Annotated in this window: 52 protein-coding genes, 1 pseudogene and 1 riboswitch (2 of these 54 running past the window's edge); of the genes and pseudogenes, 34 read left to right on the forward strand and 19 right to left on the reverse strand. The window is 68.3% G+C overall.

Features of this window, described 5'->3' with window-relative positions:
- Both ACSFBM_RS13730 and ACSFBM_RS13735 read left to right on the forward strand, forming a co-directional pair.
- Window positions 1-459: the 3' end of an acetyl/propionyl/methylcrotonyl-CoA carboxylase subunit alpha gene (locus tag ACSFBM_RS13730; RefSeq protein ID WP_435484844.1), read on the forward strand. Its footprint begins 1,545 nt before the window's first position; the window shows 459 of its 2,004 coding nt (coding positions 1,546-2,004); its start codon lies beyond the left edge, outside the window; its stop codon occupies window positions 457-459.
- A gap of 67 nt (window positions 460-526) precedes the next feature.
- Window positions 527-1,483: a DUF4349 domain-containing protein gene (locus tag ACSFBM_RS13735; protein WP_435484845.1), complete on the forward strand. Its 957-nt coding sequence runs from the start codon at window positions 527-529 to the stop codon at window positions 1,481-1,483.
- A 48-nt stretch (window positions 1,484-1,531) separates the two neighbouring features.
- Here ACSFBM_RS13735 and ACSFBM_RS13740 read toward each other — a convergent pair whose 3' ends face one another.
- A complete protein-coding gene (locus tag ACSFBM_RS13740) occupies window positions 1,532-1,846 on the reverse strand; it encodes an EthD family reductase (protein ID WP_435484846.1) in 315 nt (104 codons plus the stop codon).
- 92 nt (window positions 1,847-1,938) lie between these two features.
- Between ACSFBM_RS13740 and ACSFBM_RS13745 the strand changes: the two genes are divergently transcribed.
- The 13 genes from ACSFBM_RS13745 to ACSFBM_RS13805 all read left to right on the forward strand — a co-directional run bounded on the left by ACSFBM_RS13745 (window position 1,939) and on the right by ACSFBM_RS13805 (window position 13,172).
- On the forward strand, window positions 1,939-2,859 hold the full coding sequence (locus ACSFBM_RS13745; protein WP_435484847.1) for a 2-hydroxyacid dehydrogenase: 921 nt from the start codon (window positions 1,939-1,941) through the stop codon (window positions 2,857-2,859).
- Window positions 2,860-2,974: 115 nt separating this feature from the next.
- The gene (locus tag ACSFBM_RS13750; protein WP_435484848.1) at window positions 2,975-3,724 is read left to right on the forward strand and encodes an IclR family transcriptional regulator; all 750 of its coding nucleotides are present in this window, start codon (window positions 2,975-2,977) and stop codon (window positions 3,722-3,724) included.
- A complete protein-coding gene (locus ACSFBM_RS13755) occupies window positions 3,721-4,140 on the forward strand; it encodes a cupin domain-containing protein (protein WP_435484849.1) in 420 nt (139 codons plus the stop codon). The genes ACSFBM_RS13750 and ACSFBM_RS13755 overlap by 4 nt, the downstream gene beginning before the upstream one ends.
- 69 nt (window positions 4,141-4,209) lie before the next feature.
- Window positions 4,210-5,226 (forward strand): Bug family tripartite tricarboxylate transporter substrate binding protein, encoded by a 1,017-nt coding sequence (locus ACSFBM_RS13760; protein ID WP_435436764.1) that lies wholly within the window; start codon window positions 4,210-4,212, stop codon window positions 5,224-5,226.
- A 303-nt stretch (window positions 5,227-5,529) separates the two neighbouring features.
- Window positions 5,530-6,753, forward strand: a complete 1,224-nt coding sequence (locus ACSFBM_RS13765; protein ID WP_435484850.1) for a CaiB/BaiF CoA transferase family protein — start codon at window positions 5,530-5,532, stop codon at window positions 6,751-6,753.
- On the forward strand, window positions 6,750-7,919 hold the full coding sequence (locus ACSFBM_RS13770; RefSeq protein ID WP_435484851.1) for an acyl-CoA dehydrogenase family protein: 1,170 nt from the start codon (window positions 6,750-6,752) through the stop codon (window positions 7,917-7,919). The genes ACSFBM_RS13765 and ACSFBM_RS13770 overlap by 4 nt, the downstream gene beginning before the upstream one ends.
- Window positions 7,920-8,028: 109 nt before the next feature.
- Window positions 8,029-8,949, forward strand: coding sequence for a hydroxymethylglutaryl-CoA lyase (locus ACSFBM_RS13775; protein WP_435484852.1), 921 nt, complete (start codon window positions 8,029-8,031; stop codon window positions 8,947-8,949).
- A gap of 3 nt (window positions 8,950-8,952) precedes the next feature.
- Window positions 8,953-9,600: a LysE family transporter gene (locus tag ACSFBM_RS13780; protein WP_435484853.1), complete on the forward strand. Its 648-nt coding sequence runs from the start codon at window positions 8,953-8,955 to the stop codon at window positions 9,598-9,600.
- Window positions 9,601-9,613: 13 nt separating this feature from the next.
- A complete protein-coding gene (locus ACSFBM_RS13785) occupies window positions 9,614-10,102 on the forward strand; it encodes a YbaK/EbsC family protein (RefSeq protein WP_435436769.1) in 489 nt (162 codons plus the stop codon).
- Window positions 10,099-10,383 carry a DUF1289 domain-containing protein gene (locus ACSFBM_RS13790; RefSeq protein ID WP_435484854.1) on the forward strand — a complete coding sequence of 95 codons (285 nt, stop codon included), beginning with the start codon at window positions 10,099-10,101 and terminating at the stop codon, window positions 10,381-10,383. Before ACSFBM_RS13785 ends, ACSFBM_RS13790 begins: the two co-directional genes overlap by 4 nt.
- The gene (locus ACSFBM_RS13795) at window positions 10,380-11,024 is read left to right on the forward strand and encodes a 2-hydroxychromene-2-carboxylate isomerase (RefSeq protein WP_435484855.1); all 645 of its coding nucleotides are present in this window, start codon (window positions 10,380-10,382) and stop codon (window positions 11,022-11,024) included. The genes ACSFBM_RS13790 and ACSFBM_RS13795 overlap by 4 nt, the downstream gene beginning before the upstream one ends.
- Window positions 11,025-11,203: 179 nt before the next feature.
- Window positions 11,204-12,898 carry an MFS transporter gene (locus tag ACSFBM_RS13800; RefSeq protein ID WP_435484856.1) on the forward strand — a complete coding sequence of 565 codons (1,695 nt, stop codon included), beginning with the start codon at window positions 11,204-11,206 and terminating at the stop codon, window positions 12,896-12,898.
- Window positions 12,899-13,022: 124 nt separating this feature from the next.
- The gene (locus tag ACSFBM_RS13805) at window positions 13,023-13,172 is read left to right on the forward strand and encodes a hypothetical protein (protein ID WP_435436773.1); all 150 of its coding nucleotides are present in this window, start codon (window positions 13,023-13,025) and stop codon (window positions 13,170-13,172) included.
- Between the two features lie 125 nt (window positions 13,173-13,297).
- Here the strand turns inward: ACSFBM_RS13805 and ACSFBM_RS13810 are convergent, their stop codons facing one another.
- The gene (locus tag ACSFBM_RS13810) at window positions 13,298-14,410 is read right to left on the reverse strand and encodes an ABC transporter substrate-binding protein (RefSeq protein ID WP_435484857.1); all 1,113 of its coding nucleotides are present in this window, start codon (window positions 14,408-14,410) and stop codon (window positions 13,298-13,300) included.
- 184 nt (window positions 14,411-14,594) lie between these two features.
- Here ACSFBM_RS13810 and uvrA point away from each other — a divergent pair, with 184 nt between their 5' ends.
- The gene (gene uvrA / locus ACSFBM_RS13815; RefSeq protein ID WP_435484858.1) at window positions 14,595-20,450 is read left to right on the forward strand and encodes an excinuclease ABC subunit UvrA; all 5,856 of its coding nucleotides are present in this window, start codon (window positions 14,595-14,597) and stop codon (window positions 20,448-20,450) included.
- 61 nt (window positions 20,451-20,511) lie between these two features.
- Here uvrA and speB read toward each other — a convergent pair whose 3' ends face one another.
- The 6 genes from speB to ACSFBM_RS13845 are packed head-to-tail and all read right to left on the reverse strand — an operon-like array spanning window position 20,512 to window position 26,023.
- Window positions 20,512-21,468 carry an agmatinase gene (gene speB / locus ACSFBM_RS13820; RefSeq protein WP_435484859.1) on the reverse strand — a complete coding sequence of 319 codons (957 nt, stop codon included), beginning with the start codon at window positions 21,466-21,468 and terminating at the stop codon, window positions 20,512-20,514.
- 13 nt (window positions 21,469-21,481) lie between these two features.
- Window positions 21,482-22,297, reverse strand: a complete 816-nt coding sequence (locus ACSFBM_RS13825; protein WP_435436777.1) for an ABC transporter permease — start codon at window positions 22,295-22,297, stop codon at window positions 21,482-21,484.
- Window positions 22,298-22,318: 21 nt separating this feature from the next.
- Window positions 22,319-23,575 (reverse strand): ABC transporter permease, encoded by a 1,257-nt coding sequence (locus ACSFBM_RS13830; RefSeq protein WP_435436778.1) that lies wholly within the window; start codon window positions 23,573-23,575, stop codon window positions 22,319-22,321.
- A gap of 18 nt (window positions 23,576-23,593) precedes the next feature.
- Window positions 23,594-24,622: an ABC transporter substrate-binding protein gene (locus tag ACSFBM_RS13835; RefSeq protein WP_435484860.1), complete on the reverse strand. Its 1,029-nt coding sequence runs from the start codon at window positions 24,620-24,622 to the stop codon at window positions 23,594-23,596.
- A 52-nt stretch (window positions 24,623-24,674) separates the two neighbouring features.
- Entirely contained in the window at window positions 24,675-25,772 is a 1,098-nt protein-coding gene (locus ACSFBM_RS13840; protein ID WP_435484861.1) for an ABC transporter ATP-binding protein, read from the reverse strand.
- Window positions 25,773-25,795: 23 nt separating this feature from the next.
- Window positions 25,796-26,023: a hypothetical protein gene (locus ACSFBM_RS13845; RefSeq protein ID WP_435484862.1), complete on the reverse strand. Its 228-nt coding sequence runs from the start codon at window positions 26,021-26,023 to the stop codon at window positions 25,796-25,798.
- A gap of 163 nt (window positions 26,024-26,186) precedes the next feature.
- Here ACSFBM_RS13845 and ACSFBM_RS13850 point away from each other — a divergent pair, with 163 nt between their 5' ends.
- The 4 genes from ACSFBM_RS13850 (at window position 26,187) to ACSFBM_RS13865 (ending at window position 30,958) form a co-directional block, all read left to right on the forward strand.
- Window positions 26,187-27,596: an aminotransferase-like domain-containing protein gene (locus ACSFBM_RS13850; RefSeq protein WP_435484863.1), complete on the forward strand. Its 1,410-nt coding sequence runs from the start codon at window positions 26,187-26,189 to the stop codon at window positions 27,594-27,596.
- Between the two features lie 135 nt (window positions 27,597-27,731).
- Window positions 27,732-28,781, forward strand: coding sequence for an ornithine cyclodeaminase (locus ACSFBM_RS13855; RefSeq protein WP_435484864.1), 1,050 nt, complete (start codon window positions 27,732-27,734; stop codon window positions 28,779-28,781).
- Window positions 28,782-28,817: 36 nt separating this feature from the next.
- A complete protein-coding gene (locus ACSFBM_RS13860; protein ID WP_435484865.1) occupies window positions 28,818-29,858 on the forward strand; it encodes a histone deacetylase family protein in 1,041 nt (346 codons plus the stop codon).
- 128 nt (window positions 29,859-29,986) lie between these two features.
- Window positions 29,987-30,958, forward strand: coding sequence for a Bug family tripartite tricarboxylate transporter substrate binding protein (locus ACSFBM_RS13865; RefSeq protein ID WP_435484866.1), 972 nt, complete (start codon window positions 29,987-29,989; stop codon window positions 30,956-30,958).
- An 84-nt stretch (window positions 30,959-31,042) separates the two neighbouring features.
- Here the strand turns inward: ACSFBM_RS13865 and ACSFBM_RS13870 are convergent, their stop codons facing one another.
- Entirely contained in the window at window positions 31,043-31,687 is a 645-nt protein-coding gene (locus ACSFBM_RS13870; protein ID WP_435484867.1) for a TetR/AcrR family transcriptional regulator, read from the reverse strand.
- 90 nt (window positions 31,688-31,777) lie between these two features.
- Between ACSFBM_RS13870 and ACSFBM_RS13875 the strand changes: the two genes are divergently transcribed.
- On the forward strand, window positions 31,778-33,052 hold the full coding sequence (locus tag ACSFBM_RS13875) for an MFS transporter (RefSeq protein ID WP_435484868.1): 1,275 nt from the start codon (window positions 31,778-31,780) through the stop codon (window positions 33,050-33,052).
- Here ACSFBM_RS13875 and ACSFBM_RS13880 read toward each other — a convergent pair.
- On the reverse strand, window positions 33,042-33,887 hold the full coding sequence (locus tag ACSFBM_RS13880) for an HAD-IIB family hydrolase (RefSeq protein ID WP_435484869.1): 846 nt from the start codon (window positions 33,885-33,887) through the stop codon (window positions 33,042-33,044). The two genes, ACSFBM_RS13875 and ACSFBM_RS13880, sit on opposite strands and share 11 nt — an antisense overlap.
- Window positions 33,888-33,979: 92 nt before the next feature.
- Here ACSFBM_RS13880 and ACSFBM_RS13885 point away from each other — a divergent pair, with 92 nt between their 5' ends.
- The 3 genes from ACSFBM_RS13885 to ACSFBM_RS13895 are packed head-to-tail and all read left to right on the forward strand — an operon-like array spanning window position 33,980 to window position 36,663.
- On the forward strand, window positions 33,980-34,975 hold the full coding sequence (locus ACSFBM_RS13885) for an ABC transporter ATP-binding protein (protein WP_435484870.1): 996 nt from the start codon (window positions 33,980-33,982) through the stop codon (window positions 34,973-34,975).
- Window positions 34,976-34,977: 2 nt separating this feature from the next.
- Window positions 34,978-35,823 (forward strand): ABC transporter permease, encoded by an 846-nt coding sequence (locus tag ACSFBM_RS13890; protein WP_435484871.1) that lies wholly within the window; start codon window positions 34,978-34,980, stop codon window positions 35,821-35,823.
- 36 nt (window positions 35,824-35,859) lie between these two features.
- A complete protein-coding gene (locus ACSFBM_RS13895; protein ID WP_435436789.1) occupies window positions 35,860-36,663 on the forward strand; it encodes an ABC transporter permease in 804 nt (267 codons plus the stop codon).
- Window positions 36,664-36,679: 16 nt separating this feature from the next.
- Here ACSFBM_RS13895 and ACSFBM_RS13900 read toward each other — a convergent pair whose 3' ends face one another.
- The 4 genes from ACSFBM_RS13900 to ACSFBM_RS13915 form a co-directional block, all read right to left on the reverse strand.
- Window positions 36,680-38,308 (reverse strand): peptide chain release factor 3, encoded by a 1,629-nt coding sequence (locus ACSFBM_RS13900; RefSeq protein WP_435484872.1) that lies wholly within the window; start codon window positions 38,306-38,308, stop codon window positions 36,680-36,682.
- A gap of 89 nt (window positions 38,309-38,397) precedes the next feature.
- Window positions 38,398-39,324 carry an alpha/beta fold hydrolase gene (locus ACSFBM_RS13905; RefSeq protein ID WP_435484873.1) on the reverse strand — a complete coding sequence of 309 codons (927 nt, stop codon included), beginning with the start codon at window positions 39,322-39,324 and terminating at the stop codon, window positions 38,398-38,400.
- Between the two features lie 16 nt (window positions 39,325-39,340).
- Window positions 39,341-39,838: a TIGR01841 family phasin gene (phaP, locus tag ACSFBM_RS13910; RefSeq protein ID WP_435484874.1), complete on the reverse strand. Its 498-nt coding sequence runs from the start codon at window positions 39,836-39,838 to the stop codon at window positions 39,341-39,343.
- Window positions 39,839-40,003: 165 nt separating this feature from the next.
- A complete protein-coding gene (locus tag ACSFBM_RS13915) occupies window positions 40,004-40,645 on the reverse strand; it encodes a hypothetical protein (protein ID WP_435436793.1) in 642 nt (213 codons plus the stop codon).
- A gap of 118 nt (window positions 40,646-40,763) precedes the next feature.
- Window positions 40,764-40,832: riboswitch (S-adenosyl-L-homocysteine riboswitch) on the forward strand.
- A gap of 74 nt (window positions 40,833-40,906) precedes the next feature.
- On the opposite strand from ACSFBM_RS13915, the gene ahcY reads away from it, so the two are divergent.
- From ahcY to ACSFBM_RS13935, 4 genes are all read left to right on the forward strand, one after another.
- The gene (gene ahcY, locus ACSFBM_RS13920) at window positions 40,907-42,346 is read left to right on the forward strand and encodes an adenosylhomocysteinase (RefSeq protein WP_435484875.1); all 1,440 of its coding nucleotides are present in this window, start codon (window positions 40,907-40,909) and stop codon (window positions 42,344-42,346) included.
- Between the two features lie 72 nt (window positions 42,347-42,418).
- Entirely contained in the window at window positions 42,419-43,237 is an 819-nt protein-coding gene (locus tag ACSFBM_RS13925) for a TlyA family RNA methyltransferase (protein ID WP_435484876.1), read from the forward strand.
- Between the two features lie 10 nt (window positions 43,238-43,247).
- Window positions 43,248-44,072, forward strand: a complete 825-nt coding sequence (metF, locus tag ACSFBM_RS13930; protein WP_435484877.1) for a methylenetetrahydrofolate reductase [NAD(P)H] — start codon at window positions 43,248-43,250, stop codon at window positions 44,070-44,072.
- Between the two features lie 89 nt (window positions 44,073-44,161).
- Complete coding sequence (locus tag ACSFBM_RS13935) at window positions 44,162-44,776, forward strand: septal ring lytic transglycosylase RlpA family protein (protein WP_435484878.1); 615 nt, start codon at window positions 44,162-44,164, stop codon at window positions 44,774-44,776.
- 42 nt (window positions 44,777-44,818) lie between these two features.
- Here ACSFBM_RS13935 and ACSFBM_RS13940 read toward each other — a convergent pair whose 3' ends face one another.
- A complete protein-coding gene (locus tag ACSFBM_RS13940; RefSeq protein WP_435436797.1) occupies window positions 44,819-45,772 on the reverse strand; it encodes a 23S rRNA (adenine(2030)-N(6))-methyltransferase RlmJ in 954 nt (317 codons plus the stop codon).
- A 220-nt stretch (window positions 45,773-45,992) separates the two neighbouring features.
- Between ACSFBM_RS13940 and rplM the strand changes: the two genes are divergently transcribed.
- The 4 genes and pseudogenes from rplM to mdtD all read left to right on the forward strand — a co-directional run.
- On the forward strand, window positions 45,993-46,424 hold the full coding sequence (rplM, locus tag ACSFBM_RS13945) for a 50S ribosomal protein L13 (RefSeq protein ID WP_013543664.1): 432 nt from the start codon (window positions 45,993-45,995) through the stop codon (window positions 46,422-46,424).
- A 12-nt stretch (window positions 46,425-46,436) separates the two neighbouring features.
- The gene (gene rpsI, locus ACSFBM_RS13950) at window positions 46,437-46,829 is read left to right on the forward strand and encodes a 30S ribosomal protein S9 (protein WP_007827948.1); all 393 of its coding nucleotides are present in this window, start codon (window positions 46,437-46,439) and stop codon (window positions 46,827-46,829) included.
- Between the two features lie 232 nt (window positions 46,830-47,061).
- Window positions 47,062-47,427, forward strand: a complete 366-nt coding sequence (gene erpA, locus ACSFBM_RS13955; RefSeq protein ID WP_007827949.1) for an iron-sulfur cluster insertion protein ErpA — start codon at window positions 47,062-47,064, stop codon at window positions 47,425-47,427.
- Between the two features lie 57 nt (window positions 47,428-47,484).
- A pseudogene (mdtD, locus tag ACSFBM_RS13960) lies at window positions 47,485-48,963 on the forward strand (multidrug transporter subunit MdtD); the annotation flags it as partial.
- Between the two features lie 11 nt (window positions 48,964-48,974).
- On the opposite strand, the gene ACSFBM_RS13965 reads toward mdtD, so the two are convergent.
- Window positions 48,975-50,099 carry an anhydro-N-acetylmuramic acid kinase gene (locus ACSFBM_RS13965; protein WP_435484879.1) on the reverse strand — a complete coding sequence of 375 codons (1,125 nt, stop codon included), beginning with the start codon at window positions 50,097-50,099 and terminating at the stop codon, window positions 48,975-48,977.
- Between the two features lie 23 nt (window positions 50,100-50,122).
- A complete protein-coding gene (locus ACSFBM_RS13970) occupies window positions 50,123-51,469 on the reverse strand; it encodes a M23 family metallopeptidase (protein WP_435484880.1) in 1,347 nt (448 codons plus the stop codon).
- A gap of 159 nt (window positions 51,470-51,628) precedes the next feature.
- Between ACSFBM_RS13970 and tyrS the strand changes: the two genes are divergently transcribed.
- Window positions 51,629-52,861 carry a tyrosine--tRNA ligase gene (gene tyrS / locus ACSFBM_RS13975; protein ID WP_435484881.1) on the forward strand — a complete coding sequence of 411 codons (1,233 nt, stop codon included), beginning with the start codon at window positions 51,629-51,631 and terminating at the stop codon, window positions 52,859-52,861.
- A 21-nt stretch (window positions 52,862-52,882) separates the two neighbouring features.
- Here the strand turns inward: tyrS and ACSFBM_RS13980 are convergent, their stop codons facing one another.
- Both ACSFBM_RS13980 and ACSFBM_RS13985 read right to left on the reverse strand, forming a co-directional pair.
- Window positions 52,883-53,506, reverse strand: a complete 624-nt coding sequence (locus tag ACSFBM_RS13980; protein ID WP_435484882.1) for an OmpA family protein — start codon at window positions 53,504-53,506, stop codon at window positions 52,883-52,885.
- The gene (locus ACSFBM_RS13985) at window positions 53,503-54,003 is read right to left on the reverse strand and encodes a FecR family protein (protein ID WP_435484883.1); all 501 of its coding nucleotides are present in this window, start codon (window positions 54,001-54,003) and stop codon (window positions 53,503-53,505) included. The genes ACSFBM_RS13980 and ACSFBM_RS13985 overlap by 4 nt, the downstream gene beginning before the upstream one ends.
- A 157-nt stretch (window positions 54,004-54,160) precedes the next feature.
- Between ACSFBM_RS13985 and ACSFBM_RS13990 the strand changes: the two genes are divergently transcribed.
- On the forward strand, window positions 54,161-54,726 hold the 5' portion of the coding sequence (locus ACSFBM_RS13990; RefSeq protein WP_435484884.1) for a cation diffusion facilitator family transporter. It continues 352 nt past the right edge of the window; the window shows 566 of its 918 coding nt (coding positions 1-566); the start codon lies at window positions 54,161-54,163; its stop codon lies beyond the right edge, outside the window.

The following is a 54,726-nucleotide window of genomic DNA, read 5'->3' on the forward strand; positions in this document are numbered from 1 at the left end:
GCCCTGCTGACCTACAAGCGCGACGGCAGCCTGTGGCTGGAAGCCGGCGGCGCCGAAGGCCCGCTGGTGATCGGCCAGTTCCCGACCGGCGAGTTCGAGGTGGAATTCGCCGGCACGCGCCAGACGCTGGCCGTGCACGTCGACGGCGCCACGTCGCACATCTTCGCTTCGAAGGGCGCGACGAAGATCACCACCATCGACCGCCTCGCGCATGCCGGCGAGACCCAGGCCGAAGGCGGCCGGCTCACCGCGCCGATGCCCGGCAAGGTCGTGTCCTTCGCCGTGAAGGCCGGCGACAAGGTCACGCGCGGCCAGCCGCTGGCGGTGATGGAGGCCATGAAAATGGAGCACACGATCGCCGCGCCGGCCGACGGCACGGTGGAGGAGCTGATGTTCTCCCCGGGCGAGCAGGTGGCCGAGGGCGACGAATTGCTGCGGATGAGTGCGGCGGCGGCCTGAAAAAAGTTAACCCCGTTCCGGGCGGCCGCCCGTATCAGCTGCGGTAGTCATCACTCAAGGATCTCCAATGACCTCTCGCACGCTTTCCGGTTCGCCGCTTTTCTTGTCTGTCCGCCAGCGGTCGGGCATCGTCCTCGTGGCCTTGGCGGCGGCGTTGTCGCTGGCGGGCTGCGAACGCAAGAGCAACGAGGCCGCGCTGGCCGCACCCGTGCCGGCCGCGCCCATGCAGGCCGCGCCCAGCATCGCCGGCGGCATGGCCATGAAGGAGCAGCGCCGCGCGCGCGTGGCGGACACGGCGTCCGCCGAAGCCGATGCGTCGCAAGACACCCCGCTGCAGCGTTTCCTGGCGGTGCGGCAGGAGCTGAACGTGGAGGTGCCTTCGGAGCAACTCGCCGACGCCTGGGGCAAGGTGCGCGACCTGTGCGGCACGCTGAAGTGCGAGCTGCTGTCGTCCTCGCTGCTGCGCGAGACGCCGCAGCAGCCCGGCAACGCCATGCTCGAAGTGCGCGTGGAGCCGGCCGACGTCGACAAGCTGCTCGGCGGCCTGGCGGGCGTGGCGAACGTGGTCTCGCACACCACCACCAGCGAGGACAAGACCGCCGAGGTGATCGACGTCGAAGCCCGCATCAGGAACCGCACTGAGTTCCGCGACAGCCTGCGCACCATGCTGCGCGACACCGTCACCAAGCGCACCATGGCCGACCTGCTGGCCATCCAGCGCACGCTGTCGGACACCCAGGCCGAGCTGGACGCCATCGCCACGCAGCGCAAGGTGCTGGCGCAGCAGACCAGCAAGCAGCACATCCAGATCCAGTTCACGCCGCGGCGCGCGCTGGTGGGCAGCGGCGACGGCTACAGCCCGATGGGCCAGGCGCTGCGCAATGCCGGCTCGGTGCTGGCGGAAAGCGTGGGCGCGCTGATCACCTTCGTGGCGGCGGTGTTGCCGTGGCTGGTGCTGGTGGTGCTGCCGCTGGGGTGGCTGGTGCGGGTGCTGTGGCGCCGTCGCAAGGCCAGGGCGGCCTGAGCTGCCTGTCGGTGAAGCACGACGCAGCGGGCTGCGCCGTGCGCGTGGTCAGCCCACCACCACTTCGCTGATCTGCATCACCGGCGCGATGTCGGTGTAGTTCTTGATGTCGCCCTGGATCTCCTTCGCGTGCGGCCCGAACGCCGCCTGGAAGGCCTCGACCGATTCGCTGAACACGTGGCACATGCCGACGTAGGTGGGCGGCGAGCCCGGTGCGCCGCCGCCCAGGCCCTTGTCGATGGTGTACGACAGGCAGGCGTCGCCCATGCGGGCCTTGAGCAGCGGCATGTGCTTGTCGCGGTAGTACGCGTGGTCGAAGCGGGCATCGGCCGCGTAGGGGTACATCACGCTGACTTTGATCATGGGTGTCTCCTGATGGGATCGGACGGTTGACGGGCGTTCGAGCATAGCCATCCAGGGGCGAGGCGTCAGCGCCCTCACTAAGATCCGTCCCCATGCGAATCACCGTCTACCTCACCGACAACCGCCCAGACCCCTGGATCCAAGGCCTGCAGGCCGAACTCCCCGACGCCGTCATCGAGGCCTGGAAGCCCGGCGCGCCGCAGGCCGACCATGCCGTGGTGTGGGCGCCACCGCAACAGTTTCTCGACGAGCAGCCCGGGCTGCGCGGCCTCTTCAACATCGGCGCGGGCGTGGATGCACTGCTCAAGCTCAAGGTGCCTGCGCACACGCGCATCGTGCGGCTCGACGATGCCGGCATGTCGGTGCAGATGGCCGAGTACGTGTGCCACACGCTCATTCGCCACTTCCGCGAGTTCGACGTGTACGAGGCCGATGCGCGCGAAGGCAAGTGGAGCTACCGCAAGCCGCGGCTGCGCAGCGATTTCCCGGTCGGCATCATGGGCCTGGGCGTGCTCGGCGAGCGCGTGGCAAAGGCGGTCGCGCAGTTCGAGTTTCCGGTGCTGGGCTGGAGCCGCTCGCCGAAGCACATCGACGGCGTGCAGGTGTTCAGCGGCGAGGCGCAGTTCGACGAGTTCCTGTCGTCCACGCGCGTGCTCATCAACCTGCTGCCGCTGACCGAGGCCACGCGCGGCATCCTCAACCGCACCACGCTGGGCAAGCTGCGGCCTGAGGGCTACCTGATCAGCATCGCGCGCGGCGGTCACCTGGTCGAGGACGACCTGATCCCGATGCTCGACGCCGGCCAGCTCGCGGGCGCGACGCTGGACGTGTTCCAGGTCGAGCCGCTGCCGGCCGACCACGCCTTCTGGCGCCACCCCAAGATCACCGTGACGCCGCACGGCTCGGCGCGCACGCTGCGCGAGGAATCGATCAGCCAGATCGCCGGGAAGATCCGCGCGATGGAGCAGGGCCTGCCGGTGAACGGCGTGGTCGATCCGACGCGCGGCTACTGACGACGACCGCACGCAAGCGCCAGCCCACGGCGCTTGCCACTGAAACGCGGCGCGAACGGCCAAGGGAAGGGGAAACCCCGAGGCATTTGTTTTTCACATCCATGAAAATCTTTTCATGATTGTGAAAACTGCGTTCCGCGTGATCGAGATCGTCGAGCTCTTCGCTCGAGAGAAACAGCCGCTGGCGCTGTCCGAGATGGCGCGCCTGCTCGACATGCCGGTGTCCAGCTGCCTGGGCCTGATCCGCACGCTCGAGGAGCAGGGCTACATGTACGAGACCGGCCGCCGCCAGGGCTACTACCCGACGGGCCGGCTGCTGGCGATGGCGCAGGTCATCGCCGCCCACGACCCGGTGCTCGACCGGGTGAAGGCCACGCTCGAAGAGCTGCGCGATGCCGCCCGCGAGACCGTGGTGTTCGGCAAGTTTCGCGACGCGGGCCAGGTGGTGTACCTGGAGGTGCTGAGCGCGCCGCAGGCCATCCGCTACTCCGCCGAATCGGGCGAGACGCGCCCGGCCTACGCCAATTCGCTGGGCCGCGCGCTGCTGTCCACGCTCGTCCCCGAGGCGCGCCGCAAGCTGCTCGACGGCCTGACGCTCGCGCCGTTGACCGATGCCACGCTCACCACCGCCGAGGCCATCGAGGCCGAGCTGCAAAGCGCCGCCGCGCGCGGCTGGTACGGCAACCTCGGCGAAAGCATTCCCGACCTGATCGGCCTGGCCTGGCCGCTGCGCATCGGCGGCGAGGCGTACGCCATTTCGGTCGCCGGCCCGCGCTACCGCGTGGAGCCGCGCATCGAGGAGATCGCCGCGATGCTGCGCTCGGCCTGCCTCGCCATCGAACCCAAGACAGAAAGCCCCCGATGACCCCCGCCCCGACTGCCGCTGCCGCTGCCGCTGCCGCTGCGCCCCGCTACTTCGTCCGCGAGGACGAGATCGCCGGCTACCACCCCGCCAACCACACCGGCACGCTGAACAAGCGGCTGATCGGCCCCGAGACGGTGGGCGCGAAGCAGATCGAGGTGCTGGTCGGCCACATCCAGAAGGGCAAGGGCGCGCTGCCGCATGCGCACCCGGGCATCGAGCAGGTCTGCTACATGCTCGAAGGCCGCGCGGTCGCCGAGGTGGGCGGCCAGCGGCAGGAGTTGGGCCCGGGCGACAGCTGCTTTTTTCCGGCCGACGCGATGCACACCTTCACGGTGGTGAGCGACGAGCCGGTGCGCGTGCTGGTGATCTACAGCCCGCCGTACGAGGAGCTGCCGGAGCGCGTGATCCGGCCCTGAACCGAAGCGCCTCGAACCCGGTTCGCAGGCGCGGCTTTGCACCGACAACAACCCCGGAGACAAGCACCCATGAAGACGACGAAGAACGCGACCGAGCAAACGGTCGTGGTGGCGAACCGCCGCCGTTTCATTTCCATCGGCGCGGCCGCAGGCCTTGCCGGCGCCGCGCCATGGGCCTTCGCGCAGGACGGCTACCCCAGGCTGCCGATCAAGCTCGTCGTGCCCTTCGCGGCCGGCAGCGGCACCGATGCGGTGGCGCGCATCACCGGGCAGATGCTCGGCGAGGCGCTCAAGGGCTCGGTCATCGTGGACAACCGCGCGGGCGCCAACGGCGTGATCGCGGCCGAACTGGTGGCCAAGGCGCCGCCCGACGGCTACACGCTGTTCATGACGACCAACACCACGCATTCGGCCAACCCGAGCCTGATGAAGTCGCTGCCCTACGACCCGGTGAAAGACTTCGCACCCGTGAGCCGCATGGGCAACCTGCCGTTCATGCTGGTGGTGAACAACGACCTGCCGGTGAAGAGCGTGGCCGAGCTGCTGGCCTGGGGCCGCGCGAACCCGGGCAAGCTGACCTATGCGAGCGGCAACAGCACCGGCATCGTGAGCGGTGCCACGCTGTCGCGCATGAGCGGCATCCCGATGCTGCATGTGCCGTACAAGAGCACGCCGCCGGCCATCGCCGACCTGATCGGCGGCCAGGTGTCGATGATGGTGGTCGACCTGGCGGCGGGGCTGGCCACGGTGAAGGCCGGCAAGATGCGCGCGATCGCGGTGACCACCCAGGAGCGCACCAAGCTGTTCCCCGAACTGCCGCCGCTGGCCGACACGCCCGAACTGAAGGGCTTCGACATCACGTCGTGGAACGGCGTGTTCGCGCCGGCCGGCACGCCGAAGGACATCGTGCGCCAGCTCAACAAGGCGCTGTCGGACATGGCCAACGGCACGGCGTTTCGCGAGCGGGTGGCCAAGCTGGGCTTCGATGCGTTCGGCAGCACGCCGGAGGCGCTGGGAGCGTTCACGGTGTCGGAGCTGGCGAAGTGGAAGAAGCTGATCCAGGCTGCGGGCATTCAACCCGAATGAGCGCGTTGAATTTCTCCCTCCCCTTCCGGGGGAGGGCGGGGGTGGGGGCAAGGGGCCTTTGCAAAAGCACCGCCTCCACCAGCGCTGCCCGCCCCCATCCCAGCCTTCCCCCAGAGGGGGAAGGAGCCAATACGCAGAGCACCCGACGCGCATGAATCGGCTCTCGAATTTGAATTTCTCCCTCCCCTTCCGGGGGAGGGCTGGGGTGGGGGCACGCGGCCGTTGCAAAAGCACGGCCTCCACCGGCGCCGCTCGCCCCCATCCCAACCTTCCCCCAGAGGGGGAAGGAGCGAAGACCAAGACATGAACACCGCCGGACCTCTTCAAGGCATCCGCATCCTCGACCTCACGGCCGTGGTGATGGGCCCCTACGCCACGCAAACGCTGGGCGACCTCGGCGCCGACATCGTCAAGGTCGAGCCGCCCGCCGGCGACAACCTGCGCGCGGTCGGCCCGATGCGCCATGCCGGCATGGGCGCGATGGCGATGCACCTCAACCGCAACAAGCGCTCCGTCGTGCTCGACCTCAAGCAGCCCGAGGGCCGCGAGGCCTGCCTGCGGCTGGCGGCGGGATGCGATGCGCTGATCTACAACACGCGGCCGCAGGCGATGGCACGGCTGGGCCTGGGCTATGACGCGGTGGCCGCGGTCAACCCGAAGATCGTCTACCTTGGCGCCTTCGGCTACGGCGAAGAAGGGCCCTACGCCGGCAAGCCCGCGTACGACGATTTGATCCAAGGCGCCGCAGGCATCGCCTCGCTGTTCGCGCAGCAAAGCGGCGGCGAGCCGCGCTACGCCCCCGTCACGCTGGCCGACCGCGCCGTGGGCCTGCAGGCCGCCATTGCCCTCCTTGCCGCCGTGCTGCATGCGCAGCGCACGGGCCAGGGCCAGGCCGTGGAGGTGCCCATGTTCGAAGCGCTGTCGCAGTTCGTCATGGGCGACCACCTCGGCGGCCACAGCTTCGAGCCGCCGCTGGGCCCCACCGGCTACGCGCGCCTGCTCGCGCCGCACCGCAAGCCCTACGCCACGTCGGACGGCTACCTGAGCGTGCTCATCTACAACGACAAGCACTGGCAGTCCTTCTTCGACGTCATCGGCCGCCCCGAACTGCGCGCCTCGCCGATGTTCGGCACGCACACCGCGCGCGCCGCGAACATCGGCGCGGTGTACGCGTTCGTGGCCGAGGTGATGGCCACGCGCAGCAGCGACGCATGGTTTGCCGCGCTGGCCGGCGCGGACATCCCCGTTGCGCGCCTGCACAGCACCGAGAGCCTGCTCGACGACCCGCACCTGCGCGCGGTCGATTTCTTTCCCGAGTTCGACCACCCGACCGAAGGCCGCATCCGCACCCTTGCGCCGGTCGGGCGCTACAGCGCCACGCCCACGGCCATCCGCCGCCCCACGCCGCGCATCGGCGAACAGAGCGTGGAGCTGCTGCGCGAAGCCGGCTACGACGACGCGGCCATCGAAAGCATGCTCGCGCGCGGCGTCACGCTGCAGCCAGATCCAATGAAAGACAGCGAATGAATTTCTCCCTGAACGAAGACCAGCGCTCGCTGGTCGCGGCCATCGAACGGCTGTGCGAAGACTTTCCCGCCGACTACTGGCGCGACCACGACGACCGCGCCGTGTTCCCGCACGCGTTCCACCGCGCCGTGGCCGAGAGCGGCTGGCTCGGCATCGCCATGCCCGAGGCGCAGGGCGGCGCGGGGCTCGGCATCACCGAGGCGGCGCTGATGATGCGCGCCATCAGTGCGTCGGGCGCCGGCATGTCGGGCGCGTCGTCGGTGCACATGAACATCTTCGGGCTCAACCCGGTGGTGGTGTTCGGCAGCGAGGCGCAGCGCCAGCGCTTCCTGCCGCCGCTGATCGCCGGCACCGAGAAGGCCTGCTTCGCCGTGACCGAGCCCGACGCGGGCCTGGACACCACCAGCCTGAAGACGCAGGCGGTGCGCCAGCCCGGCGGCGGCTATCTGCTGCACGGCCGCAAGATCTGGATATCGACCGCGCAGGTGGCCGACCGCATGCTGATCCTCACGCGCACCACGCCGCTGGACCAGGTGAAGAAGCCCACGCAGGGGCTCACGCTGTTCTACGCGCCGCTGGACCGCGGCAAGGTCGAGGTGCGCGAGATCCACAAGCTCGGCCGCGCGGCGGTCGACTCCAACATGCTGTTCATCGACGGGCTCGAAGTGCCTGAAGAAGACCGCATCGGCGAGGAGGGGCGCGGCTTCGAATACATCCTGCACGGGCTGAACCCCGAGCGCATCCTGATCGCGGCCGAAGCCATCGGCATCGGCCGCGCGGCGCTGCGCATCGCCTCGCAGTACGCGCAGGAGCGCGTGGTGTTCGGCCGGCCCATCGGCCAGAACCAGGGCGTGGCGCACCCGCTGGCGCGCGCCTGGGCCAACCTGGAGGCGGCCGACCTGATGGTGTTCAAGGCCGCCACGCTGTACGACGCGGGCGAGCCCTGCGGCATCGAGGCCAACGCCGCCAAGTACCTGGCGGCCGAGGCGGCGCACGACGCCTGCCAGAACGCCGTGCTCACGCTGGGCGGCATGGGCTATGCAAAGGAATACCACGTGGAGCGGCTGCTGCGCGAGAGCTACATACCGCGCATTGCGCCGGTGAGCCCGCAGATGATCCTGAACTTCATCGCCGAGAAGGCGCTGGGGCTGCCCAGGTCGTACTGACCCAGTTGGCCCGGACACCGCCATGGCCGAAGCCCCGGCCAGCGCATGGGGCCTGCGGGGAGGGGACAATCGTGCTCCTGCCGTTTCCACCAGCCAAGAGACAACAGCCATGAAGCTCCCCACCCAAGTCAAGATCGTCGACGTCGGCCCGCGCGACGGCCTGCAGAACGAAAAGCAACCCGTCTCCGCCGAAGTCAAGATCGGCCTCGTGCACCGCCTGCAGGACGCGGGCCTGAAGGAAATCGAGGTCACCAGCTTCGTCTCCCCCAAGTGGGTGCCGCAGATGGCGGACAACGCCCAGGTGATGCACGGCATCCAGCGCAAGCCAGGCGTTCTCTACTCGGTGCTCACGCCCAACATGAAGGGCTTCGAGGCCGCCATCGCCGCGCCGCGCGAAGAGTGGCCCGACGAGATCGTGGTGTTCGGCGCCGCCAGCGAAGCCTTCAGCCAGAAGAACATCAACTGCTCGATTGCCGAGAGCATCGAGCGCTTCGCGCCCGTGGTGGCCGCGGCGCGCGAGAAGGGCATTCGTGTGCGCGGTGCCATGTCGTGCACCGTGGGCTGCCCCTATGAAGGCGAGATCGCGCCGGCCAAGGTCGGCTACCTCGCGCAGTTGATGAAGGGCATCGGCGTGCAGCGCGTGGACGTGGCCGACACCATCGGCGTGGGCACGCCGCACAAGGTGCGCGGGGCGATGGAGGCCACGCTGGCGCACTTCGAGGTCGACGCCATTTCCGGCCACTTTCACGACACCTACGGGCAGGCGCTGGTCAACACGCTGGCGGCGCTCGAGCTGGGCGTGTGGAACTTCCAGTCGTCCTCGGCCGGCCTCGGCGGCTGCCCCTACGCCAAGGGCGCGACGGGCAACGTGGCAACCGAAGACGTGGTCTACATGCTGCAGGGCATGGGCATCGAGACCGGCATCGACCTCGACAAGCTGATCGACGCGGGCGTGTACATCAGCGAGGCGCTGGGCCGCGAACCGAACTCGCGCGCGTCGAAGGCGATCCGCACCAAGCGGGCCGGTTGAAGCATGGACCTGAATGTCTGGCTTGCGTTCCTGGTGGCCAGTTGCGTCATTGCGGTATCGCCCGGTTCGGGCGCGGTGCTCAGCATGAGCCACGGGCTCAGCTACGGCGTGCGGCGCACCACGGCGACCATCGTCGGCCTGCAGCTGGGGCTGGCCGTGGTCCTGCTGGTGGCCGGCCTGGGCGTGGGCGCGGTGCTCACCGCCTCGGCCACCGCGTTCACCGTCATCAAGGTGGTCGGCGCCTGCTACCTGCTGTGGCTGGGCTGGCGGCAATGGCGGGCGCCCGTCGCGGCCGCTGCGCAAGCGGACGGCGGCGCACCGGTGTCCGTGCGCGAGCCCGACCTCACGGCGGCGCAGCGCGTGCTGCGCGGCTTCCTGACCAACGTGACCAACCCCAAGGGCATCGTGTTCATGGCCGCCGTGCTGCCCCAGTTCATCCAGCCGACGCGGCCGTTGTGGCTGCAGCTGCTGGTGCTGCTGGCCACGACGGTGATGGTCGACGTGACCGTGATGCACGGCTATGCCTGGCTGGCCGCGCGGCTGCAAGGCGTGCTGCGCAGCGTGCGCGCCCGGCGCGCGCAGAACCGCGTCTTCGGCGGCGTGCTGATGGCGATGGGCGCGTTCCTGTTCCTGTTCAAGCGCAGCGCCTGATAGATTCGATGCGATGTGCGGCTCCGAACTCCATTCCCTCCCTGAAGGCGTCCAGCGCGTGGCCCGCGTGCTGCAGGACGCCGGACACCCCCATTCCCCACGCATGCTCGACGACGCCTGCCGCACCGCGCAGCAGGCCGCCGACGCGCTCGGCATTGCCGTCGGGCAGATCGCCAAGAGCATCATCTTCCGCCGCAAGAGCGACGAGGCGGCCGTGCTGGTCATCACCTCGGGCGACAAGCGCGTGGACGAGAAGAAGGTCGATGCGCTGGTCGGCAAGACCGGCCGCGCCGATGCCGAGTTCGTGAAGGCGCGCACGGGCTTCACCATCGGCGGCGTGTCGCCGGTGGGGCATGTGACCAAGCCCGTGGTGCTGATCGACCGCGAGCTGTTCCGCTTCGAAGAGATCTGGGCCGCCGCGGGCCATCCGCACGCGGTGTTCCAGCTGCGCCCGCAAGACCTCGAGACCCTCACCGGCGCGCCGGTGGCGGACGTGGTGTGAACTTCGGCGACGCGGAGACCCTGGCCGAACGTGCTGTGGCCGTGCGTGGCACGGCCGATGCGGTGCCTTCGCCCTGCACGTCGGTGTGCCGCATGGACAAGCTCAGCGGCTTGTGCGAAGGCTGCCTGCGCACCATTCCCGAGATCGCGGGCTGGAGCAAGATGGAAGACGAAACGCGGCGCCATGTGTGGCGCGCCATCGAGCTGCGGGCCAGGGCCGGCATCTGGCGTTCGACGGCCGATGCGGCCCACTCAGGCGACACAGGAGACACCCACGCATGAAGCACATCGACTTCTATCTCGACTTCATCTCGCCCTACGCGCACCTCGCGTTCGAGCACCTGCCCGAGGCGCTTCAGGGCCTGAGCTACAGCGTGGCCTACAAGCCGGTGCTGCTGGGCGCGCTGCTCAAGCAGCACGGGCAACTGGGCCCGGCGGAGATTCCGTCCAAGCGCAGCTGGACCTACCGCCACGTGCTCTGGCTGGGCCACACGCACGGCATTGCGATCGAGATGCCGGCCTCGCATCCTTACAACCCGCTGGCGCACCTGCGGCTGGCGCTGTCGACCAGCGACGACGGCACCGTCAGCCGCCTGGTGGCCGAGACCGTCTTTCGCCATGTGTGGCGCGGCGGCGAAGAAGCGGGCGATGCCACCCGGCTGGCCGCACTGGCGGCGCAACTCAATCCCAAACGCGAAGCCGGCAGCGACGAGAGCAAGGCCCTGCTCAAGCGCAACACCGACGAGGCGCTGCAGCTCGGTGTGTTCGGTACGCCGGCCTATGTGGTCGATGGCAAGCTGTTCTGGGGTTTCGACGGGCTGGCAATGCTGCGCGCCTACCTCTCGGGCGATGCGTGGTTCGACGGCCCGGCGTGGACTGCCGCCGACCAGCGCCCCTCCTTGCTGCGCAGCAGCAAGGGCTGAGTACAAACCCGCGCAGGGTTTCGATTTCTTACAGGCTGAAACGCGTTGCGCGGGTTTCACCCTAATTCGTAAGCGTCGGTTCAGTTTCGCGAAAGGCTCGGGTCAGTCGCGCCTCCAAGAATGCCTCACGGCCCCGGAACCCGGGCGCCGCATGAACGCATACACACAGGAGACGACCCATGGCAGCCACACTAGATTCCCGGGGAGTGCCGCATCCGGCACCCCGGCCCATGTCCGCGGAGGAGAAGAAAGTCATCTTCGCCTCCTCGCTCGGCACCGTGTTCGAGTGGTACGACTTCTACCTCTACGGTTCGCTGGCCGCGATCATCGCCAAGCAGTTCTTCAGCGGCCTGGATGCGGGCGCGGCCTTCATCTTCGCGCTGCTGGCGTTCGCCGCGGGCTTCCTGGTGCGTCCGTTCGGCGCCATCGTGTTCGGCCGCCTGGGCGACATGATCGGGCGCAAGTACACCTTCCTGGTGACGATCCTGATCATGGGCCTGTCGACCTTCATCGTCGGCCTGCTGCCCAGCTACGCGACCATCGGCGTCGCGGCGCCGGTGATCCTGATCGCGTTGCGCATGCTGCAGGGCCTGGCGCTCGGCGGCGAGTACGGCGGTGCCGCCACCTACGTGGCCGAGCACTCGCCGCACGGCAAGCGCGGCGCCTACACCTCGTGGATCCAGACCACGGCCACGCTCGGCCTGTTCCTGAGCCTGCTGGTCATCCTGGGCGTGCGCGAAGGCCTGGGCGAAGCGGTGTTCAACGACTGGGGCTGGCGCATTCCGTTCCTGGTGTCGATCCTGCTGCTGGGCATCTCGGTGTGGATCCGCCTGACACTGAGCGAATCGCCCGCCTTCCAGAAGATGAAGGCCGAGGGCAAGACCTCGAAGGCACCCCTGGCCGAGTCCTTCGGCGAGTGGAAGAACCTGAAGATCGTCATTCTTGCGCTGGTCGGTCTCACGGCCGGCCAGGCGGTGGTCTGGTACTCGGGCCAGTTCTACGCGCTGTTCTTCCTGACGGCCCAGCTGAAGGTCGATGCGACCACCGCCAACCTGATGATTGCCGCCGCGCTGCTGCTGGGCACGCCGTTCTTCGTGATCTTCGGGACGCTGTCCGACAAGATCGGCCGCAAGCCGATCATCATGGCCGGCTGCCTGCTGGCCGTGGTCACCTACTTCCCGGTCTTCAAGATGCTGACCGAAGCCGCCAACCCCGACCTGGCCCGTGCACAGGCCACGGCCGGTGTCACGGTGACGGCCGACCCGGCGTCGTGCTCGTTCCAGGGTAACCCGGTGGCCCGCGAGATCGACTTCAAGAGCTCGTGCGACATCGCCAAGCGCTACCTGGTGCAGAACTCGGTGAGCTATGAGAACGTGGCCGGCGCGCCGGGTTCGAAGGCGGTCGTGAAGATCGGTGACAAGACGGTCGAGGCGCCCGTCGGCAACGTCGTGAACCTCAAGTTCGACGAGAACTCCGCCAAGGAAATCGCCGCCTTCAAGAAGGGTGTGGCCGAAGACCTGAAGATCGCGGGCTACCCGAGCAAGGCCGACCCCGCCAAGATCAACAAGGTGCTGACCGTGCTGCTGCTGTTCTGGCTGGTGCTGCTGGTGACGATGGTCTACGGCCCGATCGCAGCGATGCTGGTCGAGATGTTCCCCACGCGCATCCGCTACACCTCGATGAGCCTGCCGTACCACATCGGCAACGGCTGGTTCGGGGGCCTGCTGCCGACCACGGCCTTCGCCATCGTGGCCTCCACCGGCAACATGTACAACGGCCTGTGGTACCCGATCATCATCGCGGGCATCACGCTGGTGATCGGCACGCTGTTCATCCGCGAGACCAAGGACGTGGACATCTACGCGAACGACTGATCGACCGTGCGCTGAAGAGGAGGGCGCGGGCCCTCCGCTCCACAAAGAGGCTTCATGCCACGCGCATGAGGCCTTTTTCTTGAGCCTTTCAATTCGTTCAACCATCCCTCAGGAGACAACACCCATGTGGAAAATCGTCGTCGGCTTCGTCATCTTTGCCGCCCTTGCCCTGTACGTGATCTCGAAGGCCGGTGACAAGGTCGACATGTCGGGCGAGAAGCATGGGGGCGATGCGGCCACGCACGAGCCAGCGCCTGCGGCGGCGCCGAAGTAAGGCGGTCTTCAAGGAGGACGCGCGCTTGTTCTCCGGCGTGCCGGGCCTTGCCTGAAGGCCCCCAATGCAAACGGCCCGCCGGGCGTACCGGCGGGCCGTTTGCATCAGCGCTCGACAGCCGGGGCTCAGCGCTTGAAACGCCCGTCGCTGATGATCGACAGGTCCGCGAAGTCGATGCCGCTGTGGTCCTGCGGCGAGTAGCTCACGTCCAGCCCGCCGCCCAGGTCGAAGTTCCTGATGCTTTCGAGCGCGGCGACCATCTTTGCGCGCGTGGCCTTGGGGCCGGCGCGGCGCAGCGCCTCGACCAGCACCTTGGCCGATGCAAAGCCTTCCAGCGCGGCCGGCGACAGTTCGGCCTGGCCCTTGGCCTGCGCCAGTGCCAAGGCCTCCTTCACCATCGGCTGGCCCGCGGCGCGCTCGCTGGGGAACACCTGCGTCACGATCACGCCCTTGCTCGCTTCGCCCAGTTGCTTGATGAAGCCCGACGAGGCGTTGTTCGACAGCGTGACCACCTGCGCCGCCGAGCCCGCCGCGCGCAGCGCCTTGATGCCGTCGACCACCGCGACGCCCGAGCCGATCCACACCACCGCCTGTGCATTGGCCTCCTGGATGGCCGGCACGATGGCCTTGTAGTCCGGCTTCTCGCGGTCGGCCGGAATGGTCACCGTCGGCTTGGCCTTGCCCTTGGTGAAGCCGGTCATCGCGCCTTCGAGCGCGTCGGTGCCGAAGGAGTCGGTGACGTACACCACCGCGATGCGCGTGAGGCCGATGGTCAGCAGGTGCTGCACCGCCTTCTCGGCCTCGCGCTGGTAGGTGGCGCGCACGTTGAACACCTGCCTCTGCAGCGGCTTGTGCAGCACCATGGCGCCGGTGGAAGGGCCGATGAGCGCCACGTCGTACTTGTCGAGCCACGGAATGATGGCTTGCGAATGCGGCGTGCCGCGGCTCATGAAGAGCGCGAGCACCTTCTTGTCCTCGATGAGCGCGCGTGCGTTCTCGCCGGCGCGCTTCACGTCGAAGGCGTCGTCCATGCGGATCACCTCGATCTTCTCGCCGTGGATGCCGCCCTGGGCGTTGACCGCGTCGATGATCAACTGCGCGCCGCCGATGGTCTCGTTCACGCTCGCGGCCACCGAGCCGGTCATGCCGGCGGTCTGGCCGATCAGGATCTGGGCCGAGGCGCTCAGTGCCGTCAATGCCAGCAGGGCAGCGGCGCAAAGCGTGCGCGTCTTTGTCATGAGGGGCTTTCGAAGGAATACACGAACAGTTGCTAAGAGATGCAAAGAAACGTCGTATTTGTTTCTTAAAGTGTCTTGCGCGCCATTCGGAGAAACCCCTGCGAAACGGCCAACCTTGTGACGCAGTGCACAAGCCGGTCACGGCTCTCTCCCTAGAATGTTTGCCCCACCCCCCAAGGCATTCATGACACAGGGCTCCATCCGGATTCGCGGCGCGCGCCAGCACAATCTCCAGAACCTCGACCTCGACATCCGCACCGGCGAGATGACCGTGGTGACCGGCCCCAGCGGCTCGGGCAAGTCGAGCCTGGTGTTCGACACCCTCTATGCCGAAGGCCAGCGGCGCTATGTGGAGACCTTCTCCGCCTATGCGCGCCAGTTCCTGGACCGCATGGACAAGCCGGCGGTCGACAAGGTGGAGGGCGTGCCGCCCGCCATCGCCATCGACCAGACCAACCCGGTGCGCTCCTCGCGCTCCACCGTCGGCACGATGACGGAGCTCAACGACCACCTGAAGCTGCTGTTCGCACGCGCGGCCAACCTGTTCGACCGCGAGACGGCGCTGCCTGTGCGGCACGACTCGCCCGACAGCATCTATGCGCAGATCGTCGAGCGCGCCGCGGCGGCGGGCGACCCGCGGCTGGTGGTCACCTTTCCGGTCGAATTGCCCGCGAGCACCACGGCCGACGAGGTGACGCAATGGCTGTCGGCCAGCGGCTTCACGCGCGTGCAGGCCGAGCGCGAGGTGGCCACGCCCACCGGGCCGCGCAAGGTGCTCGACGTGGTGGCCGACCGCTTTCGCGTGTCCAGCGCCGAGCGCGCGCGCGTGGTCGAGGCCATCGAGGTGGCGCTCAAGCGCGGCAGCGGGCGTGTCACCGTGCATGCCACGGGCGCTGAGGAGAACGCTCCCACCGACGTGTGGAAATTTTCGACCGGCCTGCACTGCCCCGAGAGCGACATCCGCTACGCCGACCCGATCCCGTCGATGTTCTCGTTCAATTCGGCCGTGGGCGCCTGCGACACCTGCCGCGGCTTCGGCCGCGTCATCGGCGTCGACCTGGGCCTGGTGATTCCGAACGACAAGCTCACGCTGCGCGCGGGCGCCATCAAGACCATCCAGACGCCCGCGTGGAAAGAAGCGCAGGACGACCTCATGCGCCACGCCGAGGCCGCCGGCATTCCGCGCGACACGCCGTGGAACAAGCTCACCGAGGAGCAGAAGCACTGGGTGATCGAAGGCACGCCCAACTACAAGGAAGGCAACTGGAACAAGCAGTGGTACGGCGTGCGGCGCTTCTTCGGCTACCTGGAGAGCAAGGCCTACAAGATGCACATCCGCGTGCTGCTGTCGAAGTACCGCAGCTACACGCCGTGCCCGACCTGCAGCGGGGCGCGCCTGAAGCTCGACAGCCTGATCTGGCGCATCGGCAGCAAGGAAGACGCGGACGCGGTGCTGCCGCCCGAGAAGCGTTTCATGCCGACCGGCGCGAAGTGGACGCGTGCGCAGCTGGAGGCGCTGCCGGGGTTGTGCCTGCATGACCTGATGCTGTTGCCGATCGAGCGGTTGCGGAGGTTCTTCGACCGCATGGGTCGGGCAATGGCTCCCTCCCCCTCTGGGGGAGGGCAGGGGTGGGGGCAGGCGGCCTCCACGAAGGCTGTGGCGGTGGTGGAGGCCGAGAGCCCCCATCCCAACCTTCCCCCAGCGGGGGAAGGAGCAAGACAGGGCGAGGCCCAGGCGCTGAAGCTGCTGTTCGAAGAAATCACCACCCGCCTGCGCTACCTGCACGACGTCGGCATCGGCTACCTCACGCTGGACCGTCAAAGCCGCACGCTGAGCGGCGGCGAGGTGCAGCGCATCAACCTCACGACGGCGCTCGGCACCTCGCTGGTCAACACGCTGTTCGTGCTCGACGAGCCCAGCATCGGCCTGCATCCGCGCGACATGAACCGCATCACCGAGGCCATGCTGCGCCTGCGCGATGCGGGCAACACGCTGGTGGTGGTCGAGCACGACCCAGCCGTCATGCTCGCGGCCGACCGCGTGATCGACATGGGCCCGGGCCCGGGCATCCGCGGCGGGCAGATCGTGTTCGACGGCACCACCGACCAGCTGCGCGACGCCGACACGCTCACCGGCCAGTACCTGGGCGGGCGCAAGAAGATCGGCATGGGCTTCAAGCGGCTCGTGAGCGAGAACACGCACCGGCTCATCCTGGAAGGCGCGCGCGAGCACAACCTGAAGAACGTCACGGTCGAGTTTCCGCTGGCGCGGCTGGTGTGCGTCACCGGCGTCAGCGGCTCGGGCAAGTCCACGCTCATTCAGGACGTGCTGGCGCCCGCGCTGATGCGCCACTTCGGCAAGGCCACCGAAACGCCCGGCGCGCACGACCGCCTGCTGGGCGCCGACCACCTCGGCGACGTGGTGTTCGTCGACCAGTCGCCCATCGGCAAGACCGCGCGCTCCAACCCCGCGAGCTACGTGGGCGCGTGGGACGCGATCCGCGAAATCTTCGCCACTGCGGCCTTGTCGCGCCAGCGCGGCTACACCGCCAGCAAGTTCAGCTTCAACTCCGGCGACGGGCGCTGCCCGACCTGCGGCGGCTCGGGCTTCGAGCACGTGGAGATGCAGTTTTTGTCGGACGTGTACCTGCGCTGCCCCGACTGCGACGGCAAGCGCTACCGCCCCGAGATCCTCGAAGTGCGCGTGGAGCGCAAGGGCAAGACCTACAACGTGGCCGACGTGCTCGACCTCACCGTGGCCGAAGCCGCCACGGTGTTCGACGCCGACCGCGACGTGCTGCGCGTGCTGCAGCCCATCTCCGACGTGGGGCTCGACTATGTGAAGCTGGGCCAGCCCGTGCCCACGCTCTCCGGCGGCGAGGCGCAGCGCCTGAAGCTCGCCGGCTTCCTGGCCGAGGCGGCGAAGAACGCCACGTCGAGCAAGCAGCTGCTGGCGCGCAAGGGCACGCTGTTCTTGTTCGACGAACCGACCACCGGCCTGCACTTCGACGACATCGCGCGCCTCATGCGCGCGCTGCGCAAGCTGCTGGACGCGGGGCATTCGCTGATCGTCATCGAGCACAACCTCGACGTGATCCGCGCCAGCGACTGGCTGATCGACCTGGGCCCCGAAGGCGGCGAGGGCGGCGGGCAGGTGGTGGCCGAAGGCACGCCCGAGCAGATGCGCGAGAACCGCGCCTCGCTCACCGGCGCCGCGCTGGCCGACTACGAGCTGGCCATCGGCCCCGACGCCTACAAGGTGGCCGAACGCGCCGCGCGCCGCTACATCGCCAACGCCAAGACGGCGCCGGGCGCCAACGCCATCGAGATCGTCAACGCGCGCGAGCACAACCTGAAGAACCTCAGCGTGGACATTCCGCGCGGCAAGTTCAGCGTGGTGACGGGCGTGAGCGGCTCGGGCAAGTCGACGCTGGCCTTCGACATCCTGTTCAACGAGGGGCAGCGCCGCTACCTCGAATCTCTCAACGCCTATGCGCGCAGCATCGTGCAGCCGGCCGGCCGGCCCGAGGTGGACGCGGTGTACGGCATTCCGCCGACCGTGGCCATCGAGCAGCGGCTGTCGCGCGGCGGCCGCAAGAGCACGGTGGGCACCACCACCGAGGTGTGGCACTTCCTGCGCCTGCTGTACGTGAAGCTGGGCATCCAGCATTGCATCCACGACGGCGCGGCCGTGCAGCCGCAAAACCCCGACAGCATTGCCGCGCAGCTGATGCGCAACTTCAAGGGCCAGCACATCGGCCTGCTCGCGCCGCTGGTGAGCAACCGCAAGGGCGTGTACACCGAGCTGGCCGACTGGGCGCGCCCGCGCGGCTTCACCCACCTGCGTGTGGACGGCGACTTTCTGCCGACCACGGGCTTCCCGCGCATCGACCGCTTCAAGGAGCACAGCATCGAGCTGCCGGTGGCCAGCCTCGACGTGCTGCCCTCGAAGGAAACCGAGCTGCGCGAGGCGCTGACCAAGGCGCTCGAACACGGCAAGGGCGTGGTGCACGTGCTGAGCGACCTGGACGGCCTGCGCGCCGCCATGATGGCCGGCGTGTCCGCGGTGGGCATCGGCCGCGTGCAGGTGTTCTCCACGCTGCGCGCCTGTCCGGTGTGCAGCACCAGCTACGCCGAACTCGACCCGCGCCTGTTCAGCTACAACAGCAAGCACGGCTGGTGCCCCGACTGCGTGGGCACGGGCGTGAAGCTCAGCAAGGACCAGCGCAAGGTGTTCGACGACTCCGTGCGCGACGACGACAGCAAGGGCCGCGAACAGACCTTCGCCGAACCCGAGATCGAGGACCTGGCCGACACCGCCTGCCCGACCTGCCAGGGCACGCGGCTGAACGCCACGGCACGCGCCGTGAGTTTCGGCGCATCGCCGGCCGACGGCCTGAGTGGCATCGGCATCACCCAGCTCGCGCGCATGAGCGTGACCGAGGTGCGCCAGTGGTTCGAAGGGCTGTCGCTCTCGGGCCGTGAAGCCGAGATCGCGCGCGACCTGGTGCCGGAAATCAAGAGCCGGCTCGAGTTCCTCGAGGAAGTGGGCCTGGGCTATCTGACGCTCGACCGTGGCGCGCCCACGCTCAGCGGCGGCGAGGCGCAGCGCATCCGCCTGGCGGCGCAGCTCGGCAGCAACCTGCAGGGCGTGTGCTACGTGCTCGACGAGCCGACCATCGGCCTGCATGCGCGCGACAACCAGATCCTGCTGAACGCGCTGCACAAGCTGGGCGAAAAGGGCAACACGCTGGTGGTGGTGGAGCACGACGAAGACACCATCCGCCGCGCCGACCACATCATCGACATCGGCCCGAGCGCGGGCAAGCGCGGTGGCCGGCTGGTGGCCGAAGGCTCGGTGGCGGACATCCAGAACGCCGCCGATTCGCAGACCGGGCGCTACCTGCGCGATGCCATCCGGCATCCGCTGCAGGCGCGCCGCCTGGTGCCCGCGCCCGACCCCAAGGCCGAGCACAACGGCGAATGGCTCACCGTGCACGGCGCCGACCTGCACAACCTGCAGGACGTGACCGCCACGCTGCCGCTGCACCGCCTGGTGGTGGTCACCGGCGTGAGCGGCTCGGGCAAGTCGACGCTCGCGCGCGACGTGCTGCTGGCCAACGTGCAGGCCGTGGTCATCCAGCGCATGACCAAGGCGGGCCGCGACGCGGACGCCGCCGGCAAGCGCCCGGCCTGGGCCGGCTGCAGCAGCGTCGACGGGTACGAGGTCATCGACCGCGTGCTCGAGGTCGACCAGACGCCCATCGGCAAGACGCCGCGCAGCTGCCCGGCCACGTACATCGGCTTCTGGGACACCATCCGCAAGCTCTTCGCCGACACGCTCGAGGCCAAGGCGCGCGGCTACGGCCCGGCGCGCTTCAGCTTCAACACCGGCGAAGGCCGCTGCCCGGGCTGCGAAGGCGCGGGCGTGCGCACCATCGAGATGAGCTTCCTGCCCGACGTGAAGGTGCCCTGCGAGGTGTGCCACGGCGCGCGCTTCAACCCCGAGACGCTGGCCGTGAGCTGGCGCGGCAAGAGCATCGGCGACGTGCTGAAGATGGAGGTCGACGAGGCCGTCGAGTTCTTCGCGAGCATGCCCAACATCGCCCACCCGCTGCAGCTGCTGAAGGACGTGGGGCTCGGCTACCTCACGCTGGGGCAGCCCTCGCCCACGCTGTCGGGCGGTGAGGCGCAGCGCATCAAGCTGGTGACCGAGCTCAGCAAGGTGCGCGACGACATCACCCGCCGCGGCCAGAAGGCGCCGCACACGCTGTACGTGCTCGACGAGCCGACCGTGGGCCTGCACATGGCCGACGTCGAGAAGCTGATCCACGTGCTGCACCGGCTGGTGAACGGCGGCCACAGCGTGGTGGTGATCGAGCACGACCTCGACGTGATCGCCGAGGCCGACTGGGTCATCGACCTGGGGCCCGACGGCGGCAACGCCGGCGGGCGCATCGTCGCGGCGGCGCCGCCGGAGGAGGTGGTGCGCCTGGGGACGCACACGGGCGTGGCGCTCAAGCCGGTACTGGCAAGGTGAGCCTCGGGCCCCGGCGCTCCCGCTGAGACCGGCGGCGCAGGCAGGGCGTGCGCCGCCGGTCTCAGCGGAAAGGCACCCCGGGGAGCACGCAGAGCATTTCGTAGAGCAGGTTGGCGCCGAGCAGTGCGGTGTTTCCGCTCGTGTCGTAGGGGGGGCTGACCTCCACCAGGTCGGCGCCCACCACGTTCAGGCCGCGGCAGCCGCGCACGATCTCCAGCGCTTGAGGCACGGTGAGCCCGCCGATCTCGGGCGTGCCCGTACCGCCGGCGAACGAGGGATCGATGCCGTCGATGTCGAAGCTGATGTACACCGGATGCGTCGGTCCTATGCGCTCGCGCACTTGGGCCATCAGCGGCGCCAGCGACTGGTACCAGACCTCGTGCGCCTGCACCACGGTAAAGCCCTGTTCGCGTGGCCAGTCGAAATCGTCCGCCGCATAGCCGGTGCCGCGCAGCCCGATCTGCCAGACCTTGTCGCAGGCCAGCAGGCCCTCTTCGACCGCGCGCCGGAACGGCGTGCCGTGGGCGATGCGCTCGCCGAACATGTCGTCGTTCACGTCCGCATGCGCATCCACATGCACCAGCGCGACCGGGCCATGCCTGCGCGCCACCGCGCGCAGGATCGGCAGCGCGATGGTGTGGTCGCCGCCGAGGGTCAGCGGCGCGCAGCCCGCGGCCAGCACCGTGTCGTAGAAGGCCGAGATGATGTCAATCGACTTTTCGAGCGAATAGGTGTTGATCGGCACGTCGCCCAGGTCGGCCACGTTCAGCCGGTCGAAAGGCGCCGCGCCTGTGGCCATGTTGTAGGGCCGCAGCAGTGCCGACTCGGCGCGGATCTGGCGCGGCCCGAAGCGCGCTCCCGGCCGGTTGGACGTGCCGATGTCCAGCGGCACGCCGATGAACGCCGCGTCCAGCCCGTGCGGGGACGTTGCCGCCGGGAGTCGCATCATCGTGCCGGGGCCGGCAAAGCGCGGCATCGTGTTGCCGCCGAGCGGCTGGTTCGGGACGGGTGTGTGCATGCTGTATGGGGGGTCAGCGCCGCCGGCCGCGAAGCCATTCCAGCGCAAGCAGCAGCGCGGTGGTGAAGACGATCAGGAGCGTTGCCACGGCGGCGATGGTGGGCGAGATGTTCTCGCGGATGCCGGTGAACATCTGGCGCGGCAGCGTGACCTGGTCCGGTCCCGCGAGGAACAGCGTGACCACCACCTCGTCGAACGAGGTGGCGAACGCGAACAGCGCGCCCGAGATCACGCCCGGTGCAATCACCGGCAGCGTGATGCGCATGAAGGTCCGGAACGGTGTCTCTCCCAGGCTCAGCGACGCGCGCACCAGGTTCTGGTTGAAGCCGGCCAGCGTGGCGAGCACGGTGGTCAGCACGAAGGGCGCGCCCAGCGCGGCATGCACCACGATCAGCCCGAAGTAGGTGTCGGCCAGCCCGAGCGGTGCGAAGTAGAGATAGGTGGCAACGCCCACCACCACGATCGGCACCACCATCGGCGAGATCAGCACGCTCATGAGCAGGCCCTTGAAGGCGAAGCTCGTGCGCGACAGGCCCACCGCCGCCAGCGTGCCCAGCACCGTGGCCAGCACCGTGGCGGCCGGCGCGACGATGAAGCTGTTGCGCGCCGCGCGCGCCCACTCGGGCGATTCGAAGAGGTTGCGATACCACCGCAGCGACCAGCCGGGAATCGGGTAGGCCAGGAACGAACTGTCGGAGAAGGACAGCGGAATCACCACCAGGATGGGCGCCAGCAGAAAGGCCAGCACCGCGACGCAGCCCACACGAACCGCCCACCAGCCGAGCTTGTCGGCAAAGGTGGCGTAGGCCGGGAATTGGGGAAGCTTCATCTTGCTTGTCTTTCGTGCGGTTCAACCAAGGCTCAGCTCGGCCTTGCCGATGCGCCGGTACACGGCATACAGCACCAGCGTGGCCACCAGCAGCACGGCGCCCAGCGCGCAGGCCATGCCCCAGTTGATTTCCACGTTGGTGTAGCGCGCGATGTAGTAGCTGAGCATCTGGTCGTCCGCACCGCCCAGCAGCGCAGGCGTCACGTAGTAGCCGATGGCCAGGATGAACACCAGCAGCGCCCCCGCGCCGATGCCCGGATAGGTCTGCGGCACATACACCCGGAAGAAGGCCGCCAGCGGCGAGCTGCCCAGCGACACGGCCGCGCGCAGATAAGTGGGCGGCACGCTCTTCATCACGCTGTAGAGCGGCAGGATCATGAAGGGCAACAGGATGTGCACCATCGCGATGATCACGCCGGTGCGGTTGAACAGCAGCGCCAGCGGATGGTCGGTCAGGCCGATGCCCATCAGGCCGCGGTTGACCAGCCCCTCGGATTGCAGCAGCACGATCCACGCTGCCACGCGTACCAGGATGGACGTCCAGAACGGCACCAGCACCAGGATCATCAGCACGTTGGCCTTGCGCGCCGGCAGCGTCGACAGCCACCAGGCCAGCGGATAGGCCAGCAGCAGGCAGAAGAAGGTGACCACGGCGCTGATCTGGAAGGTGCGCAGCAGGATGTTGGCAAAGGCGCGCTGGTCGGCGGGCATGCGCTCCACGTCGCCGGCCACGTCGCGCCGCAGGTCGACCGAGGCGAGCAGGTAGTCTGGCGTCCAGCGCGAGCCGTTCTTGGCGATGGCCTGCCAGAACGGCGGCTCACCCCAGCGTGCATCGATCTCCAGCATGCGCGCCTTGACCTCTTCGGGCGTGCCCGCGATCGGCAGCGCGCGAAAGGTGCCCATCACGAGCGAACGGGCGCCTGCGATTTCGGTGTTGAGGCGGCGCGCCAGCGCGCCGGCGTCGGAGCTGTCGGGCAGCTGGCCCAGGTCGGCCGCGATGGCGGCATAGGCCGCGGGCGCGGGCGCCTCCTTGCGGTTCCATCCGTCGAGTGCGCGCACGGTGCGCGGCAGCGCATTGGCCACTTCGGGGTTTTCCACCGCGCGCTGCAGCAGCGCCACGATGGGCACCAGCAGCGTGAGCAGCAGGAACACCAGCAGCGGCACCGTGAGCGCGAAGGCGCGCCACTTGCGGCGGGCGTCGGCGCGCGCCAGCGCACGCCGGAGCTCGCCGGGTGGCGCCTCGGTGGAACCCAGGGGAGCAGACGTTGCCGCGTGCATGGCCTCTTGCCTGTCCGCTTACTGCGTGGCCCAGGACGCGAAGCGCTTCTCGAGCGCTTCGCCCTGGTCGGCCCAGAAGCCGACGCTGAACTGCAGCGCGTCCTTGGCGTTGCTGGCCGAGGTCGGCAGGTCGGCCAGCACCTTGCTGCTGAGCGAGGCCAGCGCCTTGGTGTTGGTGGGGCCGTAGGCGATGTTCTGGGCATACACCGCCTGATTGGCCGGCTGCATGGCGAACTGGATGTATTTCAGCGAGGCTTCCTTGTTCGGCGCGCCCTTCGGAATCACCAGGTAGTCGAGGTCGTAGATGCCGCCCGGCCAGAAGATCTTGAGGTCGCGGCCTTCGCGGTTGGCCGCGTCGATGCGGCCGTTGTACACGGTGGTCAGCACCACGTCGCCGGCCACCAGGAACTGCGGCGGCTGCGCGCCGGCCTCCCACCACTGGATGTTCGGCTTGAGTTCGGTGAGCTTCTTGAAGGCGCGGTCGGCACCGTCCTTGGTGGCGAGCACCTTGTAGACGTCCGCCGGCTTCACGCCGTCGGCCATGAGCGCGAACTCGAGGTTGTAGCGCGCGCCCTTGCGCATGCCGCGCTTGCCGGGGATCTTCTTCACGTCCCAGAAGTCGGCCCAGCTGGCGGGAGCGGTCTTGAGCTTCTCGCCGTTGTAGGCCATCACGGTCGACCACACGAACAGGCCGACGCCGCAGTCGGTGACCGCGGCCGGCAGGAAGTCGGCCTTGCTGCCGATCTTCGAGTAGTCGAGCTTCTCGAACAGGCCCTCGTCGCAGCCGCGCGCCGCGTCGGGCGATTCGACCTCCACCACGTCCCAGGTGACCTTCTTGGTCTCGACCATGGCCTTGATCTTGGCCTGCTCGCCGTTGTATTCGACCGGAATGATCTTGGTGCCGGCCTTCTCGTAGGGCTCGTAGTAGGCCTTCTTCTGTGCGTTGGCGTTGGCACCGCCGAAGTTGACCACGGTGAGCTGCTGCTGGGCGAGGGCCGGCAGCGCGAAGCCGGCGGCGACGGTGCAGGCGAGGAGGGTCTTTTTCATGATGGAAGTCTTCCTGGGTAATGAAAGGAAACGAGGGAGCAACAGACTGGATTCAGGGGGCATAGATGCGCGCATGCGCCATCGGAAATTCGAGCACCACCCCTTCGCCCGCCTGCGGCGCGGCGGCACCGTCCAGGCTGTCCAGCGGCAGCTTCACGGTGGCTTCGGCCTGGCCGTCGCCCATGCTGCACAGAAGCCGCAGGTGGTCGCCGAAGTAGATGACGCGCGCCACCTCGGCAGCGAGCATGTTGGCGCCCTGCTGCGCGGTCGCACTGCGGTGCAGCACCACCCGCTCGGGGCGGATGCACGCCTCGACGGCCGCGCCCGCGGCCGCCCCGCTGACGTTGAGCCCGTGCAGCACGCGGCCGTCGGCCAGCGTCATCTCGGCGCGCTCGCCGCCGCGGCTCAGTCGGCCCTTGAACACCGTGTTGTCGCCGACGAAGCCGGCAACGAATCGGTTGGACGGCGTCTCGTACAGGCGGTCGACCGTGTCCAGCTGCTGGATCACGCCTTCGTTGAACACCGCGACGCGGTCGCTCATGGTGAGCGCTTCGCCCTGGTCGTGCGTGACGTAGACGAAGGTCACGCCCAGCTGGCGGTGCAGGTCCTTGAGCTCGATCTGCATGTGCTCGCGCAACTGCTTGTCCAGCGCGCCGAGCGGCTCGTCCATCAGCACGAGCTGCGGTTCGAACACCAGCGCGCGCGCCAGTGCCACGCGCTGCTGCTGGCCGCCCGAGAGCTGGCCGGGCAGGCGTTCGGTCATGCCGCGCAACTGGACCATGTCGAGCGCGCGCTGCACGCGGCGCTGCTGCTCGTCCTTCGGCACCTTGCGCACCGTCAGCGGATAGGCCACGTTCTGCCCCACGCTCAGGTGTGGAAACAGCGCGTAGTTCTGGAACACCATGCCGAAGTTGCGTTTGTGCGGCGGCACGCCGGTGATCTGCTTGCCGTCGAGCAGGATCTCGCCCGAGGTCGGCGACTCGAAGCCCGCCAGCATCATCAGCGTGGTGGTCTTGCCCGATCCTGAAGGCCCGAGCAGGCTCAGGAACTCGCCACGGTGAATGTCCAGGTCAAGCTGGCGCACCACCAGCTGTTCGCCGTCATAGGTTTTCTGGACGCGCTGGAAGCGCACCAAGGGTTCTGCTGTCATGGAGGATGTCAGGAAAGGGTCGATCAGCGAAGCGAGGTGAAGCAGTCCGCGAGAAGTGCCGGGCCTTCGTCCAGAAGCAAGTCGGATGCCGTCGGCGGCACCGGCACGCGAATTACATTGCCGCGGGTGCCGCACGGCAGCGGGATCGACCCGCGTCGCGCCGCCTCCGCGACCACCCGGCGGGTCGGCGTGAGGGCTGCACCGCGGCGTGCCGTCGAAGCGGCATTGCCGGGCTGGGGTTCGCGTTGCATGGAGGCGGCCTGTGCATTCAAGAAGGAATGCCGGCACTCTAGGTCGCGTGAATCGATACGGCCATGTACACCGCAAGCGATCGCCGGGGAGACTGTACTGGTCTTGTATCCTGTACACACTTTCCTCAATATGGTGCAGGCCGGACTGCCGGAGATGCTCCCGATGCTCATTCTTCGTCCCGAACAGCCGACGCCACTGGTCAGCCAGATCGTGGAAGGGCTGCGCGGCCTCATCGGCGCCCAGAAGCTCAAGGCCGACAGCAAGCTGCCGTCGATCCGCGCTTTCGCCTCGACCCATGGCGTCAGTGTCTTCACGGTGGTGGAGGCCTACGACCGGCTGGTGGCCCAGGGTCTGCTGGTCTCGCGGGCCAACGCGGGTTTTTTCGTCAAGCGGCGCAGCGAGGACAGCACCGCCGGTGCGGCCAGTGCGCCCCGGCCAGACCCCCGCTTCGACGCCCGCTGGTACCTGCAGCAGATCTTCGAGAACCGCAACCTCCCGCTCAAGCCCGGCTGCGGCTGGCTGCCGCACGACTGGCTGTTCGAGGACGGCATGCGCCGCAGCCTGCGCCACCTGGCCTCCGAAGGCGCCGATATCGGCGGCTACGGCCTGCCCTTCGGCCACATGGCGCTGCGCATGGCAACGGCGGAGGCGCTGTCCGAGCAGCAGATCGTGGTCGAGGCCGCCCAGGTTCTGCTGACCCAGGGCTCCAGCCAGGCGCTGGACCTGGTCGCACGCCGGCTCCTCAAGCCGGGCGATTCGGTGCTGGTGGACGACCCGGGCTATCCGAACCTGATGTTCATGCTGCGCTTTCTGGGCGTGGAGATCATTGGCGTGCCGCGCATTCCCTCGGGCTACGACATGCCCGCGCTCGAGGCCTTGCTTGCCGAACACCGGCCCAAGGCCTTCTTCACCCAGCCCCGGCTGCAGAGCCCGACCTGCTCGATGGCCTCGCTGCCGCAGCTGGTGCAATTGCTCCAGTTGGCGCAGACGCACGATTTCACGCTGGTCGAGAACGACATCTATGCCGAGATGGATGCGTCGATGCGGCCGTCGCTCGCCAGCCTGGGCCAGTTGCGCCGGGTGGTCTACGTGGGCAGCTACTCGAAGACCATCTCGCCGAACATCCGCGTCGGCTACGTGGTTGCCCAACCGGAGCTGCTCGACGAGTTGGCGCAGCTCAAGATGATCTCGGGCCTGACGTCCTCCGACATCACCGAGCGCCTGGCCTTCGGCATCCTGACGGACGGCCGCTGGCGCAAGCATCTCAAGGCCCTGCGCGACCGCCTCGCTCAGGCGCAGGGCAACGTCGCGAGGCGGCTGGACGCACTGGGCTTCGAGTTGTTCCATCACGCCGCGGCCGGCATGTATTCGTGGGCCCGGCACCCGGACATTGCCGACAGCGCCGAGCTCTCGAAGCGCGCCACGGCGGAGGGGATCATGCTCGGCCCGGGCCAGCTGTTCCTGGTCAACCCGCATCCCACCGGCTGGCTTCGCTTCAATGTGGCCTTCAGTGAAGACGAACGGCTCTGGCGTTTTCTCGAGCGCAGCATCGAGGAGCGCAGATACGACTGACAGGGCTCGCAATGGCCTGCCGGCAGGCGCACAATGGCCTCAACCCTTGGCGCAGGCGCATCCTGAATCAGCCATGGTGGAGTGAACATGCGAGGGGATGAAGCGCCGCGGCAGGGCTACGCAAGGAGCCATGTCATGACCCGCTTCATCGATGTTCACAGCCTGGTCCGCCTGGTGGACGAGACCGGCGTTCCCCAATTCCTCGAGGCGCTGGCCGACGCACTGCGCGACGACTTCCTGCGATGGCGCGAGTTCGACAAGAAGGCGCGCGTGGCCAGCCACTCGCACCTGGGCGTGATCGAACTGATGCCCGTGGCCGACGACGGCGCCTACGCCTTCAAGTACGTCAACGGCCACCCGCACAACACCGCGGTCGGGCTGCCCACCGTCATGGCATTCGGCGTGCTGGCCGAGGTGGACACGGGCTACCCCGTGCTGCTGTCGGAGCTCACGCTCACCACCGCCTTGCGCACCGCCGCCACGTCGGCCATGGCCGCCAAGGCACTGGCGCGGCCCGATTCGCGCAGCCTCGCGCTCATCGGCAACGGCTCGCAGAGCGAGTTCCAGGCGCTGGCTTTCCATGCGCTGCTGGGCATCGAGGAGGTGCGCGTGTTCGACACCGACCCGCACGCCACCGACAAGCTGGTGCGTCACCTGTCGGCCTGCACGCCACTGGAAATCGTGCGTGCCGCTTCCGTGGCCGATGCGGTGCGCGGCGCCGACATCGTCACCACCGTCACCGCCTACCAGGGCCAAGCCAGCGTGCTCACGCCCGGGATGATCGAGCCCGGCATGCACATCAACGCCGTGGGCGGCGACTCGCCCGGCAAGACCGAGCTGCACCCCGACGTGCTGGCCCTGGCGCGCGTGTTCGTCGAGTACGAGCCGCAGACCCGCGTGGAGGGCGAGATCCAGCAGGTGGCGGCCGACTTTCCGGTGCACGAACTGTGGCGCGTGCTGCTGGGCGAAGTGCCGGGCCGCGAGAGCCCGCGGCAGGTCACGCTGTTCGACTCGGTCGGCTTCGCGCTGGAGGACTACACGGCGCTGCGCTACATCCAGCGCATGGCGACCGAGCGCGGCATCGGCCAGCAGATTGCGCTGGTGCCGGAGCTCGACGACCCGAAGGACCTGTTCGGCCTCACGGCCTCGGGCAGGCGCCGGGCGGTGCTGCGGCGTGCGGCATGATGGCCGGCTTCATCACCGCCGCCGCCGCACTGCTTCATGCTCACCATCTACAACGACCAGCACGTTCTTCACCAGGGCAAAGTCGAGATGTTCCGCGGCGAGCTCGTGCCGTGCTTCGAGGTGCCCGCCCGCGTCGACCATGTGAAGCATGAGTTGGCGCGCCGGGGCCTCGGCCCGCTGCAACTGCCCGACGCCTTCGATGCGGCGCTGCTGGCCAAGGTGCATGCGCCGCGCTACCTGGACTTCATCGCGCATGCGTGGGAGGAGTGGGTGGCGCTGGACCCGGCCAACGTGTCGCGCGATGCGCTGCCTTCCTATTGGCCCACGCGCGGCATGCGCACCGATGTGCTTCCCAGGAGCTTTCCGGCGCGCATGGGGCTGTTCTCTTTCGACGCGGGCACGCCGCTGACGGCCGGGAGCTGGCAGGCCGCGCGGCACGGCGCGGCGTGCGCGTGGACGGCGGCGCAGCGTGTGGTCGGCGGCGAGCGCGCGGCCTTTGCGCTCACGCGGCCGCCGGGACACCACGCGGGCGCCGACTTCTTCGGTGGCTACTGCTTCATCAACCACGCGGCCGTCGCGGCGCAGGCGCTGCGCGACGCGGGCGTGGAGCGGGTGGCCGTGCTCGACGTGGACTACCACCATGGCAACGGCACGCAGGCCATCTTCTACGAGCGCGACGACGTGCATTTCGCCAGCCTGCACGGCGACCCGCTGACCGACTACCCGTACTACCTGGGCCACGCCGACGAACGCGGCGCGGGCCGGGGCGAGGGCTTCAACCACAACCTGCCGCTGCCGCGCGGCACCGACTTCGCGGCCTGGCGCGCGGCGCTGAAGGCCGCGCTCGCGCGCATTGCGGCCGTGAAGGCCGGCGCGCTGGTCGTCTCGCTGGGCGTGGACACCTTCGAGGGCGACCCGATCTCGGGCTTCAAGCTGAAGAGCGACGACTACCTGCGCATGGGCGAAGACCTCGCGCGCGCGGGCCTGCCCACCGTGTTCGTGTTCGAGGGCGGCTACGCGGTGGCCGAGGTGGGCGTCAACGCGGTGAACGTGCTGGAAGGCTTCGCGCAGGTGTAGCTGACGCGCAGGTGACTCCGGGCGCGCCAATGGCCTTGTTTTTGGCGGGCAATCGGGGGCTCCCCGATTGCCTTTGCCGACCCGGCGAGGCCCAATCGGCGCTTCTTCAAGTCAGGATCCAGTCAGCCATGCTGCGCCGCTCTTCTTTCCTTTGTGCCGCCACGCTCGCCGCGTGCGGTCTCGTTTCTCCGCTGGCGGCTTTCGCTCAAGCTTTTCCCGCCAAGCCCATCAAGCTGGTCATCGCCTTCCCGGCCGGCGGCCCGACCGACATCACCATGCGCCAGCTCGCCGACAACGCGAGCAAGATCCTCGGCCAGCCGGTGATCATCGACAACAAGCCGGGCGCCGGCGGCACGCTGCCCGCGCAGGCGCTGCAGACCTCGCAGCCCGACGGCTACACCGTGGCGCAGATCCCGCTGGGCGTGTTCCGCCTGGGCTACACCACCAAGATCAACTGGGACCCGCTGAAGGACATCACGTACGTGCTGAACGTGACGGGCTATGCCTTCGGCATCGTGGTGCCGGCCAACAGCCCCTTCAAGACCTGGGCCGACCTCGTCGCCTACGCCAAGGCCAACCCCGGCAAGCTGACCTACGGCTCGACCGGCAACCTCACCAGCCCGCACCTGACGACCGAAATCGTCGCGCAGAAGGCCGGCATCGAGCTGCAGCACGTGCCCTACAAGGGCAGCGCCGACCTGATGCTCGCCGTGGTCAGCGGCCAGCTGATGGCCGCCGCCGACAGCACCGGCTTCGCCCCGCAGGTCGAGGCCGGCAAGCTGCGCGTGCTGAACACCTGGGGCGACAAGCGCCTGGCCAAGTTCCCCGACGCACCCACGCTGAAGGAGCTGGGCTACGACATCGTGCAGAACTCGCCCTTCGGCATCGGCGCGCCCAAGGGCACCCCGCCCGACGTCGTGAAGAAACTGCACGACGCGTTCAAGCAGGCGATGGAAGAGCCGAGCTACGTGGCCTCGCTGGGCCGCTACGACATGCTGCCGAACTACATGAGCTCGGCGACGTACACCAAGTTTGCGCAGGACACGGTGGTGAAGGAGAAGGCGGTGATCGAGAAGCTGGGGTTGGCGAAGGGCTCCTGAATTCGGCAATTGCCCACGCTTCATGTTTAAAAAATTCTATTTTTTAAACATGTCGAGTGAGGCATGTATGGAAGTCGGCCTTTTCTATACAGGCTCACCCTCGGCGGCGGCTGGCGATGTGCGCGCCGTCGCCGGCACCTTCAGGCGCTGACCCTCGGCCGAGATCGCAAACAACTCTTCCACCAGCCGCCCCGCCAGCTCAGCCTTCACGGGCTCCCCCCCGAACACCAGCCGAAACACGATCGGCGCAATCAGGTGGTCGATCACCTGCTGCGGCTGAGGCGCGTGCTCCCCGCGGGCGCGCGCCTGTTCCACCATCGTCAGCGCTTCCTTCCTGCGATTGCGCAGGCAATCGGTGTCCGAGTCGGCATTGGCCAGCGCGGCCGCCGCTTTCAGCAGCGAGGTGTTGCACGGCTTGGCCAGATGCTCGATGAGCTCGCGTGCCCAGGCCTCCAGGTCCACGCGAAGTGCACCCGTGTTCGGCAGCGGCCGGTTCGGGTCCAGCCGGTGCGTGGCCGTTTCCGCCAGCAAGCCCTGCAGGTCGCCCCAGCGCCGGTAGATGCTGGACGCGCTGACGCCCGCGCGCTCCGCCACGGCCGGCACGGTGACGCGGTCGCGCCCCTGCTCGGCCACGAGTTCTTCGAGCGCGGTGCGCACCAGCGCCTGCACTTGCGCGCTGCGGCCGCCGGGGCGCTTGTTGGAGGGGGGGGGCAGGACGACGTCGTTCATGTTTCGGACTTTAACGCAAAGATATTTGCTTTAGGTTCTTCTCAAGTCTAGAATCGCAAAAGCAAAAAAAGTTGCATTAAGGATTAAGACATGCCGTCCACCTGCCCAGAACTCGCCACCGCCGTCGCCGCTGCCGCCGCCACTTCCGCGCGCGCCAAGCCCTGGCGCTTGCCGGCCGGCGTGACCTTCGCGCTGCTGGCCGCCGTGCTGTTCGCCTTCTTCTTTGCCGCCAGCGCGCCGTCGCCGCTGTTCGTGGTGTTCCAGCACGCCTGGCATTTCTCTTCGTCGATGCTCACCGTGGCATTTGCGATCTATGCGATTGCACTGCTGCTTTCGCTGCTGGTCGCCGGCTCGCTGTCCGATCACATCGGACGCCGTCCCGTGGTACTGGCCGCACTGGTGCTCCAGGCGGTGGCGATGGGGCTTTTCTTGCTGGCGCACGACATCGGCGGGCTCATCGTCGCGCGGGTGGTGCAGGGCGTGGCCACGGGCATCGCGAGCGGGGCGCTGAGCGCGGCCGTGGTCGAGGCCGCGCCGGCCTCGCGCAAGCGGCTGGGCGCGCTGATCACCAGCGTGTCGCCGATGGCCGGACTGGCCGTGGGCGCGCTGCTGACGGGCATGGCGGTGAAGTTCTCTGTGCAGCCGGTGACGTGGGTGTTCGGCGGCCTGGCCGCGGTGTTCGCGCTGGGTGCGGTGGTGGTGCTGTGGATGCCCGAAACGGTGACGCCGCGCGTCGGCGCGCTGGCATCGCTGGTGCCGCGCGTGTCGATTCCCGTGAAGGCGCGTGCCGAGTTCGTGCGCGGGTTGCCGGTGCTCATCGCGGTGTGGGCGCTCGGCGGCTTGTTCCTGTCGCTGGCGCCCTCGCTGATGCTGCATGTGTTCGGCGTCGACAACGGCGTGGTCAACGGACTGACGGTGGCGGTGCTGTCGGGCGTGGGCGCGATCGCGCCGACGTTGCTCGGGCGCTTTGCGGCGCCGCGCCCGGCCGTGCTCGGCATGGCGAGCATGGTGCTCGGGCTGGCGCTGCTGCTGGCGTCGCTGGCCACGCGTTCGCTGGCGCTGTTCTTCGTCGGTACGGCGGTGACGGGCATCGGCTTCGGCGGCGCCTTCTCGGCGCTGGTGCAAACGCTGGCGCCGCTGGCGCAGTCGCACCAGCGCGGCGAACTGTTCGCGGCGATCTTCGTGGTGAGCTACCTGGCGTTCAGCCTGCCCGCGATGCTGGCGGGCTTCCTGGTCGCGCCGCTGGGCTTGCTGAACACCGCACAGGGCTACGCGGCGGTGCTGTTGCTGATCGCGGCCTTCGGCACCTGGCGCCAGTGGGCGGGGCTGCGCCGCGCGGCGCGCGAAGTGCCGCTCAGCGAGTAACCAGGATCGCGCGCGCCGCTTCGGCGAACCCCGTGCCGCGCTCGCCCAGCGTCACGTAGCGCGGCAGGTGTTCCAGCTGCGGCACGAAGCGCGCGACGTTCGCCACGCCGATGCTGTGCGCGAAGCTGCGGAACATCAGCTGGTCGTTGGTGGAGTCGCCCACGTAGGCCCAGCGGTCCATCTCGTCGTCGAGCGTGCGGCCCCACAGCTCGCGTGTGATCCAGCGCGCGCCTTCGAGCTTGTCGTTGTCGCCGTACCAGCCGTTGATGTGGATGCTGCTCACGGTGGCGTGCATGCCTTCGCCGCGCATCAGCGCGACCACCTGCGCGACGGTGGCGTCGCTCAGCTGCACGAACTCGCTGTGGTCGATGGCGATGTCGGTCTCGCGTCCCGGCGAGTCGGTGGCGCGGCCGGCGCCCGGAATCTCGCGCTCGATGCGCGCCAGCACGGCCTGCATGCGCGCGAAGTTGGCCGCGCGCGTGGCCGCGTCCTGCTGGTAGCGCTTCTCGATGCGGCCGTCGGCCTGGGGCAGCAATGCCACCGCGCCGTTCTCCGCCACGATGGCGTCGATCGGCCAGGTGTTCACGAACGGCAGGCTCCAGCCCACGGGGCGGCCCGTGATGGCCACCACGGACAGGCCCGCGGCCTTGAGGTCGGCGAGCGCCTGCAGCGCATCGGGCGTGATGGCGCCCTCGTGGGTCAGCGTGTCGTCGATGTCGGTGAACACGCCGACGAGCGCGCTGCGTGCGGTCGCATCCCACTGGGTCAAGGGCAAGAGGTGGTGGGGCGCGGTGGGCAATGAGGGCGAGGAAGACAGGGAAGACGGCGAAGACATGGCAAGGAATCCGGAGGGAGCCGCGATCCTACCGGCGCTTTCGGGTAGCATCCCGCCCCCGCCGCGCGTTCGAAGCCGGCGCGGCGCCTTCCATGCCCCACATCCTCGTCGACCACCTCCTCAAGACCTACCGAATTTCCGAGCGCGACCCCGGCGTGATGGGCGCGTTGCGCGGGCTCGTGCACCGCCGCCATCGCACGGTGGAGGCGCTGTCGGGCGTGTCGTTCTCGCTCGAGCGCGGCGAGCTGCTGGGCTTCATCGGGCCGAACGGCGCGGGCAAGTCGACCACCATCAAGATCCTTGCGGGCATCCTGCGGCCCGACGGCGGTCGCGTGGAGGTCGACGGGCGCGACCCCTTCGCCGACCGCGAGCGGCACGTGGCGCGCATCGGCGTGGTCTTCGGCCAGCGCACGCAGCTGTGGTGGGACCTGCCCGTGGGCGACGGCTTCGACCTGCTGCGCGACATCTACCGCGTCGATCCGCAACGCTACCGCCGCACGCGCGACGAACTGGTCGCGCTGCTGCACCTGGAGCGCGTGCTCGACCAGCCCGTGCGCCAGCTGTCGCTGGGCCAGCGCATGCGCGCGGAAATTGCGGCGGCGCTGCTGCACGAGCCCGACATCCTCTTTCTCGACGAGCCGACCATCGGCCTGGACGCGCCCTCCAAGCTCGCGGTGCGCGACTTCGTGCGCCGCGCCAACCGGGAGCGCGGCACCACGGTGCTGCTGACCACGCACGACATGCACGACATCGAGGCGCTGGCCCGGCGCGTGATCATCATCGGCCACGGGCGCGTGCTGGCCGACAGCCCGGTCGAGGCCCTGCGCGCGCAGGTGATGGCCGAGCGGCGGCTGGTGGTCGACTTTGCGCAGGGCGCCGAGCTGCCCCTGCAGGTGGACGGCGCCAAAGTGCATTCGCGCGACGGACAGACGCTGGTGCTGGACTTCGACCCCGCCGTGACCACCGCACCCGCGCTGATCGCGCGCATCGCGGCCGCGCATGCGGTGCAGGACATTCGCCTGGAAGGCCTGGCGATCGAGGCGGTCATCGCGCGGTTCTACGCCATGCACGGCGCGGGCGAGGCGTGACCATGGCCACCCTGCGCGAACTCGCGCGCCCCTACCTCGCGGCTTTCGCGTCGCGCTTCCTGCAGATGCTGCAGTACCGCACCGCCGCGCTCGCGGGCTTCGCCACGCAGTGCTGGTGGGGCGGCATCAAGGTGATGGTGTTCGCCGCGTTCTATGGCGGCACCGCCATCGCGGGCGCCAGTTCGCCGATGTCGCTCGCGCAGGCCATCACCTACACATGGCTGGCCCAGGGGCTGCTCGTGTTGCTGCCCTGGCTGGGCGACCCCGAAGTGGCGCAGGCGGTGCGCACCGGCTCGGTCGCCTACGACCGCCTGCGCCCGGTGGACGCCTACGCGTTGTGGTTCGCGCGCAGCGCCGGCTGGATCGCCGCGCGCCTGCTGCCGCGCGTGGCGTTGATGGCGGCGTTCGCGGCTGTCGCCTTGCCGCTGATCGGCCTGAACGAATGGTCCTGGCAGCCGCCCGCGGGCGTGGCGGCGGGGCTTGCGTTCCTGCTGTCCGCCGCGCTCGCGCTGCTGCTCTCGACGGCGATGGTGATGCTGCTCAACGTGGCGATGACGGCCGCGCTGAACGAACGCGGCATCAATGCGGTGGCGACGCCCGTGGTCATCGTTTTGTCGGGCAACGTGCTGCCGCTCGCGCTGCTGCCGGACGCCTGGCAGGGCGCGCTGCTGGTCCAGCCGTTGGCCGGGCTGATGGACATTCCGGCGCGGCTGTATTTCGGGCAGCTGAGCGGCTGGCATGCGCTGGGCGGGTTGGGGCTGCAGTGCTTCTGGACCGTCGCGCTGGTCGCGGCGGGGCGATTCGCCATGGGTCGCACCATGCGCAGTCTTCAGATTCAAGGGGGCTGAAGTGGCGCCTGTACTAAACGCAATGCGGAGCAACTGATGGGCACGCTCCCCCTTTTCTTCAGGCTGGTCCGGGCCTCCATTGGCGGCCAGGCGCGCTACCCGGCTTCAGCGCTGATGCTGACGCTGGGCCAGTTCCTGGGGACCGGCATCGAAGTGGTCGCCGTGTGGGCGCTGTTCCACCGTTTCGGCGAAGTGCAGGGCTGGACCCTCGGCGAGGTGGCCGTGTTCTACGGGCTGGTGAACTGCATGTTCGCCATTGCCGATGCGCTGGGGCGCGGCTTCGACGTGCTCGGCACCGAGTTCCTTCGCACTGGCGCGTTCGACCGGCTGCTGCTGCGTCCGCGTCCGCTGGCGCTGCAACTGATGGGCAACGACTTCCGCATCAGCCGCGCGGGCCGGCTGCTGCAGGGCGTGGCGGTGATGGCCTTCGGCACGGTGCAGGCGGGCGTGGTGTGGTCACCCGGCGCGGTGGCCATCGCGCTGTTTGCGCTGGCCGGGGGCGTGGCGTTGTTCCTCGGCATCCTGGTGCTGCAGGGCACGTTGTCGTTCTGGACCGTGGAGAGCCTGGAGATCGCCAACGTGCTCACCTACGGCGGCGTGCAGGCGGCGCAGTACCCGCTCGCGCTGTACGCGCAGTGGTTTCGCCGCGTGCTGACCTTCATCGTGCCGCTGGCCTGCGTGGCCTATTACCCGGTGCTGGCGATCCTGGGCAAGGCCGATCCGCTGGGGGCGCCCGGGTGGGTGGGCTGGGTGTCGCCGCTCGCGGGATTCGTGTTTCTCGCGGCGGCTTTCGGGGCGTGGCGCTTCGGGTTGCGCCACTACGCGTCAACGGGGAGCTGAGCCCCGTCAGTCGCTGTCAGCCGGCGTTCTGCAACGCCAACCCCGCATGCTCGCGCAGCGGATGGAAGTGGATCTTCGGAAACCGCTCCTGCGCCAGCCGCACGTCGTACGGCGAGGTGCACAGGAAGGCCAGCGTGTCTGCCGCGTCCTTGGCCATGCGCACCGGGTAGGCGTTGACGAACTCGCGCAGCTCGGCCGGGGTGTCGGCCGTGATCCAGCGCGCGCCCGTGTACTGGCAGCCTTCGAGCCGCACGTCGGCGTCGTATTCGGCCTTCAGGCGGTGCTGCACCACTTCGAACTGCAGTTGCCCGACGGCACCCAGCAGCATCGGGCCTCCGACCTCGGGGCGGAACACCTGGATCGCGCCCTCTTCACCGAGCTGGGCCAGGCCCTGCTGCAGCTGCTTGGTGCGCAGCGGGTTCTTCAGGATCACGGTCATGAACAGCTCGGGCGCAAAGAAGGGCAGTCCGGTGAACTGCAGGCTCGCGCCGTCGGTGATGGTGTCGCCCAGCTGCACGCCGCCGTGCGTGGTGAAGCCCACGATGTCGCCCGCGTAGGCCTCTTCCACCGCCTCGCGGCGCTGGCTCATGAAGGTCACCACGCTGGTGGGCCGAAGCTCCTTCGAGGTGCGCTGCACCTTGAGCTTCATGCCCGGCGTGTACTTGCCCGAGGCCATGCGCACGAAGGCGATGCGGTCGCGGTGGTTGGCGTCCATGTTGGCCTGCACCTTGAAGACCACGCCCGCGAAGTCCTTGTCCTCGGGCTGGATCTCTTTCACCACCGGCTGGCGGTTGACCACCGTGGTGCTGGTGCGCGACTGCGGCGAAGGCGCCAGGTCGACCAGTGCGTCCAGCACTTCCATCACACCGAAGTTGTTCACGCCGGAACCGAAGAACACGGGGGTCTGCTTGCCGGCCAGGAAGGCCTCGCGGTCCCAGCTGGGCGAGGCGCCGGTGGCCAGCTCCATGCTGTCCATGGCGCTCTCGAAGTCGGCGCCGAAGCGCTTGGTCAGCGTGTCGCGGTCGGTCAGCGGAATGGTCTCGAAGTCGTGCGGCAGCCGTTCGCTGCCCGACTCGAACACCGTCATGGTGTGCGTGCGCAGGTTCATGATCCCGCGGAAGCTCTTGCCCTGGCCCACGGGCCAGGTCATGGGCACGCAGGGCATGCCGAGTTCGCGCTCCACTTCGTCCAGGATGTCCAGCGGCTCGCGCACTTCGCGGTCCATCTTGTTGACGAAGGTGATGATGGGCGTGTCGCGCTGGCGGCAGACCTCGATGAGACGGCGCGTCTGCGCTTCCACGCCGTTGGCCGCGTCGATCACCATCAGCGCCGAGTCGACGGCGGTGAGCACGCGGTAGGTGTCTTCCGAGAAGTCCTTGTGGCCGGGCGTGTCGAGCAGGTTGATGACGTGGTCGCGGTACAGCATCTGCATGACCGACGAGGCCACCGAGATGCCGCGCTGCTTTTCGATTTCCATCCAGTCGGAGGTGGCATGGCGCGAGGCCTTGCGCGCCTTCACCGAGCCGGCGATCTGGATCGCGCCGGAGAAAAGCAGCAGCTTTTCGGTCAGCGTGGTCTTGCCGGCGTCAGGGTGGGAAATGATCGCGAAGGTGCGACGGCGGCGGGTTTCGGCAAGAAAAGACAAGGTGGGCAATCTGCGGGGGAATGCCGCGATTTTAGAAGGGCGGGAGTTTCCGTCCGTCGAACCGAGGCAAAGCAGTCCGGGCGACCGGCTCAGGCGTCCAGGTGCCGCGCCGTGTGCGCGGCAATGGCGTCGACGATCTGCGGCCACATCGGAATCGGCAGCGCATGGCCCATGCGCGGAATGCGCAGCAGCGTTGCGCCGGGAATCGCATCGGCCACGTCGACGCCGCAGGCCACCGGCACCAGCGGGTCGGCCTCGCCGTGGATCACCAGCGTGGGCACCTGCACGTCGTGCAGCGCGGGCTTGCGGTTGCCCGAGGCCAGGATGGCCGCGAACTGGCGCGCCACGCCGGGCGGGTTGAGCCCGCGCAGGAACACGAGCTGGGCCCGCTCGGTGTCGCGCGCCTCGTCGAGCGGAAAGTCCGCGGTCCCGCGCAGCACGCGCCACACCTTGGCGTAGTGCGGCAGGTAGGCCTCGAAGGTGGTCGGCGAGGGCGAGAACAGCACCGCCATCGCCTCGGGCGTGGGCGGCGGCAGGGCCGGGTTGCCGGTGGTCGACATGATGCTGGTGAACGACAGCATCCGATGCGCATGGTGAATGCACAGCTCCTGCCCGATGGCGCCGCCCATGGAGGCGCCCACGACGTGGGCGCGCGCGATGCCCAGCGCGTCGAGCAGCCCGACGCAGTCGCCGGCCATGTCGCGCAGGGTGTAGGGCACCTGCAGCGGCCGGCCGGCCATGGCCTGGTGCATCAGCAGCTGGATGTCGGGCACGCCGAGCTCGGTCAGGTAGCTCGAGTGACCGATGTCGCGGTTGTCGAAGCGGATCACGCGATGGCGGCCGGCTTCGGCGAGCCGCGCGCAGAACGCGTCGTCCCAGGCGACCATCTGGGCGCCGAGGCCCATGACCAGCAGCAGCGGCGTGGCGGCCGGGTCGCCGAAGCTGTCCCAGGCGAGTTCGATGCCGTTGACGCGCGTGCGCCGCTCGATGGGCGGCGGGGCTGCTGCCGGGGGCATGGCGGCGGGTTCCGGCTTACTTGCGCTGCAGCAGCTTGGTCACTTCGTCTACGTTGGACTGGATGCGCTGGCGCACCACGTCGAACGCGTCGGCCTGCGACTTGGCCGCGAGGTTGGCGAGTTCCTTGATGTCGTCGATGGCGCGCTGGAACGACTGGCGGCCGAGTTCGTCGAGCTTGGCGAAGTTTTCCTTCGGGTCTTTGCCCGGCATGCCCTTGGCGACGCTCTGCCATTCGGTGATGGCGTGCTTGATCATCTCGGTCTGCCGCTGCACCACGGTCTGCAGGCCCTGGTAGGACTTTTCGTTGGCTTCCATGACCGCCTGCAGGTCCTTGCGGCCGCTGTCCAGCAGCTTGCCGGCGCCGCCGGTCAGGTTGAGGTTCTGCAGCCGGTCGGCCATGCCCTTCAGCGGATTGAGCATGTCCGCGGCGTTCGGCATCGCCTGCTTCGCGCCCGCGGTGCTCTCGCTGCTGGAGGGGGTCTTCTTGGCGGCGGCTTTCTTGGCAGTGGCCATGGTGCGCAATCTCCTGTGTCGGGTGAACGGATGGGTGGCTGGAACCTGCCTCGCGGCCGGAGTCCGACGCCACGATACGCCGCACAGGGCCGCCCGAGCCTGTCGCCCGGACAAAAAATCCTGCGGGGTTTCCCTCGGATGCGGGGCGCCTGCCCCGCGTGCCGGTTACATCGGCGGCGCGAAGCCGTTGCGCCCGGCCGTGACGCGCAGCGCCGTGGGCGTGCCGTTCTTTTCCTGCGCATTCACCATCACCTTGGCGCCGGGCACGAGCAGTGCGTCGGTGCCGGGGCGGAAGGTGACCACCGGAGCGTCGGGCGGCACGATGACGGTCTTTTCGCCGCCCTTGTAGGTCAGGCGCATCTGCTGCCCGCCGCGCACCGACTTCGGCGCCGCGGCCAGGTCGGCGACGGTGGCGTTGGTCATGGTGCTGTCGGGCAGCAGGTCCCACGGCCTGTGGCCTTCACCCGTGCCGCGCGCGGCCTCGGGGAACACCACCACTTCGATCGCCTTCTGCGTGCCGTCGGGCTGCGGCATGGCGGCGGTGCCGATGAAGCTGCCGCGCTTGATGTCGGACAGCTTGATGCGGTAGACCTCCGACACCGGCATGTCGGCCGGGCGTGCGAGGCTGACGACCTCGCCGCCGCGGTCCTGGACCACGAGGGTCTTGGCGTCGACGCGCACGATGGTGCCGCGGATGCGCACCGGGTCGGCGTTCTGCGCGGCGGCAAGGACCGGGACGCTGGCCGTGGCGACGAGGGCGGCTGCGGCAAGCAGGGCCGAGGGGATTCTGGAGTGCGTGAGCGACATGGGCGGGGGCTTCCGTGGTTGGGTGCGAGCCAATGTACGCCTGTGCGGCAGAACGCGCTTTCCGTGATGTGAGATACCCGAGCGATTGGCGGGCCGGGGCGCCGCGTCTACAATCCGCCGTTCCGAGGAGCGTTGCAGCGCCGTCAGGCGTGAGGCTCGGACCACATCGCAACCACGCTCATCCGCTGTTCTCGCGGTGAGTCCTTTTTCCGTCAGACCCCCGAACGCAGTGGCATCTTTCAAACCAGTTTTGGAGTTCTCATGAGCGCTGTTCTCAAGCCCACCCCCGTGTCCACCGCCGACCAGGCGATTGCCGACCTGTCCCTCGCCGCCTGGGGCCGCAAGGAAATCCGCATCGCGGAAACCGAAATGCCCGGCCTGATGGCCATCCGTGAAGAGTTCTCCAAGGCGCAGCCGCTCAAGGGCGCGCGCATCACGGGCTCGATCCACATGACCATCCAGACGGCCGTGCTGATCGAGACGCTGCAAGCCCTGGGCGCCGAAGTGCGCTGGGCCTCGTGCAACATCTTCTCGACGCAGGACCACGCCGCCGCCGCCATCGCCGCCGCCGGCACGCCGGTGTTCGCCATCAAGGGCGAGTCGCTCAAGGACTACTGGGACTACACCCACGCCATCTTCGACTTCGGCCCCAAGGGTTCGAAGGGCGAAGGCCCGAACATGATCCTGGACGACGGCGGCGACGCCACGCTGCTGATGCACCTGGGCCAGCGCGCCGAGAAGGACCTGGGCGTGCTCGCCAACCCGACCAGCGAAGAAGAACGCATCCTCTACGCCGCCATCAAGGCCAAGCTGGCCGTGGACAGCACCTGGTACACCCGCAAGGCCGCCGAGATCATCGGCGTGACCGAGGAAACGACCACCGGCGTGCACCGCCTGAACGAGATGTCGGCCAAGGGCACGCTGCAGTTCCGCGCCATCAACGTGAACGACTCGGTCACCAAGAGCAAGTTCGACAACCTGTACGGCTGCCGCGAATCGCTGGTGGACGGCATCAAGCGCGCGACCGACGTGATGATCGCCGGCAAGGTGGCTTGCGTGGCTGGCTACGGCGACGTGGGCAAGGGCTCGGCCCAGGCACTGCGCGCACTGAGCGCCCAGGTGTGGGTGACCGAGATCGACCCGATCAACGCCCTGCAGGCCGCCATGGAAGGCTACAAGGTCGTGACGATGGAATACGCCGCCGACAAGGCCGACATCTTCGTGACGACCACCGGCAACAAGGACGTCATCACGCACGACACCATGGCCGCCATGAAGGACCAGGCCATCGTCTGCAACATCGGCCACTTCGACAACGAGATCGACGTCGCGTCGATCGAGAAGTACGAGTGGGAAGAAATCAAGCCGCAGGTCGACCACGTCACCTTCCCGGACGGCAAGAAGATCATCCTGCTGGCCAAGGGCCGCCTGGTGAACCTGGGCTGCGGCACGGGCCACCCGAGCTTCGTGATGTCGTCGTCGTTCGCCAACCAGACCATCGCCCAGATCGAGCTGTTCACCAAGCCCGACGCCTATGAAGCCGGCAAGGTCTACGTGTTGCCCAAGCACCTCGACGAAAAGGTGGCTCGCCTGCACCTGAAGAAGGTCGGCGCCATGCTGACCGAGCTGACCGACGCGCAGGCCGCCTACATCGGCGTGAGCAAGAACGGCCCGTACAAGCCCGACACGTACCGGTATTGATCAGCGCAATGAAAAACCTCCGTGCTTCGCACTGCGGTGCGAGCTTGCTTGGGGCGGCCCGGCGCTTCGCTCATGCGCGCTGATCAACTGTTGGTAGAGCGCGGCATGGCCGCGTCGCGTTCGCAGGCCGTGCGGCTCATTGCCGGCGGCATGCGCTGGCGCGATGCGGGCACGAGCGACGCGTGGCGCCAGGTCGTCAAGAACAAGGACGAAGTGCCCGAATCGGCCGAGCTCGAGCTGGCCGATGCGGCCGAGGCCCGGTACGTGTCGCGCGGCGGGCTCAAGCTCGAAGGCGCGCTGGCGGTGAGCGGCGTCGACCCGGCCGGCAAGCTGTGCCTCGACGTGGGCCAGTCGACCGGCGGCTTCACCGATTGCCTGCTGCAGCGCGGCGCCGCGAAGGTGGTCGGCGTCGACGTCGGCCACGGGCAGCTGCATGCGAAGTTGCGCGAGGACGCGCGCGTGGTGGCCATCGAGGGTGTCAATGCGCGTGCGCTGTCGGCGGACGATCTGCATGAAGACGGTGACGAGGGCGCAGAGGCCGAGGCGTCCGAGCAGCCCGCCGATCCGCGTTTCGACCTGATCGTCGGCGACCTGTCGTTCATCTCGCTCACGCTGGTGCTGCCTGCCGTGGTCGAGTTCCTGGCCGACGACGGCCAGCTGCTGATGCTGGTCAAGCCGCAGTTCGAACTGCAGCCCGGCCAGGTCGGCAAGGGCGGCATCGTGCGCGACGAATCGATGTATCCGGTGGTCGAGAAGCGCCTGCACGACGCCTGCGAGGCGCTCGATCTGCGTGTGCTGCGCTGGTTCGACAGCCCGATCGCCGGGGGCGACGGCAACCGCGAGTTTTTCATTCATGCCGTGCGCGCTGCCAAGGCGAGCGACGGTTCCTAAGGAGACGCAGGTGCGCCTTCCGCTGAGTTTCGAATTCTTCCCGACCAAGACGCCCGAAGGCGCGGTCAAGCTGCGCGCCGCGCGCCAGCAGCTGTATGTGCGCAAGCCGCAGTTCTGCTCGGTCACCTACGGCGCCGGCGGCTCCACGCACCACGGCACCTTCGGTGCGGTGCAGGAGATCCTGTCCGAGGGCGTGGACGCCGCGAGCCACTTCTCGTGCATTGGCGCCACGCGCGCCACGGTGCGCGAGCAGCTCGGCGAGCTGAAGGCCATGGGCGTGAAGCGCCTGGTGGCGCTGCGCGGTGACCTGCCCAGCGGCTACGGCATCGGCGGTGAATTCCAGTACGCGAGCGACCTCGTCGCCTTCATCCGCGAGGAAACCGGCCGCGACTTCCACATCGAGGTGGCCTGCTACCCCGAGATCCATCCGCAGGCCCGCTCGCCCGAAGCGGACCTGCAGGCCTTTGCCGCCAAGGTGAAGGCCGGCGCCGATTCGGCGATCACGCAGTACTTCTTCACGCCCGAGGCGTACTTCCGCTTCGTCGACGACGCCCGCAAGCTGGGCATCGACACGCCGATCGTGCCGGGCATCATGCCGATCACGAGTTCGACGCAGCTCATGCGCTTCTCGGACGCCTGCGGCGCCGAGATCCCGCGCTGGGTGCGCCTGCGGCTGCAGGCCTATGGCGACGACATCGCGTCGATCAAGGCCTTCGGCCTGGACGTGGTGACCGACCTGTGCGAGCGCCTGCGCGACGGCGGTGCGCCGGCGCTGCATTTCTACACGATGAACCAGTCGGCGGCGACGCTGGCTGTGCTGGAGCGCCTCGATTGAGAGGGAGCGCGGCAGGCGCGGCCGCCTCGTTGCGCGGGGCGCTTCGCCTCGTCTTCGTGGCGGCGAGCTGTGCGCTCGCCGGCTGCGCCATGCCGCCGGCCACGGACGCCGAAGGCGGCAAGCTGCAACCGCTGCCGCGCGCGCTGGCGGTGCCGCCCGGTGCCGCGCCACGCTCCAACGTGCCGTCGGTGCGCTACGACCTCGCCGTCTCCGGCGCTGACGAATTGACGCCGGACGACGGCGTGCCCGGCGACGCCGGACCGCGCGACATCTTCGAGCGCGGCGGCGCCTCGTGGTACGGCATCCAGTTCCATCAGCGCAAGACCGCCAGCGGCGAGCGCTTCGACATGACCGCCATGACGGCGGCGCACAAGACCCTGCCTTTCAACACGCGCGTGTGCGTACGCAGCCTCGTCAACGGCAGCGAGGTGCTGGTGCGCATCAACGACCGCGGCCCCTATGCGATGGGCCGTGTGATCGACCTGAGCCGCGCCGCGGCCGACCGCATCGGCCTGACCGGCCTGGGCATCAAGCAGGTGGCGCTGACCATCGTGGACCACGACGGCATGCGCTGCGGTGGCTTGCAGGTGGAGCCGGGTGATGCGCAGGCGCCGGTGGCGTCGGCGGCCGAGCCGCAGCAGCGTGCCAGGGTGCAGGTGCCGGCGCGGCGCAAGGCGCTCGTTCCGGCGCGTCAGCGCAGATGACTCGGTAAACGAAGCCTGCGGGGCTCGGGCTCGGGCTCGGGCTCAGCCGCCCGACTCGAGCGAGAAGGTGGCGTTGCGGTCCTGTCCCAGGCGCTCCGCCAGCTGGGGCAGCGCCGCCGCGAGCAGCGGCTTGAGCGTGTAGGGCGGATTGATCAGGAACATGCCGCTGGCCGGCAGGCCCGGACGCTGCGTTTCGCCGGAGGCGGCGTCCTTGGTGATCTTGCTCGACTTGACCGTCAGCGTGGCGTGCAGCCACGACTTGCCGGCCTTGGTCGCCATCGTCTTCAGGCGGCGCGGCAGGTCGTGCGCCTCGGGGCGCGGAATGATCGGGTACCAGACCGCGTAGGTGCCCGTGGCGAATCGCTTGAGCGCCTCGGCGGCGAAGTCGAGTACACGGCCGTAGTCGGTCTTCATCTCGTAGCTCGGGTCCATCAGCACCAGCGCGCGGCGCGAGGGCGGCGGCAGGAACTTGGTGGCGCTGCCGAAGCCGTCTTCGTTCATCACGGCGATCTGCCGGCCGGCCTCGAGCTGGGCGATGTTGGCGTCCAGCGTGCGCGAATCGGTCGGGTGCAGCTCGAACAGCTTGAGCTTGTCGTGGTCGCGCAGCAGGTGCTGCACGATGAACGGCGAGCCGGGGTAGACGCGTGCGCCGCCGTTGGGGTTGAAGTCGCTGATCACGCTCAGGTAGCGGGCGATGGCGTCGGCCAGCGGGGCTTGCGCCTCGGGAGCTACCTTTTTGGTAGCAGACTTCGCAGCGGGCGCGTGCGTTGCGGGCTCTTTCTTGCCTGAAAGAAGGCGCAGGATGCCTTCGGCAGCCTCACCGCTGGTGCCTGCGTAGTCGCCGTCAAGGCGGTACAGGCCGGCGCCGGCGTGGGTGTCGACGACCGTCAGGGCTGCCTCTTTTTCAAGCAGGTGATCGAGCGTGGCAATCAACACCGTGTGCTTGAGCACGTCGGCGTGGTTGCCGGCATGGAAGGCGTGGCGGTAACTGAACATAGGGTGGGAATGGTAACGGTGTTGGGGCGCGCATATGCAAATTTGCCACCGCAAGGCCATTCTTTATATAATCGAGGGCTTCGCAGCGTTTTTGTAGCCCCGCGGCGAAGTCTCCCGAACCGTTTTGCGGTGCGGGGTTCACCCACCTAAGAGATTCCCATCAGAGGAACGCCGACCGTGGAAAAGGGCTCGCCAAACCCTCTTTTCAAGAGAAAAACTCATGACCAAAACGTTCAGCGCCAAGCCCGCTGACGTGACGCACGAGTGGTTTGTGATTGACGCGACCGACAAGGTCCTCGGACGAGTAGCCAGCGAAGTTGCTCTCCGTTTGCGCGGCAAACACAAGGCCATTTACACGCCTCACGTCGATACCGGTGACTTCATCGTCATCATCAACGCCGCGCAACTGCGCGTCACCGGCGCCAAGTCGATCGACAAGGTGTACTACCGTCACTCGGGCTACCCGGGCGGCATCAGTGCCACCAACTTCCGCGACATGCAATCCAAGTTCCCGGGCCGTGCCCTGGAAAAGGCCGTCAAGGGCATGCTGCCCAAGGGTCCGCTTGGCTACGCGATGATCAAGAAACTCAAGGTCTACGGTGGCGCAGAGCACCCGCATACCGCCCAACAGCCCAAAGTGCTGGAACTGTAAGGAGCCTTGAGAATGATTGGTGAATGGAACAATGGCACCGGCCGTCGCAAATCCAGCGTCGCCCGCGTGTTTCTGAAAAAAGGCACCGGCAAGATCACGGTCAACGGCAAGGACATCCAAGAGTTCTTCGGCCGTGAAACCTCGATCATGATCGCCAAGCAGCCCCTGGCGCTGACCAACAACCTCGAAGCTTTCGACGTGATGGTCAACGTGAACGGCGGCGGCGAATCGGGTCAAGCCGGCGCCACGCGCCACGGCATCACCCGTGCGCTGATCGACTACGACGCAACGCTCAAGCCCGTGCTGAGCCAAGCCGGCTTCGTGACGCGCGATGCGCGTGAAGTCGAACGTAAGAAGGTCGGTCTGCACTCCGCCCGTCGTCGCAAGCAGTTCAGCAAGCGCTGATCTGTTCACTGCGAACACAAAGCCGCCCTCGGGCGGCTTTTTCAATGCAAGGGCCGTCCTCGAGCAGCTTTTTCAATGCAAGGGCCGCCTTCGGGCGGCTTTTTCGTTGCCATCGACGCATCCGACCCCACTTGCGTTGGGGTGCACGCCACACCCCGCCTGCCGAAATTGCGGCATTGCAGTAGCATTGGTTCCATTGGCCGCTTGTTCGGCCCCAAGGAGTTATCACCCCATGAGCGCCGTAGCCGAAAACATCCAGACCCAGATGCCAGAGCCCATCGTCTTCACCGACAGTGCGGCAGCCAAGGTGGCCGACCTGATCGCCGAAGAAGGCAACCCCGACCTCAAGCTGCGCGTGTTCGTGCAGGGTGGCGGCTGCTCCGGCTTCCAGTACGGTTTCACGTTCGACGAAATCACGAACGAAGACGACACCACCATGACCAAGAACGGCGTGTCGCTGCTGATCGACGCCATGAGCTACCAGTACCTGGTGGGTGCCGAGATCGACTACAAGGAAGACCTGCAAGGCGCCCAGTTCGTCATCAAGAACCCGAACGCCACCAGCACCTGCGGCTGCGGATCGAGCTTCTCGGCCTGATGCCCGGATGCTGCTGACCCAGCCTCCCCAGAAAGCCGCCTCCGGGCGGCTTTTTCGTTCCCGCTTCTTTTCTCCGCTTTTCTCCGCTTGCCCATGACCTCCGAGGCTGAAACCGCCCCCGCGCCTGTAGATCCCGTGCGCAAGAGCCTGCTGTGGCTCGTCGCCGTCGGCTTCTTCATGCAGACGCTGGACGCCACCATCATCAACACGGCGCTGCCGGCCATGGCCGCGAGCCTGGGCGAGAGCCCGCTGCGCATGCAGTCGGTGGTGGTGGCCTATGCGCTCACCATGGCGATGCTGATTCCCGCCTCGGGCTGGATCGCCGACCGCTTCGGCACGCGGCGCATCTTCTTCTGCGCCATCGTGCTGTTCGCCGCCGGCTCGGTGCTGTGCGCGTTGTCGCACGGCCTGGGCCAACTGGTGGCCGCGCGCGTGGTGCAGGGCCTGGGCGGCGCGCTGCTGCTGCCCGTGGGGCGCCTGGCGCTGCTGCGCACGGTGCCGCGCGGGGAGTTCCTCCAGGCCATGAGTTTCGTGGCCATTCCGGGCCTCATAGGCCCCTTGCTGGGCCCCACGCTGGGCGGCTGGCTGGTGCAGTACGCCTCCTGGCACTGGATCTTCCTGATCAACGTGCCCGTGGGGCTGCTGGGTTGCCTTGCCACGCTCAAGTACATGCCCGACCTGCGCGGCGCGGTGCAGAAGCGCTTCGACAGCGTCGGCTACGCCATGCTGGCCTTCGGCATGGTGGCGATCTCGCTGGCGCTGGACGGCGTCTCCGAGCTGGGCCTGCGCCAGGGCGGGGTGATGGTGGTGCTGATCTTCGGCTTCGCCAGCATCGCAGGCTATTGGCTGCGCGCCTCGCGCACGCCCGAGCCGCTGTTCGCACCGTCGCTGTTCCATGTGCAGACGCTCAGCATCGGGCTCATCGGCAACCTGTTCTCGCGCCTGGGCAGCAGCTGCATGCCGTTCCTGGTGCCGCTGCTGCTGCAGGTGTCGATGGGCTACTCGCCGGTGCGCGCCGGGCTGATGATGCTGCCGATCGCGCTGGCCGGCATGGCCATGAAGCGCTTCGCCACGCCGCTGATCACGCGCCACGGCTACCGCCGCGTGCTGGTGGTCAACACCATCCTCGTGGGCTGCACCATGGCCAGCTTCGGCCTGACGGCGCCGGGCCAGCCGATGGCGCTGCACGTGCTGCAGCTGCTGGCGTTCGGCGCAGTCAATTCGCTGCAGTTCACCGCCATGAACACCATCACGCTGAAGGACCTGGACGGCAGCATGGCCAGCAGCGGCAACAGCCTGCTGTCGATGGTGCAGATGCTGGCCATGAGCCTGGGCGTGGCCGCCGCGGGTGCGACCCTGGCGGGCTACAACGGCATCTTCGGCTCCGACTCTGCGGCGCACACGCTGGACGCCTTCCAGGCAACCTTCGCGAGCATGGGGCTGATCACGGTGGCCTCGGCGTTGATCTTCTGGCACCTGCCGTCGGAATCGCGGGCGGCGCACCCGGCGCAGCCGGAGGTGTCCGGCCAGGGCTGAAGCAAGCGGATTCAGGCGGGGTAGATCGCGCCCAGCACCCGCGCGCCGCGCGCGCCCGTCACGCTGGCGAGGTTGCCCGGCTCGCGCCGAACTGCGGCGCGCGCCAGCCAGGCAAAGGCCGCGGCCTCGACCTGCTGGGGCGGCAGGCCGTGGTCGGTCGACGCCACCACGTCCACGCCGGGCAGCAGCGCGCGCAGGCGGCCGAGCAGGTGGTCGTTCAGTGCGCCGCCGCCGCAGACGATCAGCAGCTTGCTCTCTTTTCCGTAGCGCAACAGGTCCGCTGCACAAGCCTGAGCGGTCAATTCAGCCAGCGTCGCCTGCACATCGGCGGGGGCCACCGCCGTGGTGCCGAGCTGTGCGGCCAGCCAGGTCGGGTTGAACAGGTCGCGCCCGGTGCTCTTGGGCGGTGCCTTGGCGAAGTACGCGTCGGCCAGCAGCAGCGCAAGCAGCTCGGGCAGCACCTGTCCGCTGGCCGCCCACTGGCCGCCGCGGTCGAAAGGCTGGCCCTGGTAGGTCTGGCACCAGTGGTCCATCAGCGCATTGCCCGGGCCGCAGTCGAAGCCGCGCACGAGGGCGCCGTCGGGTGCGTTGGCGGCCGGCAGCAGGCTCAGGTTGGAGATGCCGCCGATGTTCAGCACCGCGACGCTCTCGTCCGGGCGGGCGAACAGGGCGCGGTGAAATGCCGGCACCAGCGGCGCGCCCTGGCCGCCGGCGGCGAGGTCGCGGCTGCGGAAGTCGCCGACCACGTCGATGCCCGTCAGTTCGGCCAGCAGGGAGGGGTTGTTCAGCTGAACCGTATAGCCCACCTCGTCGAACTCGAGCGGCCGGTGGCGCACGGTCTGGCCGTGCGCGCCGATGGCGGTGATCGCCCCGGCGGCGATGCCGCTGTCCGCCAGCAGCTGCTGGACCACGCCGGCATAGGCACTGGCCAGCGCGTTGCCGGCCAGTGCCGCGCGGTGCAGTTCGTTGTCGCCGGGCGTATTCAGCGCCATCAGTTCCGCGCGCAGTGCGACGGGAAACCCGGCCGTGGCGTAGGCCTGTACCGCGATGCGGCCGCCGGAGAAGTCGGCGAGCACGCCGTCCACGCCGTCGAGCGAGGTGCCCGACATCAGGCCGATGAAAAGGTCGGCAGCCATGCGTGGGTCGGTGTTGAAAAAACTCAGTCGGCGCTGGCCTGGATGACGGAGAAAGCCGCCGCCAGCTCGGTGCGCGCACCCACGGCGATGCGCTCAAAGGCCGGACGCAACGCCGCGGTGATCGGCGCGCCGCCTTCCTGCGCGATGGAAGCCGGGTCCTGGTAGACGCCGCCCACGCGGAATTCGAAGTGCAGGTGCGGGCCGGTGGCCCAGCCCGTGGAACCCACCGCGCCGATGGCCTGGCCCTGGCTGATGCTCTGGCCGGCCTTGACGTCGATGCGGCTCAGGTGCGCATACGCCGTCTGCTGGTTGTTGCGGTGGTTGATGATGATGATGTTGCCGTAGCCGTTCTGCGTGCCCGCAAAGTCGACCGTGCCGTCGCCGACCGAACGCACCGAGGTGCCCGTGGGCGCCGCGTAGTCGATGCCGTTGTGCTGGCGCCAGCTGTTCAGGATCGGGTGCATGCGCATCGCGAAACCGCTGGACACGCGCGAGAACTCGACCGGCGTCGCCAGGTAGGCCTTGCGCAGGCTGTCGCCGTTCGGGCGGTAGTAGCTGCCCTTCTGGTTGGCGCCCGGGGGCTGGAACCAGACGGCTTGGTGGATCTTGCCGTTGTTCTCGAACTCGGCCGAGAGCACGCGGCCGCTGCGCAGCGCCTGCCCGTCGGCTTCGAAGGTCTCGTAGACCACGGCAAAGCGGTCGCCCTTGCGCAGGGCGCGCACGTCGACGTCGCCCGCGAAGATGTCGGCCAGCTGGCTCGCCACCGCATCGGGAATGCGCGAGTCGTCGGTGGCGGCGAACAGCGAGGTGCGGATGGTGCCGCTGGCCAGGCGCGTGCCGGGGGTCAGCGCGTCGCGCTCGGTCACGCCGGCGAAGCCGGTGGGCGTGCGCTCGATGACGAAGCGCTTGAAGCCGCCGTCGCCGTCGGGAATCCAGCGGGCGCTGAGCTTCTTGAGCTGGTTTTCCTGCGTGGCCTCGGCCGTCACCGTGCGGCCGGCGCGCGAGAACAGGGCGTTGCGCGCGTCGGCGCTGCCGCGCACGAAGGCGGTGGCGGCGGGGTCGGCGATGCCCAGGCGCTTCAGCAGGGCCTCGGCCGTGTCGCTCGAGCGGGTGACGTCGGTGCGGAACAGCGTGAAGCTGAAGTTTTCCAGCGACGCGCTTTGGTCGGCGAACGACACGGGTGCCGTCGCTTCGAGGATCTGTTTCACCGGGAGGTCGGACGCGTCCGGGCCGAGCGATGCCACCGCAAGCGTACCGGCGCTCAGCAGGGCGGCCGCGATGACCGCGGTGATCTGCTTGGGGTACGTCCGGAAGGTATAGGCCACGCGAGAAGCAAAGAGCTCCTCGGCGGCAAGAATGCCGTTGATCAAACTTTGAATTCCAGCTCAGGTTCTGCAAAACCGTGCAGCAAGGCCCAGTACGTTCAGGGCGGCAGCAGACGGTGCGGAAGAAGCGCCGCTTAGAATTCGGCGCTTGAAAAGTCGGGCTGAGTATAGCTTCGGCACCCCCAAAGTCAGCTAAAAAAGCCCATGAACGCCGAATCTGTTACATCCAATACCCTCTCAAATAGTGTAGGACGCGCGCTCGAAATATCCCTCCGGGGCGCTGACGAGCTCCTGCCGCAGGACGAGTGGGTGCGCAAGCTGCAGCGCTCGGAAGCCACCGGAACCCCCCTGCGCATCAAGCTGGGGCTGGACCCGACGGCGCCCGACATCCACATCGGCCACACGGTGGTGCTCAACAAGATGCGGCAGTTGCAAGACCTGGGCCACCGGGTGATCTTCCTGATCGGCGACTTCACCAGCACCATCGGAGACCCCTCCGGGCGCAACAACACGCGCCCGCCGCTGACCCGCGAGCAGATCGAGGCCAACGCCCAGACGTACTACAAGCAGGCCAGCCTGGTGCTGGACCCCGAGAAGACCGAGATCCGCTACAACTCCGAGTGGAGCGATCCGCTGGGCGCCCGCGGCATGATCCAGCTGGCCGCCAAGTACACGGTGGCCCGCATGATGGAGCGCGACGACTTCAACAAGCGCTTCAAGGCCGGCCAGTCGATCTCGGTGCACGAATTCCTCTACCCGCTGATGCAGGGCTACGACTCGGTGGCGCTCAAGAGCGACCTCGAACTGGGCGGCACGGACCAGAAGTTCAACCTGCTGGTCGGGCGCCATCTCCAGCAGGAATACGGCCAGGAGCCGCAGTGCATACTGACTATGCCGCTGCTGGAAGGCCTCGACGGCGTCGAGAAGATGTCCAAGAGCAAGAACAACTACATCGGCATCAGCGAAGACGCCAACACCATGTTCGCCAAGGTGCTGTCGATTTCCGACGACCTGATGTGGCGCTGGTACACGCTGCTGAGCTTCCAGTCGCTGGAGCAGATCGCGGCGCTGAAGGCCGAGATCGCGGGCGGGCGCAACCCGAAGGACGCCAAGGTGGCGCTGGCCAAGGAAATCACCGCGCGCTTCCACAGCGCGGCGGCGGCCGAGACGGCCGAGCAGGATTTCATCAACCGAAGCAAGGGCGGCGTTCCGGACGAGATTGCCGAGGTGTCGCTGTCGGGCGCCCCGCTGGGCATCGCCCAGCTGCTGAAGCAGGCCAACCTGGCGTCTTCGGCGGGTGACGGCAACCGCCTGATCGAAGGCGGCGGCGTCCGGGTCGATTCGGTGGTGGTCAGCGACAAGGCGCTGAAGCTGCCGGCCGGCAGCTACGTGGTGCAGGTCGGCAAGCGCAAGTTCGCGCGCGTGACGCTGAGCTGACCCGCGCGGTCGAACGACCGGTCAACGCACCTCGATGGTGACGCGCCGGTTGCGCGGCTCGTCCACCTCGTCGGCGGTCGGCACGGCCAGTTCGCGTTCACCGCGCCCCACGGCCTCGATGCGGTTGGCCGGGAACTGGCGTTCGATGAAGAGCTGGGCCACTTCCTGTGCCCGGCGGCGAGAGAGCAGGTCGTTCTGTTCGCCGTTGCCTTTGGTGTCGGTGTGGCCCGTGACCACGATGTCGCTGCCGCTGCGCGCCAGCGCCGCGGCCATCGCCTCGGTCATGACCTGCTGCGACGCGGCCGTCAGCGTGGTGCCCCCGAGCTCGAAGTACACGGTGTAGCGCTGCGGAAGGGGCGGGCGCATGTCGAACAGCGGCTTGTTGTCGGCCTGGAGCTTGGCTGGATCGACCTGGTCGACGACCGGGGCGCCACGTGCACCCACGGCAGCCGTGGCGCGCTGGTAGGGGGTGGAGAGCGTTTCCTCCCCTTCCTTGGCGCGCACCACCACGGCGGAGGGCTTGCCGTCGGCCTGGGGCAGCAGCACCACCCGGGTACCGGGCGTGGAGCAGGCGGCCAGCAGCAGGGCCATCAGCGCGGCTGCGAGCAGGGATGCGCCGCGAAATTTCAGGGATATCGTCTTCATGGCTGGCCGTCCGCCTGCACGATGAAGTCGGTGCCTCGAATGCCGATGGTGGCCGTCTGCGTCTCGACCCGCACCGCGTCGGGGTTGGTCTTGCCGATCAGGCCCGTGATCATGCGCATCGAGCCGCGCAGCAGCGACAGCAGCATGCCGCCTTCGTGCGTCGTGGCGTCGAAGTGGAACTCCTTCAGGTCCAGCCGCGACGACGGGCCAACCACCAGCGTGGTGTCGTCGCGCAGCACCACCGACGCCGAGGAGTCGGGGCCGGTCACGATGCGGTCGACGGCGCCGATGGGGTCGCCCGGGCTGGCGGCGCGCGTGGCGCCCGAACCGCTGAGCAGTTGCACGTTGCCGCGCACGGACTTCACGAAGCCCGCCTGGAGGTCTGCCTTCGCAGCGGCCGGCACGGGGGCGGCTGGCGTCGGTGTCTGGGCTTGGGCCAGCGCCGCCGAGCCGACAATGGCGAGGCCGCACAAGGCGGGCAGGAAGTTTTTCATCATCTGAAGCTGGTTCCTTTGCGAAAGAATGTGTCGCAATAGTCAGAAATATTAGAGCGAAGGCGTTACATATGGACACGGCGCCAATAATTCAGCCGGCTCCTGCGGCCTTTTACCGCTTTTCGCGTGGCGTATTGCCCAATTTCCCGATGGATTTCGCATGACGTTCTCACCCAAGGCGCTGCTTCGTGTATCCGTGGCCGTCGCGCTGCTCACCATTCTGCTCAAGGGCTACGCAGGCTACCTTACCAATTCGATGGGCCTCATCTCCGACGCGATGGAGTCCTTCGTCAACCTGGCCAGCGCCATGTTCGCGCTGGCCATGGTGACCATCGCGGAGCGCCCCGCCGACGACGACCATCCCTACGGCCACCACAAGGCCGAGTACTTCTCCTCGGGCTTCGAAGGCATCCTGATCGTGGGCGCCGCCATCGCGATCCTCTGGGTCTCGGTGCAGCGCCTGCTGGCCCCGCAGCCGCTCGAGCAGGTGGGCTTGGGCCTGGCACTGTCGGTGGTCAGCTCGGGCTTCAACGCGGGGCTGGCCTACGTGCTGTTCCGCGCGGCACGCGTGCACCGTTCGATCGCGCTGGAGGCCGACGGGCGCCACCTCATGACCGACGTCTGGACCTCCGCCGCGGTGGTGGTCGGCATCGTCGGCGTGCAGCTCAGCGGCTGGCTCTGGCTCGACCCGCTGCTGGCCATCGGCGTGGCGCTGAACATCGTGCG

Source organism: Variovorax pasteuri (assembly GCF_051216435.1).
Classification (GTDB): domain Bacteria; phylum Pseudomonadota; class Gammaproteobacteria; order Burkholderiales; family Burkholderiaceae_C; genus Variovorax.

What these genes read in the sequence shown, in the direction of transcription:
- ACSFBM_RS13785 (WP_435436769.1), top strand. Translation starts at nt 9,614, where the DNA reads ATGTGCGGCTCCGAACTCCATTCCCTCCCTGAAGGCGTCCAGCGCGTG.
- ACSFBM_RS13895 (WP_435436789.1), top strand. Translation starts at nt 35,860, where the DNA reads ATGGGCACGCTCCCCCTTTTCTTCAGGCTGGTCCGGGCCTCCATTGGC.
- ACSFBM_RS13745 (WP_435484847.1), top strand. Translation starts at nt 1,939, where the DNA reads ATGCGAATCACCGTCTACCTCACCGACAACCGCCCAGACCCCTGGATC.
- ACSFBM_RS13850 (WP_435484863.1), top strand. Translation starts at nt 26,187, where the DNA reads ATGCTCATTCTTCGTCCCGAACAGCCGACGCCACTGGTCAGCCAGATC.
- ACSFBM_RS13830 (WP_435436778.1), bottom strand. Translation starts at nt 23,575, where the DNA reads ATGCACGCGGCAACGTCTGCTCCCCTGGGTTCCACCGAGGCGCCACCC.
- ACSFBM_RS13860 (WP_435484865.1), top strand. Translation starts at nt 28,818, where the DNA reads ATGCTCACCATCTACAACGACCAGCACGTTCTTCACCAGGGCAAAGTC.
- ACSFBM_RS13800 (WP_435484856.1), top strand. Translation starts at nt 11,204, where the DNA reads ATGGCAGCCACACTAGATTCCCGGGGAGTGCCGCATCCGGCACCCCGG.
- tyrS (WP_435484881.1), top strand. Translation starts at nt 51,629, where the DNA reads ATGAACGCCGAATCTGTTACATCCAATACCCTCTCAAATAGTGTAGGA.
- ACSFBM_RS13845 (WP_435484862.1), bottom strand. Translation starts at nt 26,023, where the DNA reads ATGCAACGCGAACCCCAGCCCGGCAATGCCGCTTCGACGGCACGCCGC.
- ACSFBM_RS13935 (WP_435484878.1), top strand. Translation starts at nt 44,162, where the DNA reads ATGCCGCCGGCCACGGACGCCGAAGGCGGCAAGCTGCAACCGCTGCCG.
- ACSFBM_RS13825 (WP_435436777.1), bottom strand. Translation starts at nt 22,297, where the DNA reads ATGAAGCTTCCCCAATTCCCGGCCTACGCCACCTTTGCCGACAAGCTC.
- erpA (WP_007827949.1), top strand. Translation starts at nt 47,062, where the DNA reads ATGAGCGCCGTAGCCGAAAACATCCAGACCCAGATGCCAGAGCCCATC.
- ahcY (WP_435484875.1), top strand. Translation starts at nt 40,907, where the DNA reads ATGAGCGCTGTTCTCAAGCCCACCCCCGTGTCCACCGCCGACCAGGCG.
- ACSFBM_RS13765 (WP_435484850.1), top strand. Translation starts at nt 5,530, where the DNA reads ATGAACACCGCCGGACCTCTTCAAGGCATCCGCATCCTCGACCTCACG.
- rpsI (WP_007827948.1), top strand. Translation starts at nt 46,437, where the DNA reads ATGATTGGTGAATGGAACAATGGCACCGGCCGTCGCAAATCCAGCGTC.
- ACSFBM_RS13940 (WP_435436797.1), bottom strand. Translation starts at nt 45,772, where the DNA reads ATGTTCAGTTACCGCCACGCCTTCCATGCCGGCAACCACGCCGACGTG.
- ACSFBM_RS13885 (WP_435484870.1), top strand. Translation starts at nt 33,980, where the DNA reads ATGCCCCACATCCTCGTCGACCACCTCCTCAAGACCTACCGAATTTCC.
- ACSFBM_RS13760 (WP_435436764.1), top strand. Translation starts at nt 4,210, where the DNA reads ATGAAGACGACGAAGAACGCGACCGAGCAAACGGTCGTGGTGGCGAAC.
- ACSFBM_RS13855 (WP_435484864.1), top strand. Translation starts at nt 27,732, where the DNA reads ATGACCCGCTTCATCGATGTTCACAGCCTGGTCCGCCTGGTGGACGAG.
- ACSFBM_RS13915 (WP_435436793.1), bottom strand. Translation starts at nt 40,645, where the DNA reads ATGTCGCTCACGCACTCCAGAATCCCCTCGGCCCTGCTTGCCGCAGCC.
- ACSFBM_RS13870 (WP_435484867.1), bottom strand. Translation starts at nt 31,687, where the DNA reads ATGAACGACGTCGTCCTGCCCCCCCCCTCCAACAAGCGCCCCGGCGGC.
- ACSFBM_RS13835 (WP_435484860.1), bottom strand. Translation starts at nt 24,622, where the DNA reads ATGAAAAAGACCCTCCTCGCCTGCACCGTCGCCGCCGGCTTCGCGCTG.
- uvrA (WP_435484858.1), top strand. Translation starts at nt 14,595, where the DNA reads ATGACACAGGGCTCCATCCGGATTCGCGGCGCGCGCCAGCACAATCTC.
- phaP (WP_435484874.1), bottom strand. Translation starts at nt 39,838, where the DNA reads ATGGCCACTGCCAAGAAAGCCGCCGCCAAGAAGACCCCCTCCAGCAGC.
- ACSFBM_RS13780 (WP_435484853.1), top strand. Translation starts at nt 8,953, where the DNA reads ATGGACCTGAATGTCTGGCTTGCGTTCCTGGTGGCCAGTTGCGTCATT.
- ACSFBM_RS13795 (WP_435484855.1), top strand. Translation starts at nt 10,380, where the DNA reads ATGAAGCACATCGACTTCTATCTCGACTTCATCTCGCCCTACGCGCAC.
- ACSFBM_RS13865 (WP_435484866.1), top strand. Translation starts at nt 29,987, where the DNA reads ATGCTGCGCCGCTCTTCTTTCCTTTGTGCCGCCACGCTCGCCGCGTGC.
- ACSFBM_RS13770 (WP_435484851.1), top strand. Translation starts at nt 6,750, where the DNA reads ATGAATTTCTCCCTGAACGAAGACCAGCGCTCGCTGGTCGCGGCCATC.
- ACSFBM_RS13980 (WP_435484882.1), bottom strand. Translation starts at nt 53,506, where the DNA reads ATGAAGACGATATCCCTGAAATTTCGCGGCGCATCCCTGCTCGCAGCC.
- ACSFBM_RS13740 (WP_435484846.1), bottom strand. Translation starts at nt 1,846, where the DNA reads ATGATCAAAGTCAGCGTGATGTACCCCTACGCGGCCGATGCCCGCTTC.
- speB (WP_435484859.1), bottom strand. Translation starts at nt 21,468, where the DNA reads ATGCACACACCCGTCCCGAACCAGCCGCTCGGCGGCAACACGATGCCG.
- rplM (WP_013543664.1), top strand. Translation starts at nt 45,993, where the DNA reads ATGACCAAAACGTTCAGCGCCAAGCCCGCTGACGTGACGCACGAGTGG.
- ACSFBM_RS13805 (WP_435436773.1), top strand. Translation starts at nt 13,023, where the DNA reads ATGTGGAAAATCGTCGTCGGCTTCGTCATCTTTGCCGCCCTTGCCCTG.
- ACSFBM_RS13755 (WP_435484849.1), top strand. Translation starts at nt 3,721, where the DNA reads ATGACCCCCGCCCCGACTGCCGCTGCCGCTGCCGCTGCCGCTGCGCCC.
- ACSFBM_RS13735 (WP_435484845.1), top strand. Translation starts at nt 527, where the DNA reads ATGACCTCTCGCACGCTTTCCGGTTCGCCGCTTTTCTTGTCTGTCCGC.
- ACSFBM_RS13775 (WP_435484852.1), top strand. Translation starts at nt 8,029, where the DNA reads ATGAAGCTCCCCACCCAAGTCAAGATCGTCGACGTCGGCCCGCGCGAC.
- ACSFBM_RS13810 (WP_435484857.1), bottom strand. Translation starts at nt 14,410, where the DNA reads ATGACAAAGACGCGCACGCTTTGCGCCGCTGCCCTGCTGGCATTGACG.
- ACSFBM_RS13925 (WP_435484876.1), top strand. Translation starts at nt 42,419, where the DNA reads ATGCGCGCTGATCAACTGTTGGTAGAGCGCGGCATGGCCGCGTCGCGT.
- ACSFBM_RS13985 (WP_435484883.1), bottom strand. Translation starts at nt 54,003, where the DNA reads ATGATGAAAAACTTCCTGCCCGCCTTGTGCGGCCTCGCCATTGTCGGC.
- ACSFBM_RS13905 (WP_435484873.1), bottom strand. Translation starts at nt 39,324, where the DNA reads ATGCCCCCGGCAGCAGCCCCGCCGCCCATCGAGCGGCGCACGCGCGTC.
- ACSFBM_RS13750 (WP_435484848.1), top strand. Translation starts at nt 2,975, where the DNA reads ATGATTGTGAAAACTGCGTTCCGCGTGATCGAGATCGTCGAGCTCTTC.
- ACSFBM_RS13840 (WP_435484861.1), bottom strand. Translation starts at nt 25,772, where the DNA reads ATGACAGCAGAACCCTTGGTGCGCTTCCAGCGCGTCCAGAAAACCTAT.
- ACSFBM_RS13875 (WP_435484868.1), top strand. Translation starts at nt 31,778, where the DNA reads ATGCCGTCCACCTGCCCAGAACTCGCCACCGCCGTCGCCGCTGCCGCC.
- ACSFBM_RS13880 (WP_435484869.1), bottom strand. Translation starts at nt 33,887, where the DNA reads ATGTCTTCGCCGTCTTCCCTGTCTTCCTCGCCCTCATTGCCCACCGCG.
- ACSFBM_RS13965 (WP_435484879.1), bottom strand. Translation starts at nt 50,099, where the DNA reads ATGGCTGCCGACCTTTTCATCGGCCTGATGTCGGGCACCTCGCTCGAC.
- ACSFBM_RS13890 (WP_435484871.1), top strand. Translation starts at nt 34,978, where the DNA reads ATGGCCACCCTGCGCGAACTCGCGCGCCCCTACCTCGCGGCTTTCGCG.